We start from the raw sequence: 43,961 nt of genomic DNA on the forward strand, positions 1-43,961 counted from the left end.
GGTCGACGGGAGCACCGTGCTCCTCGCCTCGCTGATGGGCTATGAGGGCGGCAGCGACCAAAGCGTCTGCTTCGTCGTCGACTACGACGAAGCGGGCTGCTCCATCGAGTTCACTGGCGAGCGGCGCCTCACCGACTACGGCCACGACTTCTATGCGCCGCAGACCACGACCGATGCCGAGGGTCGTCGCGTCATGGTGGGCTGGATGCGCATGCCCGAGCCCGTCGACGACACGTGGATCGGCATGTTCACCGCACCGCGCATAATCGAGGTCGTCAACGGGCACACCTACTTCCGCCTGCATCCCAACGTACGCCATGCCATCGCCCACCGCACCAATGCGTCAACGCACCACCGTCCCTATCTCTTCGGGACCACCTTGCACGAAGGCGACCACATCGACATCGGCGGTCTGCGCGTGTGGCAGGACAAGAACCGCGTCCACGTCGACCGCAGCAAGGTCTACCGTCCGCGCGAGGGCTTCACGCATATGCACTCCATGACGCCCGAGGTGGCAGACGAGAACAAAATCGAGATGCTCGTGCACGGGCACATCGTCGAGGTCTACGTCAATGACGGCGAGTACGTCATCAGCAACATGGTCTATGGCCTGGGCAACTCGATGTCCACCAACTCGTCAGCGGACTTCACCATCCTCGGCCTCTAGGCCACGGCCGAGCCACGCACGGAGGCACGACATCCACAGCACCCACCAGCCGCAGGGAGAGTCACATGAGGTTCGAGAACAAGATCATGCTCATCACCTACGCCGACAGCCTGGGGAAGAACCTCCGGGACCTCGACCAGGTGCTTGCCAGGCACTTCGACAAGGCCGTGGGCGGGGTGCACATACTGCCCTTCTTTCCTAGCTCGGCAGACCGCGGCTTCGCCCCCATGCGCTATGACATCGTCGACCCCGCCCTTGGCAGCTGGGATGACGTGCGTCGCATAGGCGAGAGGCGCTATCTGATGTTCGACTTCATGATCAACCACATCTCGCGCCAATCTCCCTACTTCCAGGACTTCCTGGCCAAGAAGGACGAGTCCGAGTTCGCCGACTTCTTCATCAGGTACAAGGACTTCTGGCCGGGAGGGGCCCCGACCCAGGAGCAGGTGGACGCCATCTACAAGCGCAAGCCCAAGGCGCCGAGCGTCGTGGCGGAGTTCGCGGATGGCAGCCGCGAGGACGTGTGGTGCACCTTCGGGGAGGAGCAGATCGACATCAACATCAAGTCCGATCGCGCCCAGAGCTTCTTCCGCGAGACGCTGACCCACATGGCCGAGAACAACGCCTCCATCATCCGCCTCGACGCCTTCGCCTACGCCGCAAAGCGAGCAGGCAGCAGCTGCTTCTTCGTGGAGCCGGATACGACCGAGCTCCTGCGTGACATGCAGGAGGTGCTTGACCCCTACGACGTCATGGTGCTCCCCGAGATTCACGAGCACTACACCATCCAGATGCAGGTCGCGGACAAGGGCTACTGGGTCTACGACTTCGCCCTGCCCGTGCTGACCCTGCATGCCCTCTATTCGGGCGAGGGCAGCTACCTCGCAAACTGGCTCACGATGAGCCCCAAGCACCAGTTCACCACCCTCGACACCCACGACGGCCTGGGCATCGTCGACGTGAAGGACCTGCTGCCCGACGAAGCCGTCGACTACACCAAGGACAAGATGTTCTCGGAGGGGGCCAACGTCAAGAAGGTCTACAACACCGAGGCATACAACAACCTCGACATCTATCAGGTCAACACCACCTACTACTCCGCACTCGGCAATGACGATGACGCCTACCTGCTCGCCCGCGCCATCCAGTTCTTCGCCCGCGGCGTGCCCATGGTCTACTACGTCGGCCTTCTCGCTGGCAGCAACGACATAGAGCTGCTCGAGTCCACCAAGGAGGGCCGCAACATCAACCGCCACTACTACAGCGTCGACGAGATAGACCGCGAGGTCGAGCGCCCCGTCGTGAGGGACCTCGTCGGGCTGATGGAGCTGCGGAACAGCCATCCCGCGTTCGACATCGAGGGCGAGCTCGAGGCAGACGCCCAGGGCAGCAGGCTTCGCATCCGCCGCACCGCAGGCGAAGCCTGGGCGCAGCTCGACGCGGACCTCTCGTCGCATTCCTTCGAGGTAACACACTCGTAGGGACATGGCCACCGACGGGCACGGCGCCCTCCAACCCAGCCGGAGCCCGAACACGAAGGAGCACCCCTTGCTACCCGCAAACACGCACTTCCCCCAAGGCATCGGCGCGGCATTCTATGACCTGGACGGCACCATCCTCGACCTGACCCGCGTCTCCGAGCGCACGGTCGCCGCCCTGGAGGCCGTGCATGCGGCGGGCTGCGCCAACGTCATCTCGACCGGCCGCAACCTGCCCATCGTGCTCGACGCCATCAGGCTGCCCTGCATCGACTACTACATCACCGTCAACGGCGGGCAAATCCTCGACGGAGAAGGCCGTCACCTGGCGAGCAAGGCCATCCCCCGCGACATGGCGCTCGATATGGAACATTGGCTGCACTCCCGCGGCGCCGGCCTCAACGTGCTCACCTCGAGGGGGGCCTACTTCGAGAAGCGACTCGTGTCCTACATGACCCAGGCCGTGCATCGACTGGACGACAGCAGCACCCTGAGCGACGAGGACCTCGACGAAGAGATCTCGAGCATCCCCAACCGCTTCACCGTCGACGACGTCGAACCCGAGATTCTCGCGGTCGACGAGGTGACGAGCTTCGTCGAGAAGATGGGTGCCTGCTTCGACACCGCAGACGACCTGGCGCGCGATGCCGCAGAGTTGGAAGGGCGAGGAGACCTGCAGATTGCCGTCGTCACCCCCACCGAGATAGAGATCACCCTCAAGGGGGTCGAGAAGGGCTCGGGCATCGAATGGGTGCGGGAGCGGCTGGGGCTGGACAGGGAGCAGCTCGTGGCCTTCGGCGACTCGGGCAACGACCTGCCCATGGTGCCCCATGTGGGAGCCTTCGTCGCCGTGGGCAACGCCTCCGAGGCGGTCATGTCGCAGGCAACATGTGTCGTCGACACGATGTGGGAGGACGGCGTCGCCAGGTGGCTCGAGCACGCCCTCGAGGGTGAGTGGTACGAGGCGTAGCCACTGACTTGTCCGCCGCAGCGGAGGTTTGGGACAATGCGCGGCTGGCCCACCCCGTAGGGAGAGAGCCAGCCGCGCACTCCATTCGCAAACTGCGCGTGACTTCACGATGACCTGCAGCTTCGCACAGGCGCGCGCAAACTACGGCTAATCTGCGCGCGCCCGTGGCCACGTGCAATGCCACGCGTCACGCGGGCGTGCTACGCCCCTAGCCCACGTTGTTGAAGACAAAGGCGCCCATCTCCCAGGCGCCGTGCCATGCCTGGAGGTCAGACGTCACGTGCAAGTCGGTAACCTCCAGGGGATACCAGCGCGTGGTCATGGTCTTCTCTCCCCCGTTTACGTAAATCTCTATGACAGAGGTGTCCACCAGGATGCGCAGGTCGGTCACGCGTCCCGCGCTCAAGGCCGAAAGGGGCAGGCGGCGATTGGTGCGCCAGCGTCCCGAGGGACTCTGAAAGTCGAGCTCGAGCATGTCCCCATGGAGGAGGAGCTCGAGGTCGGAGCCAATGATGACGCGCCCCTCTCCCTTGATGTCCTTGATGAGCACGTCCGCCGTCCCGTTGGGGAAACGGGCCGACTTCGCCCCCGTGACGTCGAACATGTCGCAGGTCGTCTGCGACCCCACATAGCCCGTGGCGCCCGGCGCGGCGCCCTCGCTAAACTCGACTTCCGTGCCGCGCAGGGAGTCCACCTCCTCGACGGGCCAGAAGCACACCTGGCCGGACTTATTGAGGGAGAGCTCGCGCGGCAGGGTCAGCGTGTGCATCCACTCGCGTGTCGGTGTCTCGTACTGGAACTCCACGTCCGGCAGGCCGATCCATCCCACGCAGAGCACGCGGCCGCGCTCATCTTCGAAGACCTGGGGGCAGTAGAAGTCGAAGCCGTAGTCGGTCTCGACGAAGTCCCCCTCGTCGAAGCAGGCATAGGGCCCCTCGCCGTCCATTCCCTTCAGGTCCCGCCCAAGCAGGTCGATGACCTTCCCCTCCACCGGGAAGTAGCCGCAGTTGTGGATGTTCTGGTACTTGAACGGCTGCTTGGGGACCCCTTGGGGACACACGAAGAGGAACTCCCGACCGTCCAGTCGAACGGCGTTGGGGCATTCCCACATATAGCCGAAGCCCCTTCTGCCGCGCGACGTCGCCGACCCCTCGAACTCCCAGGCGAGCCCATCGCCCGAGCGATATAGGAGCACGGCGCCACGACTGTCCGACGTACGGGCGCCCAGCAGCATGTGGAAGGCCCCGTCCTGCTCCCACACCTTGGGGTCGCGCACGTGGTTGGAGCAGTATGCGGGATATCCCTCGTTGTCGAGGACGCAGACCTTCTCGCTGAACGTGTTGCCGTCCTCGGAGGTCACGAGTATCTCGTTTGCACGACGCCCCTCGAAGTCATAGTCATGCTCGCCGGGGTCGAGCACGTTGCCCGTGTAGTAGCACCACAGCCTGTCATCCTTGACCAGCGCGGACCCCGAGTAGGAGCCGTTGCGGTCAAGCTCGCAATCGGGCCGGATCACCTCGCCATGGAAGGTCCAGCTCACGAGGTCCTCGCTCGTCCAGTGCCCCCAGCCATGCCCCACGGCGGGCCACTTGGGCGTGTACTGGTGAAACCAGTGGTAGACCCCGTTGAGCTGGGACAGGCCGTTGGGGTCGGTCAGGCCGCCCGTGGGCGTCTGCAGGTGGAAGCGCAGTCGCCAGTTGTGCTTGGGGTTCCAGTTGATGTCAACGGCCATGGGGCTTCCTCGATTCGGGAGGGTTGACGTGAGTGCGCGCGAGGGGCAGGCGTCGGCTGGCTACGCCAGGACCCCAAGCACTTCGGCACGCTCGGGCATCGCGGGGATGCCGCCACGCTTGCGGACGCAGAGCGACGCCACGGCATTGCCCATGCGAGCCATCCCCACTGCCTCATCAAGTGTCACCTCTGCGGGGGCCAGACCGCTTTCGAGAAAGGCGGCAAGGAACCCGCCCCAGAAGGAGTCGCCGGCACCCGTGGTGTCCACCGCCTCGGTCTTGAACGGCGGAACTGCCGTGGCGCCATCTTTGGTGCATACCAGGGCGCCTTCGGAGCCCAGGGTGACGCAGCAGACCTTCACTCCACCAGAGACCAGCGCCCTCGCCGCTTCGGCGGGGTCGCGGCGACCGGTCAGCAGCTCGCACTCGTTGTCACTCATCTTCATGATGTCCATGTAAGGCACCACGGCGCGCATCTGCTCCATGGCCGCCTCCACGCCCGGCCAGAGGTTGGCGCGGTAATTGGGGTCATAGCTCATAACGCAGCCGGCGGACCTTGCCACGTCCAGCGCAGCGAAGGTCGCGGAGCGTGCAGGTTCGTCGGTGAGGGAGAGGGAGCCGATGTGGAAGACCCTGCTCTCGGCGATGAGCCTCGTGTCGAGCTCGTCGGTGGTGATCTGGGTGTCGGCCCCAGGCTTGCGCGCGAACGAGAAGGAACGGTCTCCCTGCTCGTCGAGCGCCACGAAGGCCAGGGTCGTGAAGTAGCTCGGATCCGTCAGCAACCCTCGCACGTCGATGTTGTTGGCCTCCATCGTGGCACGCAGGAACCTGCCGTGCATGTCGTCACCGACCTTGCCCAGAAAGGCAGTCTGGTGACCCAGGCGCTGGAGGGCGACCAGCACGTTTGCCGGTGCACCCCCAGGGTTTCGCTCGAAGAGCTTCTGGCCGGCGTCAGATATGCCCGCGTCCGTAAAGTCTATGAGCACCTCACCCATGGCAGTAACGTCAATCATGCCGAGCTCCCTTTCAAACGATGGGTCGGCCCACAAGGGCCCTCATTCCAACGGGGGGCAGCCGCTCGTGGCAGCCGCCCCCCCACACGCGCATGTCTGGCGCAAGCGCCCTATCCGAGTTCGATGAGCGCGGCTCCGGCCTTCACCGCGCCGCCAGTGTGGGTGTTGACGGCCCCGTACTCGTCAGTGTTGGTGACGATGACCATGGTCGTCGGATCGAGATTGGCGGCCTTGATGGCACCGAGGTCGACCTCCATGAGCAGGTCACCCTTCTTGACTACCGCACCCACGGTGGTGTGAGGCGTGAAGGGTGCGCCCTTGAGGTTGACGGTGTCGATGCCGATATGGATCAGAATCTCGGCACCCTCGTCAGAGAGCAGGCCGATGGCGTGGCCGGTCTCGGCCAGGACCGTGACGGTGCCCGTGACGGGGGCGTACATCTTGCCGTCGCTGGGAACCACGGCGGCGCCGTCACCCATCGCCTTGCTGGCGAAGACGGGGTCGTCCACCTGATCGAGGCCGATCGCCTGACCGGCGCAGGGCGCAAAGATGACCTCGGCGTCGGTGGGGGCGGTGACACCCTGGTTGGACTGGGCGACGCTCGCGGCGACCGCAGCGGTCTGGTTGGCAGCCGCCTGGGTGGAGGCGACGGCCTGCTCGGGCAGGGACTTGCCCTGCCTCTTGGCGTCGGCCTCGTCGGAGTAGAGGGTCCAGGTGATACCGAAGGCGACCGCAAAGGCGGCAGCGAACATGATGACATAGCCAACGGCATTGTCGATGCAGAGCAAGATGCCGAAGATGCCGGTCACGCCGGTGCCGGTGGCAGAGAGGTTGGTGAAGTAGCAGATCACGCAGCCGACGGCAGAGCCGACCATGCCAGCGACGAAGGGCTTGACCTTGGGCAGGTTGACGCCGAAGATTGCGGGCTCGGTGATGCCAAGCAGGCAGGAGATGCCGGAGGGCACCGCGAGGGCCTTGGTCTTGTCAGACCTGGTCTTGAGGGCAACGGCCAGGCAGGCACCGCCCTGCGCGATGTTTGCGGCAGAGGCCAGGGGCAGCCAGTAGGTGACGCCGTGCTGGGCGATCATCGAGACGTCGATGGCGGTGTACATCTGGTGCAGGCCAGTGACGACCGACGGGCTGTAGATCAGGCCGATGACCGCGTTGCCAAGGCCGAAGGGAACGGAGAGCAAGGCCATGAGCAGGCCAAGGATGGCGTTCTCGAGGAAGACGAAGATGGGGCCGATGAAGAGGATCGTCACGTAGGCCGCGATCGAGACGGACAGGAGCGGCGTCAGGAAGAGGTCGAACATCTCGGGGACGATCTTGTGCAGGCGCTTCTCGAAGAAGCAGAGAATCCAGACTCCCACGAGGATGGGGATGACATGCCCCTGGTAGCCCACCCAGTCGATGCTATAGAGACCGGGGACGACGTTGAAGGTGACCATCGTGCCGTCGGCGATGGCGGTGGAGGCGTTGTATGCGTTGATGAAGTCACCGCTGATGAGCAAGGCACCCAGTGACGCGCCGAGGTAGGGGTTGCCGCCGAAGACGGTTGCGGCGGAGAAGCCCAGGAGGATCTGGAGGTTCGCAAGCGCGCAGGCGTTGATCAGGCCCGCGATCTTCCAGTACACGTTGTTGGAGAGGTCGACGTTCGGGAAGAGGAAGGGGATGGCCCCCATGATGCCCATGAGCATGCCGGAGGCGACGATTGCCGGGATGATGGGGACGAAGACGTCAGAGAGGACCTTGATGGCCGCCATGAACTTGTTCTGGTTCTTGGCGGCAGCCTCCTTGACCTCGGCCTTGCTCGCCGCGCTGATGTTGCCCTGGCCGATGAACTCGTCGTAGACCTTGTCGACCGTGCCCGTGCCAAAGATGATCTGCAGCTGGCCCGAGGCCTCGAAGTTGCCCTTCGCGCCGGGGATGTCCTCGAGCTTGTCCTTGTCAATCTTGCCGTTGTCGGCAATCACGAGGCGTAGTCGGGTCGCGCAATGAGCGGCGGACACGACGTTTGACGCGCCTCCGATCGCCTCCAGCGTGGCCCTTGCGGCCTCTTTGTAATCCAGCGCCATTCTTCCTCCCTTGTCCTGCTACGACCTGCAGTCTTAGGTCTGTGTGAAATCGTTCTCACACCTTTGAATAAGATTAGGAGGACGCCTTCACAAAAGGAACACCTTTTGCCGAGCGCATGCGAACGGTAGGTTTTTGTCGACAAACGGGGAACTTTGCAGGCGGGCGAACCTGCCGCTCCCTCGCCGACGGAGGCGAAGGACTATGCAGGACTGTGCGTCGAGCCTCCCAGGACGAGCTTGTAGCCCATCTTGACCTCATGCGGGGCTGCCTCGCTCTGCTCCATCAGCTCGAGGAGCATGCGTGCCGCCTCCGCGCCGCTGGTGCGATAGTAGTAGTGGGCGGTGGTGAGGCTGGGGCTCACCACCTTGGCGAGCATGGAGTCGCCTAGCCCCGTGAGGCGCACGTCCCCCGGCACGACGCGTCCGCTGTCGTGGAGGTACAGCAGGGCACCCGCCGCGATCTCGTCGGTGGCGCAGACGATGGCGTCCGTCTGAGGATGGGCCTCCATGATCCTTGCCGCGCAATCGAAGCCCGACCGCACGTTGAACCTGCCTTCCTCGATGGGTGCCGCGTCCACGTCGAACCCCTGGTGCCCGATGGCGTCGACGAAGGCCTTGCGACGAAGGAAGCCCGTCGCGTAGTCCCTCTCGGGCACGGCTATGAAGGCAGGATGGCTGCTGCCCACGGTACAGCAGAGCGTGAGGTCATACATGCTGTCATAGTCGTTGAAGTAGACGCAGTTGACGCCTTTGACATGCTGGCCCAGCACCACGAGGGGCAGGGGAAGGCTCCTGAAGAGTCGCTCGTGCTCTTCCGTTATCTCAGTCCCGATGAGGATGATGCCGTCGCTCCGGCCCTGGTCGGCCAAGGACTTGATGTATGAGATCTCTGCCGATCCGTCGCCGTCCGTGTTGGCGAGCACGGTGCTGTAACCCGAGGCGACAAGGACTGAGGTGATGCCCGCAACCTCCCGCGCGATGGACTCGGAACTGATCTTGGGGATGATGACCCCAACGAACTGCGTCTTGCCCGTGCGCAGGGTGCGCGCCTGCTGGGACGGCACATAACCCGTCTGCTCGATCACGCGGGCAATGCGCTTGCGCTTCTCCTCGCTGACATACCCGTCGTTGAGGTAGCGCGACACGGTGGCCCGCGACACGTTCGCCATCTGGGCGATTTCGTTGATGGTCATGCCCTGTCCCCCCAAGACGCGCCCGGCCGTCCCGCGAGGAAGGCACGGACCTCGTCCAGGCGCTTGGTCGCCTGCTCCCTGCCCTGCAGGTAGAGGTCCAGCAGCTTCCCCCCGTCATGCTCGTTGGTCGAAACCTCGACGGGCTGCGCGGGCGCTATCACCAGGACCGGGCTCGACTCCTCGGCCTCGAGGGCGAAAAGCCTCTCGCGCTTGGCGTTGTACGAGGAGGCACGCACGGAAAGGGCCTCCTCGTAGTAGGGGAAGCCGTCGTAGCGATGGCTCCGCACCGTGATGCGCTCGTTGAGGCCGGACTTCTGGTAGTCGCGGTCCTGCGTGATCACCACCAAGGCGCGATCGGCCGGTTCGTAGCCCTCGACCTTCGCCGCGCCCTCACGCCCCAACGCCACCTCGAAGGGGATGGAGTCCGTGGTGCCGCCATCCAGGTAGCGGTGCCCGTCGATCTGCACCATGCTGGAGACCAGCGGAAGCGAAGCCGAGGCGCGCACCTTGACCACGTCCTCGGGAAAGCTCGCACACTCCAGGTAGGCGGGAGTGCCAAACACCACGTCGCTCGCCACGGCAAACATGCGCGTGGCATTGGCGTTGAAGGCCACGTCGTCACCTGGGTCCAGGTGGTTCTGGATCTCCTCGTACATGAACTCGCCACCAGCGAGGTTGCCCGTCGTGGCAAAGGACCAGAGCGACATGAAGCGCCGGTCGTCCCGGAAGGCGAGCATGATGCGCATCGTGCGCCCGATCTGGCGCGACTTGTAGCTCGCCGCGTTGATGGCACCCGCCGAGACTCCCCAGACGCTTGCGAAGTCGTAGACGCCCCTCTCTTGCAGCACGTCCAGGACGCCAGCCGTGAACATGCCCCTGAAGCCGCCGCCCTCGAGGACGAGCGCGTTGCCTCGTGCCATGCAATCCCCCCTCCCGTCAGTGCCGCCACCCAACGCCAACGGGCCGCTGGCATCGGGCGTCCGAGCCATTCTCATCATGGATGATATAGTGCAGCAAAAGGGAGAGGAGCGCCTGCCACGACTAGGCGCGCACGGGGAAGAGGGCAAGATGGACGCTACTGCATTATTCAAGTTCTCATCTGGTCTGTATGTCGTGTCCGCAAGGGCGGACGACGGTGACGTGGGCGCCTGCGTCATCAACACCGGGCTCCAGCTCACGAGCAAGCCCCTGCAGGTCGCAGTCGTGGTGAACAAGCAGAACCACACGGAGCAGGTGATCGAGAAGGCCGGTCACTTCGCGCTCGCGCCCCTGACCCAGACGGCAGACATGCCCTTCGTCGGCCGCTTTGGCTTCCGCAGCTCAACCGACTTCGACAAGTTCGAGGGCATCCAGAGCGACATGACCGGCAACGGCGACCCCTATCCCACCGAGCACGTCGCGGCAATGGTCTCGTGCAAGGTGGTGCAGAGCCTGGACGTCGGCACCCACATGCTCTTCGTCGGAGAACTGGACGACGCGCGGAACCTCCTTGCGGAGGAGCCCCTCACCTATGCCTATTACCATGCGGTCCTCAAGGGAAAGACGCCTCCGAAGGCCTCGTCCTACGTTCCCGAGTAGGCCAGGAAGCAACAGGCACGTGCCTCGCACGTCGGCGTCATCCTTTCGGGACGGCGCTTTGGCAGCGCCTTTTTAGGGATAGCGCAAAGGCTGACACCACGCGTCGCATGTCACACAAGCCCCCTCCCGCACAAGGTGGGAGGGGGCTGACGTCATCATGGTGGAGGTGCGGAGAATCGAACTCCGGTCCAAAGCAATCCCCTGGCAGGTGTCTCCAAGCTCAGTCGTTGGTTGGCTCTCGGACGCCTCGCACCCAACGACACGCGTTCGGCATCCCAGTTGGTTCGGTCTTAGCCTGCGGCATACCAACCACGTCCGCAGGAGCATCTCCCTAGAATGACGTCACCCCGAAGACGGGAGCGATCCCCGGTTAGACGGCTGCTAGTAAATTAAGCAGCGAGGGCGTAAGAGCCCTGATAAGAGTTGTCGTCAATTCAATTTGACGGTACCCCTGTTTAACGTGGCGAGGAGACCACGGCTTGCTGCCCACCTCAGAACTACCCTGTCGAAACCAGTCACCCCCATGAGGTTGTGGGGCTGCTGCCACCATGCGCGCTGTCAAAGTTCAAGAACGGGCGATGTGCATCGAAGGACGACGCGTCCGGTGTCCGTATTCTACCCAAGGGCGACAAGGGGCGAGGCGGGATTCGGTGAAAGTGCAAGCCCACCACCCGTGCCCCACCCCAGGCTGGGCCTCGGGCACCCGACGTCACGACGAGATGCAGACGGACGCCGTGCTACAGCTCGGCCATTCCCCTGCTACGTCCCACGACGAGCGCCACGAGGAGAATGGCAAGCGCATAGAGCATCGCGACCCCAAGCGAACCGAGCAGCGGAGCTATGGTCAAAAGCGAGACCTCCGAGGGCGCAGAGGCGCCCGTGATAACCTGCGTACACCAAAAGCTGGGCACGAAGTGCGCCGCTGCGACGACCGCCGAAGGAAGCATGCCAAGGTCAATCCACGCGCCCCCCATGAAGGACATGGCCATCCCCAAGATGACGGCAACGGCATTTGCGGCATTCTCGCTTGCTCCGAGCTGACCCAACAGGAAGCCCACGCATGTCGACACGAGCGCATAGACCAGAAGGCCCAGGACCGAGAGCGTCACGAGAGCCGGCGACTCCAACAGGCTCTGCCTTGCAAAGAGGACGACGCCCAGAAGCGAGGTAAGCGCCCACGCGAAGAGGCCGACCGTCAGACATACGGCATAGAGCCGCAGGTTGCGCCTGCGGGCGGTGGTCGGCGCACCCATCCTGCGCTCGCGTATGGCCCGCCCGTTGAGCCTGGTCATCAGGATGGCAATGCAGACGGTGACGCTCGCGAACAGGGGATAGGTGGCGAACATGCAGTAGGTCTGAAACGACTTCGGCAGGGACGTCGTAGCCTGGGGAATCAGGCTTGCCTCGACCTCGCTTTTCATGGCCTCGTTCACGTGCGCCACGATTCCGTCCTGGTCGAAGCCGGTCGTGGCGGCATAGCCATAGAGCCCGCTTGCATAGGACGTGACGCTGGCCTGCATGAGCGCTCCGGCGCCGGACTTGTAGGAGACGTAGGCCTCGAGGCCAGGCGCTGAGGCCCCAGCCCTGGCCGCGGCGACGAGCTTCTCGCCCCAGCCCTCGGGAATCACGAGGATGTAGCTCACCGTGTCCCTGGCAACGGCGTCCTGGATGTCCCGAACGTCATCGGCCAGCTCTCGGTGGTCCCCTTGGGCTAGGACCGCGTCCTTGAGACCCCGAGAGAGCCTGGAGCCATCCCTGTCGATGACCGCAACGCGCGTGGGGTCATACGAGAACGCGGACGCCGGTTGGTCGTTGGAGGCGCTCGCCCCTATGAGGACGCCCATGAGGTTCATGAGAACGAGGTAGATGGCTATGTAGGCCTTATGACCCCAGATGATCTTGAGCAGAGACCTAAAGGTGGGCATAGGAGAGCCTCCTCATGCGAAGGACGGCGACGGCAAAGAACGCGGTTGCCATGGCGAGCAGGACGAGACAGCTCTCGAAGAATGGCCCCAGAGTGTCGTAATACAACAGGGCGTAGAAGCGGTTCGCCATATGCCACAGCGGGTTAGCGTGAGAGAGAGCGGGGGACGCCAGCTCGACGGCGTCCGCCAGACCCTGTGCCGTCGGTCCATAGAGTCCCGTGAAGAGCGAAAGCAGGCAGCTGATTCCCGAGACCGCACCCGTCTCAATACGGGTGGTGCCAAGCGCGGCGCCCAGCGCACAGCTCATCAGGGATGAAACCGCGAGGGCAACGAAGGCATAGCCTGCCTCGCCACCAAAGCCGACTCCCACGACCAGCCACATGAAGAGGTAGGTCGTGCAAAGGCATGCCAGCTCGCAGACTCAGGCCGCCAGCAGCGTCGCCAGGAGAATGCGCCAGCGCGGCGTTCCTGCCATGGCGCTGCGCACGCCAAGGGCCGAAATGCCCGGCTGCGTCCTCTTGACGGCAAGGACGGCCAGCATCATGCCCATTCCGGCGGACATGGCCAGCAGGGAGTAGTAGTAGCGCGCGTCGGGGTCGGGGGCGACCTTGGTGACCTGCAGCTCTTGCGTGTCAACGCCTCGAGAGAAGGTGGTCGTCAAATCACCACCGGCAAGAAGCTGGGGGGCCTGCCTTGCGACGTCGGCAATCTCCATCCGCGTGCGCAGGTAGGAGTTGAGCGCCACCCGCATCGCCGCGGGGCTCAGCTTGCCGTTCAGGGACGCGTCGACGTGCAGCCGGGGAACGCCTTCGCCGTCAACCGTGACGTAGCCGTCTATCGCACCATCGCGCGCCGCCGCAATGGCGTCTGCCTCGCTGCCAAAGCGGCTGAGGGACGCAAGCCCCCCCATCGTCGCCGGATATGAGGTCGAGCATCTGGCCAAGGCCATATGCCCTCTCGTAGTCCCCATCCTCCACGACGCCGAGGCACTCAGGTCAGTGATGGCCGGCCAGAGCGTCCTGGAGGGAGAGGTCCTGGAGAGGGCGACGACGCTGGGCGGGAGCGTTGTGACAGGCGACGAGTCCGCCCTGGCGCCGCTCTCCCAGCGCGAGCGAGAGGTGGTCAGACTCGTCTCGGAGGGCCTCGACAACTCCCAGATCGCCGCGCGCCTATTTCTCTCGGAGGGGACGGTGCGCAATCACATCAGCGCGATCCTTGCCAAGCTCGCCCTGAGGAACCGCACCCAGATAGCCGTCTTCTACTACAAAAGGTGCCAATAGGCAGAACGCCGCCAAGGGCAGGAGGAAGGCGGCCTACGACTTCTGGCTCGCCCTGCCCTCTCGGTCATGGAACATGAGGGTGATGGCCAAGGCGAGAAGCACGCAGCTCACGCGGATGGCAGACAGTTCGAGGGGCGCCAACAGCCAGTTCCCCAACACTGCACCCACGACGAAGCAGGCGATCACGCCGTAGTAGAGCGCCGCCGTCCTGAGGTGGACGCGGCCGCGACCGTGCGCGTACGAGACCAGCGCCTGCGTGCCGCTACGAAGGTTCCCTATGCACATGGTGGTGGCGAATGGCCTGCCGTGGAGCTTTCGAAACGCCTGGACCTGCATGCCACATGCAAGCGAGGTGAGGCTGTTGGCGAGCAGGTTGAGCTCGTCCGGCATGAACGAGACCGCAAGGAGCAGGAGCACCTCGACGACGAGGACGTACTGCCTCCAGTGAAGCCCGCGCGGCATGCGGAGCTTGAGCTCGTGCGCGAGGACGCAGCCCACGGCGAAGCCCAGGACGGGGCAGGCGTAGCGCGTGGCCGCGGCGAAGTCTCCGGCAGAGAGGTGCACCCCCAGGAGCAGCAGGTTTCCCGTCTGGGCGTTGGCGAAGACCTTGCCGCGCCCAAGGTAGGAGTAGGCGTCCATGAGCCCGCCCGAGAGGGCGAGGATGAGGGCGAGCTCTATTGATTCGGATGTCTGCGAAGCGCGCTTGCGCAAGGCTGGGCCTCCCTTGATTCGACCGCCCCCTACCCTACTACGCGTGAGCGAGCCCGTTCGACGCCACACCTGCCCGACACATTCCGTCCCGCGTCAAAAGGGACGGCTGGTTGCCCAGCCGTCCCAAAAGGTCACGCTATGTGGTTCAGGCTACTCCTCGACGAGCTCGAACATGTCGGCACCGACGCCGCACATGGGACAGGTGTAGTCCTCGGGAAGCTCGGGGGTGTCGACCTCGACCTCGAAGCCACAGACGGTGCACACGAACTTGTAGGTCTTCTCGTCAGCCATGGGTGTTTCCTCTCTCCGTTGGCCGCCCGTTCCCCGCGGGCGCGCCAGTTTGTTACCCGAATGGGCGCAATTATCATACCCCACGCAAAGTACCTGCGGCAACGCCGTCTGCCGAGAAGCCATGGCAAACCATGGCCCCAGATGCCCAACTCTCTTGCTAGCGGCTGCGCTCCTTGAGGGCGCGCTGTATGTCGCGGTCCGTCTGCTTCTTGGCGAGGTCGACCCTCTTGTCATAGAGCTTCTTGCCGCGCCCTAGGCCGAGCTGCAGCTTGACCCGATTGTGCTCGTCGAAGTAGAGCTCCAGGGGCACGATGGCCTGGCCCTTGGTGCGGAGCTTGCCGTCCAGGAAGTCAATCTGCCTGCGGTGCATGAGCAGGCGCCTCCTGCGATCGGGGTCCACGTTCCACACCCCCCCGTTGGAGTAGGGGTGGATGTGCATCCCCACCAGGAAGAGCTCTCCCCCACGGATGATGCAGAAGGAGTCCGTGATCTGGGCCGAGCGCTCGCGCAGGCTCTTGACCTCGGTGCCCGTGAGCTCGACGCCGGCCTCCCAAGTCTGGTCGATGAAGTAGTCATGCCAGGCGGTGCGGTTCTTCGAGATGGTCTTCTTCTGGCGCCTAGTAGGAGCTGGCATTGCCGTCGCCCCCCTCCTCGTCCTCGGCGCGGATCAGCCTGAACAGCTCCATGGCGGCCTCCTCGCCCACCAAATCGCGGGCGCGGAGGGTGAGCTGGGCCGCCGTGTCGCGCTGGCCGAGGTCCGCCGCGTCGGTGGCGCACATGAGCAGGCAGACTGCCACCTCCGCGTTGGCGCCGTCGGGCAGACCCTCGGCGGAGAGGAGCTCCCCGGCCTGCTCGTCGCTTACCAGGTCGGGGTCGTGGTCGGTGCCGGCAGCCTGGTCGAGGGCGGCGTCAAGCGAGTCGTCCCGCACGTCGAGCCTGCGTGCGGCGCGCAAGGCGGACGCGGCAGCGAGGGGCTTGTCCTGCGCCACGAAGTAGCCCACGAAGTTGAGGAAGGCCCGTGCGAGGTGGCGCGCGTCACTCGCGCGCTCGAAGACAGAGTAGCTCAGGGCGAGGAACTCCTGGACGTTACCGTCTATGCGGAAGAGGTCCGCCAGGTTGAGGCGGTACTCGCAGCCCATGGGGTTCCAGCGAACCGCATGCTTGAGGGCCTCCGTCGCCATGGCGTAGTCGCCCTCGTGGATGCAGGCGAGGGCGAGGTCCGCGTACAGGCGGTCGAGGGGCTCGCCCACGTCGCGCAGCTCGCGCGGGTCGTCCTCCACGCGACGGTACGCGAGACGCTCGAAGAGCGTGGGGAAGCTGAACCATTGCAGCTCGTCGGTGGTGGGGCAGTTGCGGTCGACGTACTCCTCCGCGTCTTCCGCAAGGCGCGCGAGCAGCTCCTGCGCCTGCCCTGCCTGTCCCTGCACCAGCAGGCCCTCAGCCCGCAGCAGCTCGTCGGTCATGCTCGTCTGGCTCACGTCGGCTCCTTCTTGGGGAAGGCCCCCTCGTCCCGTGTCTAGGGTCATAGACTACCCGTTAGCGCCCCTCCGTTGCACGCGGCCCGCCGCCGGCCAGGGCGAAGTCGATCTGCCCTCGCGAGGGCTTCGTCCCCGTCACGGTGACGGCAACGCGCATGCCGGGCCTCCAGACGCGCCCGCTCTCCTCGCCCGTGAGCGTGAGCAGCTCCTGGTCGAACGAGAACCACTCGTCGCCCAGCTCCCGCGCGGGCAGCAGTCCCTCCGCGCAGCTCTGGTCCAGCATCACGAAGAGCCCGTAGCGCTCGCAGCCCACCACGACGCCCGAGAAGTCCTGGCCCACCTTGTCGGAGAACAGCTGGGCCATCTTGACCTTCTGGGAGTCGCGCTCCGCGGCGTCCGCCACGCGTTCCCGCTCGGAGCAGCTCCGGCAGATCTGGGGGAGCTCGCGCTCCATCTGTGCGACGTCGAGGCCCGCCCTCGCCCCAGCGAGGAGGGCCTTGAGGCTGCGATGTACCACGAGGTCGGGATAACGCCTGATGGGAGAGGTGAAGTGGCAGTACGCGGGGGCGCCCAGGGCGTAGTGGCCGTCATTGTGAGGAAGGTACACGGCCCTGCGCTGCGCGCGAAGGAGCACCGCGTTGGCCAGCACCTCCGCCGTAGTGCCACGCGCCGCGTCCAGCACCACCTGGATAGCGTGCGGGTCTGCGGCAAGGAGCCCGGCGACCTCCTCGGCATGCACCAGGCCGAGCTCGCGCAGGATGGGCAGGGCGGCGGCGAGGTCCTCGTGGGTGGGTTGCTCGTGCACGCGATATGCCGTCGCAATGCCACCTGAAGAGAGCATGTCCGCCACGGCCTCGTTGGCGAGGAGCATGGCCTCCTCCACCAGGGCCGTGGCGCGCGTGCGGGCGCGCACGCGGACGCCGGTGGGATGCCCTCCCTGGTCGAGGGTCACCTTCGCCTCGCGCGTCTGGAAGTCGATGGCACCGCGCTCGCGCCTCCGCTCGACCCTTAGGCGGGCAATCTGGTCGAGCACCCCGAGGGATTCGACTATGGCCACCTGGTCCCCCCGTACAGCAGGGAGGTCATCCGCAGAGATCCTCCCCTCCAGGAGGGCGTCGACCTCGTCGTAGCTCAACCGTGCCCTGGAGCGGACGGCGGAGCAGCAGGCCTCTGTCGCACGAGGCTCTCCCCTCTCGTCAAGCGAGACGAACACGCTCATGGCGAGCCGGTCCTCGTCTGGGCGCAGGGAGCAGAAGCCGTTGCAGAGGCGCTCCGGAAGCATGGGGAGGACTCGGTCGGCGAGGTAGCAGGAGCAGCCCCGCTGCCTCGCCTCCACGTCCATGGAACTGTTCCACCGCACGTAGTGGGACACGTCGGCGATGTGGACCTCGAGCTCGAAGCCATCGGGCGTCCTGCGCGCTCCGACGGCGTCGTCGAAGTCGCGTGCGTCCGCCGGGTCAATAGTCACGGTGACGTGCGAGCGCAGGTCCCGCCTGCGGCGGTCGGACGCAAGCGCGCCGTCGACGTCCAGGGAGAGCGACTCGGCCTCGCGCAGTGCGACTTCGGGGAAGCTCGTCGCCAGGCCGTGCGAGGCGATCACCGCCTCCATGTCCAGGTCGAGCTCCTGGGCGGAGCCAACCCTGCGGGCTATGGTCACGACCCCGGCGGCATGGCGACTGGGATACTCGAGTATGCGCGCCTCGACCACGTCCCCCTGCCCCACGCCCAGCCGACGCGCGCTCTGGTCCTGCGGGAGGACGAAGAAGTCGTGGGTGATGCGCCCGTCCAGGGGAAGGACGACGCCCAGGGGGTCGGCCTCCTCGTAGCTGCCCAGGAACTCGTTGCGCGCGCGGGCAACGACGCCCTGCACGTACGCCACGCGCTCTTTGCTCCCGTGCCCGCGGGCCAGGCTCAGCCGGACCTCGTCCCCGTCCATGCCCTCGCGGAGTCCTCCCCTCGCCACGACGAAGTCCCCCTCTGCGGTATGCACGGTGGCGAGCCCGGGGCGCACCACCCTGAGCGTGCCGGTGAGAAGGGCCTTCGGCTTGCGGACGCCGGTGCCTCTCCCCCGCCGCCCGGAACCATGCGAATGCCTGACGGACATGGAACCTCCCTATGAGACGGGCGGCGCAACCCGAAGGCCACGCCGCCCAGACGAGCTCATGCGCGGACAGCGCCCGCGGTTCGATTGCCGGCTAGACCCTGAGGAAGCGCCTCATGGCGATGGCCGAGCCAAAGAGGCCCAGCACCAGCCCGGCGACGAGCAAGGCCCCGTAGGTGGTGAGCATCACGTTGAGGGGCAGGTTGAACGAGAGGAACTGCAGGCTGTTCTGGAGCTTGGGGAGCACGACCTGGGACCCCAGCTGCAGGACGGCGATGGCCAGGAGGGAACCGATGAGCGCCTCGAGCATGCCCTCTGCCAGGAAGGGCCCGCGGATGAAGCCGTTGGAGGCGCCAACCAGACGCATGATGGCAATCTCGCGCCTGCGGGCGGCGATGGCCAGACGAATGGTGTTGTTGATGAACACGAAGGCGATGAACGCCAGCAGCAGAACCAGGACCGCCACGCCGACGCGCAGGTAGTAGGTCACGCTGAAGAGGCGTTCGACCGTCTCGCGGCCGTACTGCACGGAGGACGAAGGGTCGTTGGCGTCGTCCGCCACGCCCTTGAAGTCAGCGTCGCCCGAGAGCTGGGTGGCCACGGACTCGACCTCCTGGGGGTTGGTGAGGGTGATGACCAACGAGGCGGGGACGGGGTTCTCGCCGTCGAGGGCCGCAACGGCATCGCTGGCGTTGCGATTGCTCATGGTCTGCTTGTATTCCTCCAGCGCCTGGTCCTTGCTCTTGTACGAGACGGACTCGACGTTGTCCCAGCCCTGGACCTTCCTCTGCAGGGCGTCCACCGCCGACTTGTCGGCGGAGTCGTTGAGGAAAGCCTGGATGGTGACCTGGTCCTCGACGCTGCCCACGAGGTTGTTGATGAGCGCTGAGCCCATCACGAACAGCCCGATGACGAAGAGCGAGAGGAAGATGGTGACGATGGCCCCCAGCACGGTGGACCAGTTCCTACGGAAGTGCCTTCCCGCCTCGCGCAGGGAGTAGCCGATGTTAGATGGCGCCATAGTAGCCGTAGCCTCCCCTCTCCTGGTCGCGCACGACGTGGCCGGCCTCAAGGGCCAGGACGCGCTTGCGCATGGAATCGACCATCTCGCGGTCATGGGTCGCCATGACGACGGTGGTTCCGGTGCGGTTGATGCGGTCGAGCAGCTTCATGATGCCCAGCGAGATGGCGGGGTCCAGGTTGCCCGTGGGCTCGTCGCAGACGAGCAGGGGAGGCCTGTTGACCATGGCACGGGCGACGGAGACGCGCTGCTGCTCTCCGCCCGAGAGCTGGTCGGGGTAGTTGTCCATCTTCTCGGCCAGTCCGACGAGGCGAAGCACCTCGGGCACCTGGGCCTTGATGACGGAGCGGGGCTTGCCGATGCACTCCAGCGCGAACGAGACGTTCTCGTACACGGTCTTGTCGGGCAGGAGCTTGAAGTCCTGGTACACCGTGCCGATCTGGCGGCGGAGGTACGGGACCTTGCCGTTGCGCATGCGCGTGAGCTCCTGACCGGCGACCATGACCTTGCCCTTGGTGGCGCGAAGCTCGCGCGTGAGGAGCTTGAGGAAGGTGGACTTGCCGGAGCCGGAGTGACCCACGACGAAGACGAACTCGCCAGGATAGATGTCCAGGCTGACGTCATCGAGGGCGGGCTTGTTGGGCTGGGCGGGGTAGATCAGTGTGACGTTTCTGAGCGAGATGGTGGGGGTCCCCGTACGCGCGACCACGGGGGCGTTGGAACCATCAATGGGGGCGAACACGCTGGTGAAGCCAGGCTGGGCGGGAGCCTGCGCCTCGTCCTCGCGCACGGTCAGGCCGGCGGCGGAAGCCCCTGCCTGCTGAGGCTCGGGTGCTCGGGGCGCCTCGGCTACCGACTGCTCGGGCATGGTGTTCTGGTCCTCTTCGGGAGCCGGCGCCACGTGGCGCGGCTCCGGCTGGGGGGCGGCGTCCTGCGCGGGCTCCTCGCCCGTCACGTCCGCACCCACCTCAGGGACCTGCGAGTCGGCGGGAGCCTGCTGCTCCAGCTCCTCGTCCCCCTGTCGCTCGCTGCTGCGAAAGTGGTTGGCCACAAGAGCTCCTTTTTCTACGTAGCGAAAACTGACAGATTCCGGTGCATTTTAGCAAATGGCCCCAAAGCCGCAGCTTAGGGGCCAGCCACCGCACATATAAAGCACGCTGTGGCCCCGACCCCTAGGGGCGCGGGACTACAGCCATGCCCATATGGCAGTCAGCTCCTAGTGGAGGAACTCCTCGACCTCGGCCTGGATGCCCCTTGCGTCCAGGCCATACTTGGCCAGCAGGTCCAACGCGGGTCCGGACTCGCCGAAGACGTCACGCACGCCGACCTTACGGACGGGCGTGGGGCAGCTCTCGCCGAGCGCGTCGCAGACGGCGCTGCCCAGCCCGCCGATGACGGAGTGCTCCTCCACGGTGACGACCCTGCCAGTCTTCCTGGCCGAGGCGATGACGGTCTCCTCGTCGAGGGGCTTGATGGTGTGGATGTTCACGACCTCGGCGCTGACGCCCCTCTCCGCGAGCGCCTCGGCCGCCTCGAGCGAGGCGGCGACCATGAGGCCGCAGGCGACGATGGTGACGTCCGTCCCCTCTCGCTCGACGATGCCCTTCCCCAGCTCGAACTCGTAGCTGGCGGGGTCGTGGAAGACGGGGCCGGCGAGGCGCCCGAAGCGCATGTAGACGGGACCGTCCAGCTCGTAGGCGGCGCGGACGACCGCGCGCGCCTCGACGTCGTCGGAGGGGACGACCACAGTCATGCCGGGGATGGTGCGCATGAGGGCGATGTCCTCGTTGCACTGATGCGTGGCACCATCCTCGCCCACCGAGATGCCGGCGTGCGTGGCGCCGATCTTGACGTTGAGGTGGGGGTAGCCGATGGAGTTGCGCACCTGCTCGAAGGCGCGGCCGGCGGCGAACATCGCGAAGGTGCTCGCGAAGGCGACGCGCCCGGTGGTGGCGATGCCGGCCGACACGCCCATGAGGTTGCCCTCGGCGATGCCCACGTCGAAGAAGCGGTCGGGGTAGGCCGCCTTGAACTTGCCCGTCTGGGTGGCGGCCGCGAGGTCCGCGTCCAGGACCACGAAGTCGTCGTGCTCCGCGCCCAGCTCGACGAGGGCCTCGCCGTAGCTCTGGCGCGTGGCGATCATCTTGGTGTCTGCCATCTGCTATGCCTCCTCGAGTTCTGCCATGGCCTGCGCGTACTGCTCGTCGTTGGGGGCCTTGCCGTGCCAGCCCACCTGGTTCTCCATGAACGAGACACCCTTGCCCTTCACGGTGTGGGCGACGACGCAGCTGGGAGAGCCCTTGGTCTGGCGTGCCTCGGCGAAGGCGGCGCGCAGCTGGTCGAAGTCGTTGCCGTCGGAGACCTCGATCACGTGGAAGTTGAAGGCGCGGAACTTGTCGGCGATGGGCTGGGCGGAGTTGACCTCCTCGATGGTCCCGTCGATCTGGAGCCCGTTGTTGTCGACGACCAGGCAGAGGTTGTCGAGCTGGTGGTTGCCGGCGAACATCGCGGCCTCCCAGACCTGGCCCTCCTCGATCTCTCCGTCACCCAGCAGGCAGTAGGTGCGGTAGGAGTCGCCCCAGTGCTTCGCCGCCAGCGCCATGCCCACCGCGGCCGAGACGCCCTGGCCCAGCGAGCCGGTGGTCATGTCGACGCCGGGGGTGTCGTTCATGTTGGGATGGCCCTGCAGGTGGGAACCGATGTGGCGCAGGGTCTCGAGGTCCCCCGTGGGGAAGAAGCCCCTCTGCGCGAGCGTGGCATAGAGGCCCGGCGCGCAGTGGCCCTTGGAGAGGACGAAGCGGTCGCGGCTGGCCTTGCGGGGGTCGGCGGGGTCGACGTCCATCTTCTCGAAGTAGAGGTAGGTGAAGATCTCGGTCGCGGAGAGCGACCCACCGGGGTGGCCCGACTTGGCGGCGTGCGTGCCGGTCAGGATCCCCTTGCGGACCTCCCTGGCTATGGTCTTGAGCTCGTCATTGCCCATGGCGTCTCCTTCTGTCGTCTTGTCTTGCCAAGGGGGGTGCGCCCCTCTCGGCTAAAAAAGTCCCGGCCGGCAGAGACGCCGACCGGGACCTGCTGGTGCTTTCCTACGCCTCTGCGGTGACCTTGGCCCAGTCTGCGGCAAAGAGCTCGAGGCCGCGGTCGGTGAGCGGGTGGTGCACGCACTTCTTGAGCGCGCCGAAGGGCACCGTGGCGATGTCGGCGCCAAGGAGCGCCGCCTGGGTCACGTGGTGCGGGGTGCGCACGGACGCGGTGATGATCTCTGGGCCGTCCTCCTCGTCCCAGTAGCCGTAGCTGTAGTTGTGGACGGCGTCGATCATCTCCTCCAAGTGGTCGAGGCCCTCGTCACCGATGTCGTCGAAACGGCCGACGAAGGGGCTGATGTAGCGGGCGCCGGCACGAGCCGCGAGCAGCGCCTGGGGAGCGGAGAAGACCAGGGTGCAGTTGACGCGAATCCCCTCCTTGGCCAGGGTGTGCATGGCGGGCAAGCTTGCCTCGCAGATGGGGAGCTTGACCACGATGTTGGGTGCGAGAGAGGCAAGGCGACGACCCTCGGCGATCATGTCCTCGGTGGTCTCGGCGGTGGACTCTGCCGAGACGGGCAGGCCCTCGCAGATCTGGCAGATCTTGACCATGTGGCCCTCGAAGTCGGCGAGCTTTCCGCCGGTCTTGGCATAGAGGCTCGGGTTGGTGGTCACGCCAGAGAGGCAACCCCAGGACTCCGCCTCCTTGATCTCATCGAGGTCCGCGGTATCGACGAAGAACTTCATGAAGAGCTCCTTTCGACGCGCCCGCCAACGGGCGACTTCCACCGTACTTGAGCGAAGTGGCCAGATGGCACCATATTACAAGGGATAGCCTATCCCAGCTCTTCCATCGCGGCGTCGATCTTTTCGCGGACGAACTCGGATGCATGGGCCACGTCGTCCCTCCAGGCATCGGAGCCGAGGTACCACATCTCGCAGACGTAGCGACGAACCCCCTGGGGGACGAGCTGGGAGAGGGCGCCCTCGTAGTCGGTCGTACCCTGCCCGAAGAGCATGTCACGATACTTGCCCGCCTCGGTCGCCTTCATGTGAGCCGCGAAGATGTGCCCGGCGCCAGTCGCGATGTCATCCGCGACCGACTTGCCATAGATCAGCGAGGCATTGGTCAGGTTGCCCGCGTCGGGATAGACGCCCAGGAAGGGGCTGCCCACGAGGTCGACGTAGCACATGGCCTTCTCGACCGTGTCCATGAAGGGAGTCTCCATGGTCTCGAAGCCCATCACGACGCCCGCGCTGGCCGCCATCTCGGTTGCCTTGGCCAGGTTCTCGGCGAAGTACCTCTCGGAGTCGGCGTGAGCGTCCTCCTCGTAGTAGGCGTCGTAACCGGCCAGCTGGATGATGTGCAGGCCGAGGTCGCAGGCGAGGTCGAGCGCCTTGTCCATCATGACCAGGGCGTACTCGCGCTTCTTGGGGTCCTTTGCCCCGAGGGGCCACTTGCGGTGGCCCGAGAGGCACATGGAGCCCAGGGGCACGCCCGTGTTGCGCATGGCCTCGACCACCGCGCCCCTCTCCGCAGCAGTCCAGTCCAGGCGTGCCTGGCGGGCGTCGGACTCGTCGACCGAGATCTCCATGTAGTCGAACCCGGCCTCGGCAGTCACCTGGAGACGCTCCTCCCAGCTCAGGTCCTGGGGGGTCGCCTTCTCGTACAGTCCCAGCTCGTAGCTCTTGCCCATGGGGCTCCCTTCGTAGCGCCGCGGGACGGAGGCCCAGCCCCGCGGCCGGATGACATGCCCTTGCGCGACGCCCTACTTCCCCTGGCCGTAGTAGGCGTTGGGGCCGTGCTTGCGCATGTAGTGCTTGTCGAGCAGATACTGCGGGGCCTCTGCCTCCTTGACCGGCTTGCCCATCACGCCGCAGAGGGTCTCGGTGCGCAGGCCCATGAGCGCCGTCTCTTCCATCACCTTGGCGTGGTAGACAGCCTGCGCCGCGTCCTTGCCCCAGCTGAAGGGTCCATGGTTGCGCACGAGGCAGCCAGGCTGGGCGATGGGGTCCAGGGCCTCGAAGCCCTCGGCGATGACCTTGCCGGTGTTGAGCTCGTAGGCCTCCTCGATCTCTTCCTTGGTGAGGCCCCTCATGCAGGGGATGGAGCCATAGAAGTAGTCGGCCTGCGTGGTGCCGTAGCAGGGGATGGAACGACCGGCCTGGGCCCAGGCCACGGCGCAGTTTGAGTGGGTGTGGACGATGCCACCGACCTTGTCTCCCCAGGCCCTGTAGAGGTAGGCGTGAGTGGGCGTGTCGGAGGAGGGGTTGAGCTCGCCCTCCACCACCTTGCCGTCGAGGTCACAGATCACGAGCTTGTCGGGCGAGAGCTCGTCGTAGTCGACGCCGGAGGGCTTGATGACGAACAGGCCGCTCTCGCGGTCGAGCTCGGAGGCGTTGCCCCAGGTGAACACGACCAGTCCATACTTGGGAAGGTCCATGTTGGCCTCGTAGACCTTCTCGCGCAGTTCCTTGAGCATCATAGTGACCCCTCTCGTCGTGTTCCATGCTTCCGGCCGTCGCGACGACGGCCCTCGTGGATGACTCAATTCTAGCGCGGGGAGACCTGCAGCCGCGAAGCTTCCCGAGCCGCGCCATGGGCCGCGGACGTCAGCCGGACCATTCCTAAGACGAGGGCCCCGGACGCGGCTCGCGCACGTCCGGGGCCCAACGTCATGGCTTGTCGCCTACGCTGCCATGCCTACAGGACCGAGCGGAACGGCACGTTGGGCTCGTGGTCGAAGCAGTCGTGGAAGCCGCGATCGTACATGTACTCCTTCTTGTCCTTGTCGAGGGGGTACGTGTAGTCACCGCCGACCCGCCAGTAGTAGGGATGGAAGGTATAGTTCAGGCGATCCTTGCGCATCTGGTACAGGACCTCGATCTCGCGCTGGTCGGCCATGAAGTTGGTCCAGACGTCCCAGTGGATGGGAATGACGACCTTGGCCTGCAGGGCCTCGGCCATGCGCAGGATGTCGGAGGCCTCCATCTTGTCCTGCATGCCGAGCGGGTTGCAGCCAAAGGACCCAAAGGCCACGTCGACGCCACCGTACTCCTTCATGATGTCCTTGCCGTGCTTGGCGAAGTAGATGGAGTAGTGGGAGTCGCCGCTGTGGTAGATGTTGCCACCGGGGGTCACGAGCAGGTAGTTGACGGCTTTCTCGTCCATGTCCATCGGGCACTTGCCCCAGAGGTCCTCGCGGTCGGGGCCAGTGGAGTCGGTCGTGGTGATGCAGGTGCGATCGAAGGAGTCCATGACGACGATCTCGAGGTCCTTGATCTTGATCTTGTCGCCGGGCTTGACGACGGTGATGCGGTCCTCGGGGACGCCCCACTTGCGCCAGAAGTCAGCGGACTTCTCGGGCCCGATGAACGGCACGGGAATCTCGTTGCCGTTCTCGTCCGTGGTGGTCATGCCGGACTGGATGACATGCGCGGCCCACTCCTTGGACATGTGGTCCTGGTGGTAATGGGTGGCCAAGACGGCGTCCACGTGGTGGAAGCCGAAGGGGTCGAAGACATAGGGGATGTTGCGCAGGTTGGGCTGCATGGCACGGCAGCCGGCCATGTTGGCCATCTGGTGGCCGACCTTCATCTTGCCGTCGCCGTGGGTGCGCTTGCCGTTGCCCGTCCACAGGTCAATGGTGATGTTGGCGTTACCGGGGGTCTTGACCCACATGCCGGTGCAGCCGAGCCACCACATCTTGACGTTGCCCTCGGGAACGACTGCGTTCTCGATGTCCTCGTTGAGCCAGGTCCCCCACTCGGGGAAGGTGCTCATGATCCAACCCTCGCGAGTGACGTCGTCGATTGCGGACATTCTTACCTCCTTGTTGTGTGTATGCCACCCAGCGATTGGCCGGGTGGCATGGTTGGGCGTGACGCTAGGCGCGCACGGTGTAGAGCGCGGCCTCGTCCGTCTCGCGGTTGGTGGAGATGATGTGGTCCACGCCCTCGGAGTCCCTGAAGACCCAGCAGTTCGCGGGCCCACGGTCGTGGTCGATGACTTCGACCTCGTACTCGCCGTCCTCGAAGTGGAGCCTGAGGAGGTCGCGCTCGTCCTTGCGGTTGCCGATGACGGCGCACTTGCTACCGCAGAGGTCACCCGACCAGATGGCGTGGAGGAAGCCGCGCTTCTGGGGGTCAGTCCACACGAGCTCGTACTTGTCCTCGACGTCGGTCTCGTGCCACACGGAGAGCGCGTCTCCATGGAACTTCGAGATCGTCACGATCTCGTCCTTGCCATCACCGTCCAGGTCGATGGGAGTCATGTCGCTCGTGGGTTGGACGACGAGGCACCTGACCGTCCAGTCCTCGCCGTCGCTCGCGGGCGGAACGTAGCGAAACACGCCGGCGGCAGTGCCGACGAGCGCGAAGGAGCCGTCAGGGGCGGAGTAGAAGCCGTGGTTCTGCAGCTGGTAGTCGGCGAGGCAAGTCAGCTCAAGCTGGTGCTCTTCGTCGTAGTCCTCCAGGCGCTCGGGCAGCTTCGCGACATACACGGCGCCAGGAACGAGCCAGTCGTCCTTCACCCCGTTACGACAGGCGCTCTTGATGGTGCAGGCGAAGAGCCACTTCTGGCCATCGGCACCCGTGAGCACGCCAAAGCGGTGGACGTAGGGCAGGTCGCAGATTACGGAGCGCTTCCAGCTGCCGTCAACCTGCTTGGTGTAGCTGACGATCTTGGCGTCATCGGCGCCGAAGTTGGGCGAGAAGAACTGGTAGGTCGCCATGAGCTGGTCACCGCGGCCGGGGGTCTGCATGACGGTCATGACCCCTCCAGGGCCGTCGCACACGTTCTCGTGCGCATTGCCGTCCAGGTCGAAGCGACGGATGGGGCCGTCCTTCTCGGTCGCGACCACGAAGCCCTCGAAGTCGTCGGCGTCAAACATGCCGATGGCGTAGCACTTGGGCATGTCGGTTGCCAGAATCTTCTTTTCGTAGTTCATACTGTGCAGCTCCCAGCTGTTTGGATTGGGCGAGGCGTCCTACTTGGCGAACTTCTTGTCGAGGCCGTTCTCGACGAACTTCTCCTCGACCTCCTTGTCAGAGAGGACGTTCTTCAGGGGGATGCAGACGACCTTGCCAGAGGCCTTCACGGCATCGAACATGTTCTCGAAGTTGCGGGGGAAGCAGACGACATCGAAGTTCTTGGCGGTCGAGGTGCCCTCGGCGAGGGCGCAGTGATGGACCTGAGTCACGTCCATGCCGAGCTTGTTGGCAACGCGCTCGACGGTGAGCTGCATCATCAGGGAAGTGCCGGAGCCGTTCGCGCATGCGCAGAGAATCTTTGCACCCATCGTAAAGTTCCTTTCTGTTGGTCCCACTCTTTGGATGTTGCCCCACGTGCCTGATGGCACGCGGGGCAAGGTTCCGGTCCGGCGGTTCGGCCCGTCGGACCGGAGTGAAGCCTTATGCAGAGACGGACTCGCCCTTGGCCTTGTCGCGGAGCTCGACATACTTGTCGTAGTCCTCGACCTCGAGGAAGTACGCGCTCTTGCCGTTCTCGTCCTTGGGGGCGAAGTGGTACTGGAGCTGCGGGATGGCGATGAGGATGAGAGCCACGACCGCGACGCCGGCCCAGCTGAGGTAGTGCATGATGACCGTGAACGCAGGCCACACGACCGCCCAGTCGAACATGCCCAGGTAGCCGCCGAACTGGTACATCTGGACCCAGGAGGCGATGGCGGCGGAGCCGAAGACCTGGCAGAGGCCGCAGATGAACGGAATGATCAGGCAGGCCTTCAGGCCACCCTTGTTGTTGGCATAGACGCCCAAGGTGGCGTTGTCGAAGAACAGGGGCACGAAGCCTGCGATGACCAGCACGGGGCTCTTGGCCAGGATCAGCACCGCGATGGCGATGAACTGACCGACGGCGCCGGCCATGAAGCCCAGGGTCACGGCGTTGGTGGAGCCGAAGCCAAAGGTGACGGCGCAATCGACGCCGGGCACGGAGCCCTTGATGAGCTTCTGGGTGATGCCCTGGAAGGAGGCGGTGAGCTCGGCAACGAAGGTGCGGACGCCCAGCTGCAGGATGGTCAGGTACACCGCGAACTGGAAGCAGTTGTAGAGGACGTAGAAGAAGAAGTCCTTGCCGGGCTTGAGGGCGGCGTTACCGGTGAGCAGGAAGGCCTTGTCGGTCTGTGCGGGGTCGGAGAGCTTGATCAGGAACTCGGGCCCGATGACGCACAGGATGATGCCGAAGAAGAGCGTCATGAGGATGGCGGTCGAGACCATGTTCTCGTTGAACATGGAAAGCCAGCCGGGAAGCTCGATGTCCTCGAGCTTCTTGTCGAAGACGGACTCCTTGCCAGGGTTCTTGGCACGACGAGCATCGTCACGCTTCGCCATCCAGCCGGCAGCCTTGGAGGCCAGGAAGATGCCGAACATCTGCTGGTGGCCGATGGAGAAGCCGGCGCCCTCGGTAAGCTCCTGGGTCGGGCCGATGGTGATGTTGGAGCCGACGGCCCAGTAGAGGCCGAGGAGAATCGTCATGACGACCAGCGCGGGACCACTCATGAGCTGCGGGAAGCAGAACATGATGAGCCAGAGGGCGGTCGCCGCCTGCTGCACCTGGACGTTGCCAGTGGTGAAGATGGCGCGCATCTTCGTGTACTTCTTCAGGGCCACGAGGGTGATGTTGAGGATGTACGCGAAGAGAAGGAGCAGCATGTACTGTGAGATGTTGGCACCCATCAGGAAGCTGACGGAGGCGTTGCCCTCGGCAGCGGCCTTGACGCCCGCGTCGACGGCATTGTTGCCGAAGTAGGGGTCGATGACCATGGCCTGCAGGCCAAAGCGCTGGCCAAGGCCGACGGTGACGGGGCGGAACGCCGACACGAGGCCGCCAGAGCCAACCTGGAGGATCATGTAGCCGACGGAGGCCTTGATGAAGCCCGCGAGGACCTCATACCACTTCTTGCCCAGCAGGGCATAGCCCACGATGACGATGAGACCGATGATCCAGGCAGGCTGAGACAGAATGGTGCTGGCGAACCAGTTGACCGCTGCCATCAATATGTCCATTTCCTCTCCTAACTAAAAACCGGTGTTGCCTTGGGGCGTGGGGAGAATTACTCGTCCCCGGCAAGCGCGTCGATCTCGAGAAGCTCCTCGGGGCTCTGGATGTTCTTGAGCCTCTCGACCACCTCTTCGTTCGACATGATCACGGCGAGATGCTGCATGTTCTGCAGGTGGGACTCGGCATCGACGTCGCTGAGCGTAAAGAACGCCTGGGCAGTGGTGTCTGGGTCGTCCTCCGCGCCGAAGTGCACGGGCTCCTTGACGCGCATGAAGCCAATGGCGGAGCGGTTGGTTCCGACGGCGCCCTCCATGGCGTGCGGCATCGCGAGACCGGGAAGGAGGACGATGTAGGGACCATGGTCCTCGACGTTCTTGATCAGGCAGTCCGCGTACTCGGGCTCGACGCTGCCATCCGCGATCAGGGGCTTCACGCCCTCACGAAGGGCGTCCCTCCACTCGAGGGGGCCGTCGACGAGGGTGTAGCGCTTGAGCTCGTAAAGCTGGCGAAGTAGCATTTCTTGCACCCCCCTTCAGAGCACTCGTAGCTGCGCAAACGAGGGGTGGACATGGCATGCCCCTCTGCTGTCAGGAGAATTATATGCCTTTTCTGAATTTTGCCGTACCTGAATTTATGTTTTGAACGATTTTATCTTTCTTTTTTATCGTTTAAATGTTCTAATCGTTCATATATAAGGACTCCAAAGCATGTAGCTGCGATTTACCTATTTGAGAAGCTGGGACACATCCTTTGGGGGCGGGGGTAAGGCAATGGCGAGCGGCTTGTTTTTTGGGTGTGAGCGGCAACTTGAAATCTTTCGAATTACCCTTGTTTAACTGGTATTTCGCGATGATTGACCAAGCTCTTCCCTTGCACGGCATCCAATCACAGGCAGACTTCCTCGTCCAGCCTGCACTTTTTCTCGGCTTGTAGGATACTTTGATTGATTTGAACGCTTTAAGCAGTCTGAGGAGATGAGAAGATGAGCAGGAGTGGCTCCCTGGTAGACCACCGCCGCAAGGCAATCATCGACTATCTGACGGTCACCGGCAGGTGCCGCATCGCTGACCTCGCCGTGCGCTTTGGCGTCTCGCCTCTCACCATCAGGCGCGATCTCGACGAACTCGAAGGCCAGGGTGTCGTGCACCGTAGCTATGGCATCGCAGAGATCGCAGACCCCTTGGGAAGCCCCATCAGCTCGCGCATGGTCATGGCGAAGCGCAGCATTGCTCGGGCGGCAGCCCAGCTTGTGGAGGATGGCGACACGGTCTTTGTGAACACCAGCTCCACCGCGCTGGCAGTGCTCGAGCACATCAGGGCCGAGAACGTCACCATCGTCACGAACAATGGCAAAGCCCTGCAGGCACGGCCGTCCTCGTCCATCTCCGTCATCCTCACCGGCGGGGAGATTCGCCTCCCCAAATGGTCGATGGCGGGTGAGTTTGCCCTCGACAGCATCTCGAAGGTGAGCGCGGCAAAGGCGATTCTTGGCTGTTCGGGCCTCTCCGCCGAGGAGGGCCTGACGACCTTGGTTTCCCATGAGACCAGCATCAACGCCCTCATGCTCGAGCGGTCGGAGCGACACATCATCGTGGCGGACAGCGGCAAGCTAGGGGCCAACTCGAGCTTCTGCTACGGCAGCCCCTCGCAGGTCGACACTCTTGTGACGGACGCGTCCGCCAATCCTTCGCTGTTGGAGTCCCTCCTGGATGCCGGCGTTGGCACCATGATGCGCGTCGAGGTGCAGAACGACTAGGCGCCACTCCTCGTCGCACTCCTCTTGACCCCTCAACATAGGGCAGGGTCCCGATCGCAAGCAATGCGACCGGGACCCTGCGTCCACAACAAGGTTGGCCAACGGTGAAGTTACGCCTCGACGGCCTCGAGGAAGGCCTCGAGCTGCTCCTTGATCTCCTTCTTGTCCACGATGTTGCGAATACCGGCGACATGCGCGATCTTGGCGTCGGCCAAGAGCTCCTCCGCGAGGTCGCTCATGGTGATGACCAGATCCCCGTCGAAGTCCTGGATGGCATCGAGGTTGCCGGCCTCGGTCGCGATGGAATAGCCCTCCTCGTTAATGACCTGGTCGCACTTGATCTTGAGCATGGCGGAGGACCCCATGCCGGCACGGCAGCAGACCAGGGCACGATACTTGGCAGAAGACATTAGTTGCTCCTTTCCGCGTTGCGGACGGCGTCCACAACTTCCTTTGGAGAAGACGCCTCGTCGAGCACGGCGAAGAAGTCCTCGTCTGACAACAGCTCCACGAGCGACGCCAGCGCGTCCAGATGCCCGCTCGCGCTGGTGGCGCTCAGGGGGAACAGGTAGCGGACCGGGTCGTTGTCGGCACTGCCAAACTCGACCGGTTCGTCCAGGACCGTTACCCCCAGGGCGTCTTCCAGCGCACCGCACTCGGGGCGAGCGTGCGGCAGCGCGACCCGTGGCGTGACGACGAAGTAGGGACCATGTTGCTCGGCGCCCGTGATTACGTCGTCCACATACTCCTGCGTGACCGCGCCGGACTCCAGGAGGGGGGCAAGTGAGAGACGCGTCGCCTCTCGCCAGTCGGACGCCTTGACGCCCAACCTCACGTACTTCTCCTTGAGCAGGTCGAGCAGCATGGGAACACCCGCCTCATCGAATCCGAAGCAATCTTATTCATGATACCGAATGCGGGAGCACGCATCACGCGCCGTGACAGATCACCAACACCTCATGCAACCCCTCGCCCGAGAGGTGAAGGGCCCAGCTACTCCCTGAGGCTCCCAAACCCCTCGCCAAAGGCCTCGTGCACCTCGGAGACGAAGACGATCGCCTCGGGATCGATGGAGGCGACGATCTCCTTCAGCCGCATGGTCTCGGTACGGCCAAGCACGCACATGAGGACGGGGCGGTCGTTGCCGCTCCACACGCCACGTGCCTGCAGCTCGGTGCAGCCGCGACCCATGGAGTAGAGAATCTCGTTCGCAATCTTCCCGTGCAGGTCGGAGATGATGTACGCGACGCGGGCCATGTTGGGGCCGTCCACCACCACGTCCACCAACCTGCCGCCAATGTACATGGCCACGCCCGCATAGAGCGCGTTCCTGATGGAGAATACGGGGGCCGACGCGAGCACGATGGCACCGTCCACGATCACTATGAGCGTGCCCAGGGGCATGCCCGTCCTCCTGGCGATGAGCTGGGCGATGATGTCCGTTCCACCCGTGTTGCCCCCCGAGAGGAACACGATCCCCACGCCGACGCCCACGAGAACTCCGCCCCAGATTGCCGAAAGCAGGAGCTCCCCCTCCGCGAGCATGGGCAGCAGCGGCGCCAGGAGGTCGGTGAAGAAGCCCGAGACCAGCATTCCGGCGACGCTCTGTGCCACGTAGCCCTTGTCCTTCGTGGTGAGGTAGACATATCCAAGGAGCAGCGCGTTCATCACGATGGTCTGGATGCCCACGGGCAGATGGAAGCCGGCCTTGGCGGCAAGGGCCGAGGTGATGGTGGCGAGGCCCGTGAGCCCACCTGCGGCGAGGCCGTTGGGGACCTCGAAGCAGTCGATGCCGACGGCATAGACGAGGGAGCCCAGCACTATCAGCCAGGACTTCCGGAAGACGGACCTCCAGGGCGGCAGCGCGCTCATCGCCCCTCTCCCCCGCCGACGGACCAGCGGTGGTAGCCCACGACGAACTTGTCCAGGTCCCCGTCCGAGAGGACGGAGTCCACGTTGCCCGTCTCGACCCCCGTACGCAGGTCCTTGACCAGCTGATAGGGATACAGGACGTAGCTCCTGATCTGGTTGCCGAAGCCGATCTCTCGCTTGGGGCCCCTCAGCTCCTCCAGCTCCGCATCCCGCTTCGCCTTCTCCAGCTCGTAGAGACGGCTGCGCAGGATGTTCATGGCGAAGGCCTTGTTCTGGAGCTGGCTGCGCTCGTTCTGGCAGGTCACCACGGTACCGGTGGGAAGGTGCGTGATGCGCACCGCGGAGTCGGTCGTGTTCACGCCCTGGCCGCCGTGCCCAGAAGCGTGGTAGACGTCAATGCGCAGGTCGTTGGGGTCTATGTCAACCTGGACGTCCTCGGGCAGGACGGGGAGCACCTCGACGCCGGCAAAGGTGGTCTGACGGCGCTTCTTGACGTCAGTGGGAGAGATGCGCACGAGGCGATGGACGCCCTGCTCGGCGCGAAGCATCCCATAGGCATTGGTTCCGGAGACCGTGAAGGTCGCGCGGTCGAGGCCGATGACCTCCGCGTCGCTGACGTCGTTGAGCGTGACCTTCCATCCCCTGCGACCGCAGTACGCGAGGTACATGCGGAAGAGCATCCCGCACCAGTCCTGGGCCTCGAGTCCGCCCTGGCCAGGTGTCACCGTGACGATGGCGTCGCCATGGTCGAGCTCGTCAGTGAACCAGCTCGAGAGCTCGAGCTCGGACAGGTCGGCCTCGAGGGAGTCCCTGAGGCTCGCGGCCTCCTCGAACAGCTCGTCCTCGCCGGTCTCCTCGCCCAGCTCGAAGGCGGCGAGCACGTCGTCGAGGCGCTCGCGGGCGCCTGCCATGCGGTCGATGTCGTCACGCAGCCGCGTGAGGCGCGTCATGGTGCCGCCCGCCCCATCCGCGTCGTCCCAGAACCCGGGCTCCGCGCTCCTCTTCTGGAGCTCGTCGGCCTCGGCCCGCTTCTGATCGAGGTGGAGGTAGCCTTCCACCTCGTCAAGCCTGGCGGAGAGCCCTTCTATGTCGGCACGCGTAAGGTCCGCCATCTAGCGGTTCCTACCATGGCAGTTCTTGAACTTCTTGCCGCTGCCGCAGGGGCAGGGGTCGTTACGGCCCACGCCCACGTAAGGGTCGGGGTCATCCTCCTTGCGGTAGGTGCCGGGCTTTGTAGCCGCCGGAGTCGCACCATGCCTGCCGTCGGAGGCACGGGCGACGACGCTGCCGCTGCGGTCGCCGTCGACCTCGGCGGGACCCGAGAAGCTTGCCCCACGAAGGCCGTCGTCCTCGCGGGGCTCGGGCGCATGCGCGAGCTCGATGCGCAGGATGGTGCGCAGGAAGTCCTCGTACATGGTGTTCACGAGCTCGGTGAAGGCAGCGTAGGCCTCGGTCTTGTACTCCACCAGAGGGTCTCGCTGGCCAAAGCCACGCAGGCCGATACCGGTCTTGAGGTAGTCCATCTCCTGCAGGTAGGCCATCCAGCGCGTGTCGATGACGCGCAGCATCACCTGGGCGGAGAGCTCCTGCATGATGGCGTCCGACAGGCGCTCGGACTTCTGGGCATAGCATCCCGAGACGTAGTCGCACACGGCCTCGAGGACGTCCGCCCGCTCCATGTCCTCGTCGAGCTCGGGAAGGTCACTCCTCCCCGTAAGCCCCGCAACCCACTTGAGAAGCCCCTCGAAGTCCCAGTCGCTGGCGTTGATGTCCTCCGAGCAGTACAGGTCGACGTTGTGCTCCACGGTGTCCCGCAGTACCTCGGCGATATGGCCCACGAGGTCCTTGCCGTCGAGGATCTTGTTCCTCTCCTCATAGATGACCTGGCGCTGCTTGTTCATGACGTCGTCGTAGTCGAGGACGTTCTTACGCATCGAGAAGTTGATCTCCTCGACCTTGCGCTGTGCGCTCTCGACCGCCTTGGTGACCATCTTCGACTCGATGGGCATGTCGGCAGGCATGTCATACTTGGCCATCAGGGCCGCGACGTGGTCCATGCGGTCACCGCCGAAGAGGCGCATGAGGTCATCGTCAAGCGAGAGGTAGAACACGGTCTCGCCGGGATCTCCCTGACGGCCCGAACGTCCTCGCAGCTGGTTGTCGATGCGCCGGCTCTCGTGCCGCTCGGTGCCGATGACGCAGAGTCCGCCGGCCGCGACGACATGCTCGCGCTCGGTGGCGCAGATCTTCCTCGCGCGCTCGAGGGCGTCGGCACGCTGCTCCTCGGTGACCTCCTCATCGGGCACGCCCTCTTGGGCGAGGAGGTCCTCGGCGAGTGCGGTGGGATTGCCTCCCAGAAGGATGTCCGTTCCTCGTCCGGCCATGTTCGTGGCGATGGTCACGGCTCCCTCTCGGCCAGCCTGGGCCACGATCTGCGCCTCGCGCTCGTGATACTTGGCGTTGAGCACCTCGTGTCTGATGCCGCGCTTGTCCAAGATGCGGGATAGACGCTCGGAGCTCTCGATGGAAACCGTGCCGACCAGGCAGGGCTGGCCCTTTGCATGGCGTTGTGCCACGTCCTCGGCAACCGCCCTGAACTTGGCGTCGATGGTCTGGTAGACGAGGTCGTTGCCATCCACGCGAATGACGGGCTTGTTGGGCGGTATGGCCTGGACCGGCAGCTTGTAGATCTCGCGGAACTCCGCATCCTCCGTCATGGCGGTGCCCGTCATGCCCGAGAGCTTGTCATAGAGACGGAAGTAGTTCTGCAGGGTGATGGTCGCGAGGGTCTGGTTCTCCTCGCGGATCAGCACCCCCTCCTTCGCCTCGATCGCCTGGTGCAGGCCCTCCGAGTAGCGCCTGCCCTCCATGATGCGGCCGGTGAACTCGTCGACGATCTTGACCTCGCCATCGACCACGACGTACTGCTGGTCGCGATGGAACATGTACTGAGCCTTGAGCGCCTGCTGCAGGTGGTTTACCAGCTGGCCGCTCATGTCGCCATAGATGTCGTCCACGCCCAGGGCGGCCTCGACCTTCCTGAGTCCGCCTTCGGTGGTCGCGATGGTGTGCTTCGCCTCGTCCATCTCGAAGTCGACGTCCTGGACGAGCCCTCGCACGGCGCGCGCGAAGTCCTTGTAGGTGCTGGCCGACTTCGTTCCGGCACCAGAGATGATGAGCGGCGTGCGCGCCTCGTCAATCAGGATGGAGTCGACCTCGTCGACGATGGCGAAGTGGTGTCCCCGCTGCACGCGCATGCCGGGGCGGGTGACCATGTTGTCGCGCAGGTAGTCGAAGCCAAACTCCGAGTTGGTGCCATAAGTCACGTCCGCCTCGTAGGCAGGCTTCTTCAGGTCGAGCTTCATGCCGTTCTGTAGCAGGCCGACCTTCATGCCCAGGAAGCGATAGATCTGCCCCATCCACTCGCTGTCGCGCTTGGCAAGGTAGTCGTTGACCGTGACAACGTGGACGCCCTCGCCCGAGATTGCGTTGAGATAGCCCGCCAATGTCGAAACGAGCGTCTTGCCCTCGCCTGTCTTCATCTCGGCGATCATCCCGCGATGCAGGGCGATGCCGCCGATGACCTGGACATCGAAGTGGCGAAGCCCCAGGGTTCGCCCGGAGGCCTCTCTCACCGTGGCAAAGGCCTCGGGTAGCAGGTCGTCCAAGCTCTCGCCGTTGGCGTAACGCTCCCTGAAGAGCACGGTCTGACCTGCAAGCTCCTCGTCTGACAACGCGGAGACTTCTGCCTCCCTGTCATTGACCTCTCGGGCGATCTTCTCGAATTCCCTGAGCTGCTTGTCGGCGCCTCGGGAAAGGAGGCGCGAGAAAAGGTTGGGCATGGCGCTCCTTTTCGTGCGTGGAACCTTAGTTCCAAGGAAGAGTCTTCAGCTCTTTAACTTTATCAATAGCATCCGTCACGCCCGTGCCCGTTGCGTCCTCTCACCAAAACGGCACCGCACTGACAGTACAACCGCAAGGCGTCGCAACTCTCATTTGTCAGGCTGGCGGTCCCCTTCTGTCTCGTCGTCGCCCCGCGATTCGAGCGCCTCGCGGAAGATCCTGTCAAACGTCGATGCGGCTTCGGCCGCTGCCCCTCCCCTGCGGCCAGAGCGGGCGTACTCGTCCCACATCTCCCGAATCTCCTCGAAGCGACCCATCATCGCCAGCGCCTTGACAAGGGCCTCCGTGGCGTCCTCGCTGCGCCCGCCCTCCTGGATTGCCGACCTGGCAAAGAGGGAGGACATGTAGGGCCTCCCCTCCCTGAGCGCCGCGGAGGCGGCGCTCACCATGGCGTCGCTATACGTCCTCCGCAGCTTTCTGGCCTGCCGCCCGTATGCCCCGGTGACGTCAGGCACCGCCCCGACGACCGCCCCGCCCCCGTAGAGCCTGCGCGCCCGCGCCGCGTGGGCCAGGAGGAAGCGATCGCTGCCCTCCTGTTCGAATACGCCGTCGAGCTCCGCCCTCAACTCGTCTATGTCAACCGAGACGAGCTCCTCGTTGAGCTCCAGGCTCCCGTTCGTCCTATTGCTGACGAGAGGGTCCATCCCATCGTGCCGACCGCCCAGGATCGACCTGAGCGTAGACACGCACTCGTAGAGCTTTTGCATGCCACGAACGTAATCCCGGTCTCCCCAAATCGCCTCGAGGGCCTCGTGCTTTCGAAGCCTATGGCCCCTTGCCATGGCGAGGAGACAGAGGAGCTCACCCGCATGCCTCCTGCCCAGCCGGGAGATGGGCACGGCAATCCCGTCCACGCTCACGTTGAGCCCGCCCAGCAGCGTCACGCTCGCCCTGCGCGCGGGAGGTCGATAGAACCCCGCGGCGTCGAGGGCGATCTCCCCTTCCAGATTATCGCCCCCGCATCGCTCGTCCATGCAAACGGGAGGGGTTGGAATGGCCTCGAGTGCGCGACTCCAGCTGTCGGGAAGGCTCAGGCGCAGGGCCGCGGAAGCAGGGCCACAGCGCGTCGCGACCAAGCCTAACGCCCACAACAGCTCGCGCGGGAAGCTCTTTGACGAGAGGCCGCGCATGCTCCCGACGCGCACGCGCTCGCCATGACTCGCCTTCACCAGCATCACCCCAAGCTGGTCAAGCGGCGTCAGGTCCACGATCTTTCGCTGGACTGGCGGCTTTTCGCCCATCGCTATGCGCGCGGCGAGCAGAACCAACCGGGCTGCCGAGGCGAGGTATTTCGAATTCGCGGCATCAGCAAGCTCGATTGCGCGCGTGGCGCGCACGTGCGCCCTCGAGCAAGAGTCGGCCCCCAGGTCTCCCACGGCGCCAGAGACGAGCAACGCTGCCTCAACGAGCAGGTCCCCGTACTCTCCAGCCCGGGCGATGGCGAGCTCGAGCCCCTCTATGGACTCCCTCCTGCCCATGAGGATGCTGGCGGAGGACTCCAGCGCCTTGCGATAGATCGACAGCCTCTTAGGCGAGCAGCGCTCGATGACCTCCCGGGCCACAACGAGCTCCCCTTCCTCCTCTGCGGTGGCGGCCTCGCCCATGAGACATCTTAGAAATGAGAAGTCGAGGCACGCCAGGGCGGACGGCAAATCCTTCGGGCTTCTTCTCCTTGGCTCGTCGAGCAGCAGCGCGAATGCAGAGGTCAGCTTTCCTCCTGCGCAAAGTCCGAGCACCGTCGCATGGAGGCGCAGGAGGTGTGACCACTCGTCATCGTCCGCGCTTTTCGCACAGAGAGGGCGTGACACCCTGCCAGAGAGCACGTCCCTAACGTTTCCCAGCAAGCTCACGTACCTTGTCGCGGGACCATACCCCTGCGCCAGCTCGGTACGCGCGTAGCCCATCGCGAGTCTTCCCCGCGCATACTCCGACGTGGTGCCCGATAGCTCCAGCATTGCCTGACGAGTCACCACTGCGGGCATGCAAAGGTCCTGCCCTATGGGAGTGCCGGCATTTTGAAGGCCCTCGCATTCGGCCAAGCGGCCCGACAGGATATACCCCACTCCATACGACGCCGCCAGGGCAAGGGCATCCTCGTCCACGCAGAGCCGAGCGAGCATGGCGGAGCGCACGTATTCACCTCTGCGCGCAAGCAATTCCGCACAGCTCTTACAGAGTTCGGACGCAATGGCTCCATACTCCCCTAGCACGGAAGCAAGCCCAGGGAAAATCTCCTGGTCATCCGCTCCAACAACAGAGAATCCGTCGGCCACAAAGTCGATTCCCAGCGCAGGAGCGCACTCATGCATCCAAAGGAGGGTCTCGCCATCAGGTCGCAGCCCCAGTTCACCAAGGTCGTCAAAGCTGCCTCTACCAAGGAGGATCATCGCAAGACGAAGCATAAGATCCTCGTCGGACAGGCTCGATCGTAAGTGCGAGATGATCAGGCGCTTGAGCGCGTCAAGATATCTAACGGATGAGAATCGCCCCTCCAGCAGACCTCCAGACACAAGAGCGGCACAAAGGGAGGGCACACCATGCGACAGGTGCAACGCCTGGTCCTCGTCGGGGAATTCGCTAAAGTCGCGGATGCAAAGATCCTGGCCAGTGAACCTGATGGCGTCATCCAAGCTCTCGAACAAGACCGCCGAATCAGGACTGATGGTCATCGCCACCAGCGCTCCGGCACCTAGCATCTTGCGTATGGCACGGAGCTCGCGACCCACGTCCGACTCGTCTCCGGGAGGCACGCCCTCAAGGAGCACGGCCACTCGTTTGCCGGCCCTGCGGGAGGCAACGACCTCGCGGGCAATGCGAACGATTCTCCCCGGCGCCGAACTGGCGTCCTCTGGCACGAAAAGCGAGTATTTGACGCAAGAGCCCGCGCGGGTCTCAATGGACAGAATTGACTTGAGAAGTCTCGTCTTTCCCATTCCGCACTCAGAACAAAACACGACGCAACGAGCCTCGTCGTCACTGCGTCGTCTGCATGAGCGCAGTAAGTCCTTACGCAGAAAGGAATCCCAAATCGCATCCTGAGAAGAACTGGCTGGCAGCATCTTGTCATTCACCACGAACTCACTCCCTAGGAACACGGTACAGCGAATTTTGCACACCTTCTATATATGGCTTATTAGCAGGAAAAATAAAAGGCAGAGTGCGTGTCGCATGGCAAACGGTAGGTTTATGATTGATTTATTTAAGATGCATAATGCAATTTCAAATTATTTTAAACATTCAAGCTATTAAGCATGAAGCCTACGCGACGTTTAGCATAATTAGGCGAACGGCAGATATGCCAAAAAAATGGTTGATAAAGGTGCCAGAGTCGCAAAACACTGCCTCCCCGCGCGGGCCGGGGCCCCGGAAACGCGAGGAGGGGGAGGCCCCCCGGGACCTCCCCCTCCTGTCGAATGCCCGTCGCTGGTCGGCGGCGTCCTGCTCTCCCACGGGCTTGCCCCGCAGTACCATCGGCGCTCGGGGGCTTAACTTCCGGGTTCGGAATGGGACCGGGTGTGCCTCCCCTGCCATGGCCGCCGACCAGCGTCGGGCGTTCGATCCCCGGGACGGCCGAGCCGTGCCCTGGGGGCCGCACAGCGCGCCAAGACGCCTCCCTCACCATGAAGTCCGCACCGATCCGGCCCATGTGGGGAAAAGAAGAGCTCGGCCGATTAGTACCGCTCGCCTGAGCGCCTCGCGGCGCTTGCAGCTGCGGCCTATCAACCTCGTGGTCTACGAGGGGCCTTACCGAAAGGAGAACTCATCTCGGGACTGGCTTCCCGCTTAGATGCTTTCAGCGGTTATCCAGACCGGACTCAGCTACCGGGCAGTGCCATTGGTTGACAACCCGTTCACCGGAGGTCCGTCCACCCCGGTCCTCTCGTACTAGGGGCAGCCTCCCTCAGTTCTCCTACGCCCACGGAGGATAGGGACCGAACTGTCTCACGACGTTCTGAACCCAGCTCGCGTACCGCTTTAAACGGCGAACAGCCGTACCCTTGGGACCTGCTCCAGCCCCAGGATGCGATGAGCCGACATCGAGGTGCCAAACCTTGCCGTCGATGTGGACTCTTGGGCAAGATCAGCCTGTTATCCCCGGAGTACCTTTTATCCGTTGAGCGACGGCCATTCCACTCTGAGCCGCCGGATCACTAGAACCTGGTTTCCCACCTGCTCGGCTTGTGGGCCTCGCAGTCAAGCCTGCTTATGCTCTTGCACTCAAGGGGGTGGTTGCCGACCACCCTGAGCAGACCTTACGTGCGCCTCCGTTACGTTTTAGGAGGCGACCGCCCCAGTCAAACTACCCACCTGACACGGTCCCCCTCCCGGATCACGGCGAGGGGTTAGGATGCCAGAACGTCGAGGGTGGTATTCCAAGGGCGACTCCCCCGGGACTGGCGTCCCGGGTTCAAAGTCTCCCACCTATCCTCTACACGACGAACCGGCAGCCAATGTCAAGCTGCAGTAAAGGTTCACGGGGTCTTTCCGTCCTTCCGCGGGTAAGTCGCATCTTCACGACTAGTGCAATTTCACCGGGTCCATGGTTGAGACAGCGCCCAAATCGTTACGCCTTTCGTGCAGGTCGGAACTTACCCGACAAGGAATTTCGCTACCTTAGGACCGTTATAGTTACGGCCGCCGTTTACCGGGGCTTGGATTCGCCGCTTCGCTCGCGCTGACGGCTCCTCGTGACCTTCCGGCACCGGGCAGGCGTCAGACCCTATACGTCGTCTTACGACTTCAGCAGAGTCCTGTGTTTTTGATAAACAGTCGTTTGGGCCTCTTCACTGTGGCCGCCTCCGGCTCGGGGAGCAAGTCCCTCCACCGGCGGCGGCACCCCTTCTCCCGAAGTTACGGGGCGGTTTTGCCGAGTTCCTTAACCATGGTTCTCCCGATCGCCTTGGTATGTTCTACCCACCCACCTGTGTCGGTTTGCGGTACGGGCTCCTGGCGGCTCCCTAGGGGTTTTTCTCGGAAGCATGGGCTCACTCACTTCGCCTCGAGGCTTCGTCCCGCACCTCGGCCCTCGCGGGGGGCGCGTTTCACAACCCCCCGGCCTACGTGCGATCACGGGGACGTCCAGAACCCCGCTGAGCTACCCTTCTTCGTCACCCCGTCGGTGATAGCGCCGCGTCGGAGGTGCAGGAATGTCGACCTGCTGTGCATCGGCTACGCCTTCCGGCCTCGCCTTAGCTCCCGACTGACCCTGGGAGGATTAGCCTTGCCCAGGAAACCTTGGGTTTACGGCGGGGGCGTTTTCCACGCCCCTCTCGTTACTCATGCCAGCATTCTCACTTCCGGCCGGTCCACCGCGGGTCGTCCCGCGGCTTCGCCCCAGACGGAAAGCTCCCCTACCACCGATTGAATCGGTCCGCCGCTTCGGTACCATGCTTAGCCCCGTATATTGTCGGCGCATGTCCACTCGACCAGTGAGCTATTACGCACTCTTTAAATGAATGGCTGCTTCTAAGCCAACATCCTGGTTGTCTGAGCAAACGCACATCCTTTGCCACTCAGCATGGATTTCGGGACCTTAGCGGGCGGTCTGGGCTGTTTCCCTTTCGAACACACAGCTTAGCCCACATGTTCTGACTCCCGGACTCTGGACCTGCGGCATTCGGAGTTTGGTTGGTCTTGGTAGGCGGTGAGGCCCCCGCAACCATCCAGTGCTCTACCTCCGCAGGTAAACGTCCGAGGCTAGCCCTAAAGCTATTTCGGGGAGAACGAGATATCTCCAGGTTTGATAGGCCTTTCACTCCTATCCACGGGTCATCCCCCCAGTTTTCAACCTAGGTGGGTTCGGCCCTCCACGGGGTCTTACCCCCGCTTCAGCCTGCCCATGGATAGCTCACCTGGCTTCGCGTCTACGGCGCGCGACTGAACGCCCTGTTCAGACTCGCTCTCGCTGCGGCTCGCTTCCTAGCTTAACCTCGCCGCACGCCGTAACTCGCTGGCTCATTCTACAAAAGGCACGCCGTCACACCCCGAGGGGTGCTCCGACTGCTTGTAGGCACACGGTTTCAGGTACTATTTCACTCCCCTCCCGGGGTGCTTTTCACCTTTCCCTCACGGTACTCGTCCACTATCGGTCACAGGAGAGTATTTAGGCTTGGAGGGTGGTCCCCCCTGCTTCCCACCGGGTTTCACGTGTCCGGCAGTACTCAGGATCCACTCGGCAGCCGCGGCGGGTTCGCGTACGGGGCTCTAACCCTGTTCCGCCGGCCTTCCCAGGCCGTTCCGCTCCCGCGGCGGTTTCTTACTGCGCTGTGAGTGGCCCTACAACCCCGGCGGCGCTTGCGCGGCCGCCGGTTTGGCCTATGTCCCCGTTCGCTCGCCACTACTGGGGGAATCTCGTTTGATTTCTCTTCCTCCGGGTACTTAGATGTTTCAGTTCCCCGGGTTGCCTCCGCCGCGCCTATGTGTTCAGCGCGGGGCGCTGGGGTATGGCCCCCAGCGGGTTCGCCCATTCGGAGATCCACGGGTCGAGCGGGTATGTGCCCCTAACCGTGGCTTATCGCAGCTTGTCGCGTCCTTCGTCGGCTTCCTGTGCCAAGGCATCCACCGTGTGCCCTTACCATCTTCTCTTCGAGATGGTCCGGTGCAAACATACACTCGCCGGCGCAGGCGCCGGCGCGATCAGATGCGTCCTTCTTGATGAAGAAGAATCTAAATTAGTCTTGGTCACGCTATGCGGCTCTCAAGGTACGGCGAGGGCGAGCCCTCGAGACCGGACACTGCGCGCCCCGGGGGGCGCGGCGAAAGGCATGAGCGGGACTGGCGGGTCCGTCCGTCTGTGTGAGGTATGTCTCTCTGTGGAGGTCGTTCTCCCTAGAAAGGAGGTGATCCAGCCGCACCTTCCGGTACGGCTACCTTGTTAC

The 43,961-nt window shown here is 64.2% G+C and carries 37 protein-coding genes, 2 rRNA genes and 1 other RNA gene; 6 read left to right on the plus strand and 34 right to left on the minus strand.

The genetic code is table 11. The features are described 5' to 3' along the window. From Q5923_RS08965 to Q5923_RS08975, 3 genes are all read left to right on the plus strand, one after another. Positions 1-667 (plus strand): GH32 C-terminal domain-containing protein (locus Q5923_RS08965; RefSeq protein ID WP_303133566.1); only part of this gene is annotated, 667 nt, incomplete at its 5' end. Between the two features lie 65 nt (positions 668-732). Further along, complete coding sequence (gtfA, locus tag Q5923_RS08970) at positions 733-2,148, plus strand: sucrose phosphorylase (protein ID WP_303133568.1); 1,416 nt, start codon at positions 733-735, stop codon at positions 2,146-2,148. A gap of 67 nt (positions 2,149-2,215) precedes the next feature. After that, positions 2,216-3,115, plus strand: a complete 900-nt coding sequence (locus tag Q5923_RS08975) for an HAD-IIB family hydrolase (RefSeq protein ID WP_303133570.1) — start codon at positions 2,216-2,218, stop codon at positions 3,113-3,115. A 208-nt stretch (positions 3,116-3,323) separates the two neighbouring features. Here Q5923_RS08975 and Q5923_RS08980 read toward each other — a convergent pair whose 3' ends face one another. From Q5923_RS08980 to Q5923_RS09000, 5 genes are all read right to left on the minus strand, one after another. Continuing rightward, complete coding sequence (locus tag Q5923_RS08980; RefSeq protein ID WP_303133571.1) at positions 3,324-4,847, minus strand: glycoside hydrolase family 32 protein; 1,524 nt, start codon at positions 4,845-4,847, stop codon at positions 3,324-3,326. Positions 4,848-4,907: 60 nt separating this feature from the next. After that, positions 4,908-5,858, minus strand: coding sequence for a carbohydrate kinase family protein (locus tag Q5923_RS08985; RefSeq protein ID WP_303133573.1), 951 nt, complete (start codon positions 5,856-5,858; stop codon positions 4,908-4,910). A gap of 110 nt (positions 5,859-5,968) precedes the next feature. After that, positions 5,969-7,933: a PTS beta-glucoside transporter subunit IIBCA gene (locus Q5923_RS08990; RefSeq protein WP_303133575.1), complete on the minus strand. Its 1,965-nt coding sequence runs from the start codon at positions 7,931-7,933 to the stop codon at positions 5,969-5,971. Positions 7,934-8,133: 200 nt separating this feature from the next. Further along, a complete protein-coding gene (locus Q5923_RS08995) occupies positions 8,134-9,126 on the minus strand; it encodes a LacI family DNA-binding transcriptional regulator (RefSeq protein ID WP_072500186.1) in 993 nt (330 codons plus the stop codon). After that, positions 9,123-10,046 (minus strand): patatin family protein, encoded by a 924-nt coding sequence (locus Q5923_RS09000; protein ID WP_303133578.1) that lies wholly within the window; start codon positions 10,044-10,046, stop codon positions 9,123-9,125. Before Q5923_RS09000 ends, Q5923_RS08995 begins: the two co-directional genes overlap by 4 nt. Before the next feature lie 148 nt (positions 10,047-10,194). On the opposite strand from Q5923_RS09000, the gene Q5923_RS09005 reads away from it, so the two are divergent. After that, complete coding sequence (locus tag Q5923_RS09005; RefSeq protein ID WP_072500188.1) at positions 10,195-10,704, plus strand: flavin reductase family protein; 510 nt, start codon at positions 10,195-10,197, stop codon at positions 10,702-10,704. 158 nt (positions 10,705-10,862) lie between these two features. Here Q5923_RS09005 and ssrA read toward each other — a convergent pair. From ssrA to Q5923_RS09025, 4 genes are all read right to left on the minus strand, one after another. Beyond that, positions 10,863-11,227, minus strand: a transfer-messenger RNA (tmRNA) gene (ssrA, locus tag Q5923_RS09010). A 214-nt stretch (positions 11,228-11,441) separates the two neighbouring features. Further along, positions 11,442-12,629, minus strand: coding sequence for an ABC transporter permease (locus Q5923_RS09015; protein ID WP_303133581.1), 1,188 nt, complete (start codon positions 12,627-12,629; stop codon positions 11,442-11,444). After that, positions 12,616-13,041 carry an ABC transporter permease gene (locus Q5923_RS09020; protein ID WP_368501964.1) on the minus strand — a complete coding sequence of 142 codons (426 nt, stop codon included), beginning with the start codon at positions 13,039-13,041 and terminating at the stop codon, positions 12,616-12,618. Before Q5923_RS09020 ends, Q5923_RS09015 begins: the two co-directional genes overlap by 14 nt. Before the next feature lie 9 nt (positions 13,042-13,050). Next, positions 13,051-13,578, minus strand: coding sequence for a hypothetical protein (locus tag Q5923_RS09025; protein ID WP_231782216.1), 528 nt, complete (start codon positions 13,576-13,578; stop codon positions 13,051-13,053). A gap of 52 nt (positions 13,579-13,630) precedes the next feature. Between Q5923_RS09025 and Q5923_RS09030 the strand changes: the two genes are divergently transcribed. Beyond that, the gene (locus Q5923_RS09030; protein WP_231782215.1) at positions 13,631-13,909 is read left to right on the plus strand and encodes a response regulator transcription factor; all 279 of its coding nucleotides are present in this window, start codon (positions 13,631-13,633) and stop codon (positions 13,907-13,909) included. A 33-nt stretch (positions 13,910-13,942) separates the two neighbouring features. Here Q5923_RS09030 and Q5923_RS09035 read toward each other — a convergent pair whose 3' ends face one another. The 17 genes from Q5923_RS09035 to Q5923_RS09115 form a co-directional block, all read right to left on the minus strand. Further along, a complete protein-coding gene (locus Q5923_RS09035; protein WP_062529319.1) occupies positions 13,943-14,620 on the minus strand; it encodes a YoaK family protein in 678 nt (225 codons plus the stop codon). Between the two features lie 150 nt (positions 14,621-14,770). Further along, positions 14,771-14,911, minus strand: a complete 141-nt coding sequence (locus tag Q5923_RS09040; RefSeq protein WP_009278154.1) for a rubredoxin-like domain-containing protein — start codon at positions 14,909-14,911, stop codon at positions 14,771-14,773. Between the two features lie 157 nt (positions 14,912-15,068). Beyond that, positions 15,069-15,545, minus strand: a complete 477-nt coding sequence (gene smpB / locus Q5923_RS09045) for an SsrA-binding protein SmpB (RefSeq protein ID WP_062529317.1) — start codon at positions 15,543-15,545, stop codon at positions 15,069-15,071. After that, entirely contained in the window at positions 15,529-16,389 is an 861-nt protein-coding gene (locus tag Q5923_RS09050) for a hypothetical protein (RefSeq protein ID WP_303133587.1), read from the minus strand. Before Q5923_RS09050 ends, smpB begins: the two co-directional genes overlap by 17 nt. 58 nt (positions 16,390-16,447) lie before the next feature. Then, the gene (locus Q5923_RS09055) at positions 16,448-18,493 is read right to left on the minus strand and encodes a ribonuclease R family protein (protein WP_062529312.1); all 2,046 of its coding nucleotides are present in this window, start codon (positions 18,491-18,493) and stop codon (positions 16,448-16,450) included. A gap of 91 nt (positions 18,494-18,584) precedes the next feature. Next, complete coding sequence (gene ftsX / locus Q5923_RS09060; RefSeq protein ID WP_009278158.1) at positions 18,585-19,511, minus strand: permease-like cell division protein FtsX; 927 nt, start codon at positions 19,509-19,511, stop codon at positions 18,585-18,587. Then, positions 19,498-20,562, minus strand: coding sequence for a cell division ATP-binding protein FtsE (gene ftsE / locus Q5923_RS09065; protein WP_062529309.1), 1,065 nt, complete (start codon positions 20,560-20,562; stop codon positions 19,498-19,500). The genes ftsX and ftsE overlap by 14 nt, the downstream gene beginning before the upstream one ends. A 165-nt stretch (positions 20,563-20,727) precedes the next feature. Next, positions 20,728-21,669 (minus strand): transketolase family protein, encoded by a 942-nt coding sequence (locus Q5923_RS09070; protein ID WP_062529307.1) that lies wholly within the window; start codon positions 21,667-21,669, stop codon positions 20,728-20,730. A gap of 3 nt (positions 21,670-21,672) precedes the next feature. After that, on the minus strand, positions 21,673-22,491 hold the full coding sequence (locus tag Q5923_RS09075; protein WP_303133591.1) for a transketolase: 819 nt from the start codon (positions 22,489-22,491) through the stop codon (positions 21,673-21,675). A 103-nt stretch (positions 22,492-22,594) separates the two neighbouring features. Then, on the minus strand, positions 22,595-23,278 hold the full coding sequence (locus Q5923_RS09080; RefSeq protein ID WP_009278162.1) for a transaldolase family protein: 684 nt from the start codon (positions 23,276-23,278) through the stop codon (positions 22,595-22,597). Between the two features lie 89 nt (positions 23,279-23,367). Continuing rightward, positions 23,368-24,228 (minus strand): L-ribulose-5-phosphate 3-epimerase, encoded by an 861-nt coding sequence (locus tag Q5923_RS09085; protein WP_303133593.1) that lies wholly within the window; start codon positions 24,226-24,228, stop codon positions 23,368-23,370. A 72-nt stretch (positions 24,229-24,300) separates the two neighbouring features. Continuing rightward, positions 24,301-25,017, minus strand: a complete 717-nt coding sequence (locus tag Q5923_RS09090) for an L-ribulose-5-phosphate 4-epimerase (protein ID WP_197414893.1) — start codon at positions 25,015-25,017, stop codon at positions 24,301-24,303. Between the two features lie 218 nt (positions 25,018-25,235). Next, a complete protein-coding gene (gene ulaG, locus Q5923_RS09095; protein ID WP_062529303.1) occupies positions 25,236-26,354 on the minus strand; it encodes an L-ascorbate 6-phosphate lactonase in 1,119 nt (372 codons plus the stop codon). A gap of 64 nt (positions 26,355-26,418) precedes the next feature. Continuing rightward, the gene (locus Q5923_RS09100) at positions 26,419-27,480 is read right to left on the minus strand and encodes a hypothetical protein (RefSeq protein WP_062529301.1); all 1,062 of its coding nucleotides are present in this window, start codon (positions 27,478-27,480) and stop codon (positions 26,419-26,421) included. A 39-nt stretch (positions 27,481-27,519) separates the two neighbouring features. Next, positions 27,520-27,831 carry a PTS sugar transporter subunit IIB gene (locus Q5923_RS09105; RefSeq protein WP_062529299.1) on the minus strand — a complete coding sequence of 104 codons (312 nt, stop codon included), beginning with the start codon at positions 27,829-27,831 and terminating at the stop codon, positions 27,520-27,522. A 112-nt stretch (positions 27,832-27,943) separates the two neighbouring features. After that, a complete protein-coding gene (locus Q5923_RS09110; RefSeq protein ID WP_062529298.1) occupies positions 27,944-29,557 on the minus strand; it encodes a PTS ascorbate transporter subunit IIC in 1,614 nt (537 codons plus the stop codon). Between the two features lie 47 nt (positions 29,558-29,604). Then, on the minus strand, positions 29,605-30,069 hold the full coding sequence (locus Q5923_RS09115) for a PTS sugar transporter subunit IIA (protein ID WP_062529296.1): 465 nt from the start codon (positions 30,067-30,069) through the stop codon (positions 29,605-29,607). A gap of 465 nt (positions 30,070-30,534) precedes the next feature. Here Q5923_RS09115 and Q5923_RS09120 point away from each other — a divergent pair, with 465 nt between their 5' ends. Beyond that, positions 30,535-31,308, plus strand: a complete 774-nt coding sequence (locus Q5923_RS09120; protein ID WP_062529294.1) for a DeoR/GlpR family DNA-binding transcription regulator — start codon at positions 30,535-30,537, stop codon at positions 31,306-31,308. A 110-nt stretch (positions 31,309-31,418) separates the two neighbouring features. Here Q5923_RS09120 and Q5923_RS09125 read toward each other — a convergent pair whose 3' ends face one another. The 8 genes from Q5923_RS09125 to Q5923_RS09160 all read right to left on the minus strand — a co-directional run bounded on the left by Q5923_RS09125 (position 31,419) and on the right by Q5923_RS09160 (position 43,668). Further along, positions 31,419-31,718 (minus strand): PTS sugar transporter subunit IIB, encoded by a 300-nt coding sequence (locus tag Q5923_RS09125; RefSeq protein ID WP_062529292.1) that lies wholly within the window; start codon positions 31,716-31,718, stop codon positions 31,419-31,421. After that, positions 31,718-32,173 (minus strand): PTS sugar transporter subunit IIA, encoded by a 456-nt coding sequence (locus tag Q5923_RS09130; protein ID WP_009278167.1) that lies wholly within the window; start codon positions 32,171-32,173, stop codon positions 31,718-31,720. Before Q5923_RS09130 ends, Q5923_RS09125 begins: the two co-directional genes overlap by 1 nt. A 128-nt stretch (positions 32,174-32,301) precedes the next feature. Further along, a complete protein-coding gene (locus tag Q5923_RS09135; RefSeq protein WP_303133596.1) occupies positions 32,302-33,180 on the minus strand; it encodes a YitT family protein in 879 nt (292 codons plus the stop codon). Continuing rightward, on the minus strand, positions 33,177-34,292 hold the full coding sequence (gene prfB, locus Q5923_RS09140) for a peptide chain release factor 2 (RefSeq protein ID WP_062529288.1): 1,116 nt from the start codon (positions 34,290-34,292) through the stop codon (positions 33,177-33,179). The genes Q5923_RS09135 and prfB overlap by 4 nt, the downstream gene beginning before the upstream one ends. Continuing rightward, on the minus strand, positions 34,293-37,022 hold the full coding sequence (gene secA / locus Q5923_RS09145) for a preprotein translocase subunit SecA (protein ID WP_303133598.1): 2,730 nt from the start codon (positions 37,020-37,022) through the stop codon (positions 34,293-34,295). It lies immediately after the preceding gene. A gap of 150 nt (positions 37,023-37,172) precedes the next feature. After that, positions 37,173-40,016, minus strand: coding sequence for a hypothetical protein (locus tag Q5923_RS09150; RefSeq protein ID WP_303133600.1), 2,844 nt, complete (start codon positions 40,014-40,016; stop codon positions 37,173-37,175). A 492-nt stretch (positions 40,017-40,508) separates the two neighbouring features. Further along, positions 40,509-40,624: ribosomal RNA gene (rrf, locus tag Q5923_RS09155) — 5S ribosomal RNA — on the minus strand. Between the two features lie 110 nt (positions 40,625-40,734). Next, positions 40,735-43,668: ribosomal RNA gene (locus Q5923_RS09160) — 23S ribosomal RNA — on the minus strand. Positions 43,669-43,961 lie beyond the last annotated feature (293 nt).

It is taken from the genome of uncultured Olsenella sp. (genome assembly GCF_959602185.1).
Classification (GTDB): domain Bacteria; phylum Actinomycetota; class Coriobacteriia; order Coriobacteriales; family Atopobiaceae; genus Olsenella_I; species Olsenella_I phocaeensis.

Bases quoted from the DNA above. Each gene is read 5' to 3' on its own strand.
- gtfA (WP_303133568.1), top strand. From the start codon at position 733: ATGAGGTTCGAGAACAAGATCATGCTCATCACCTACGCCGACAGCCTG.
- Q5923_RS08980 (WP_303133571.1), bottom strand. From the start codon at position 4,847: ATGGCCGTTGACATCAACTGGAACCCCAAGCACAACTGGCGACTGCGC.
- Q5923_RS08985 (WP_303133573.1), bottom strand. From the start codon at position 5,858: ATGATTGACGTTACTGCCATGGGTGAGGTGCTCATAGACTTTACGGAC.
- Q5923_RS08990 (WP_303133575.1), bottom strand. From the start codon at position 7,933: ATGGCGCTGGATTACAAAGAGGCCGCAAGGGCCACGCTGGAGGCGATC.
- Q5923_RS08995 (WP_072500186.1), bottom strand. From the start codon at position 9,126: ATGACCATCAACGAAATCGCCCAGATGGCGAACGTGTCGCGGGCCACC.
- Q5923_RS09000 (WP_303133578.1), bottom strand. From the start codon at position 10,046: ATGGCACGAGGCAACGCGCTCGTCCTCGAGGGCGGCGGCTTCAGGGGC.
- Q5923_RS09005 (WP_072500188.1), top strand. From the start codon at position 10,195: ATGGACGCTACTGCATTATTCAAGTTCTCATCTGGTCTGTATGTCGTG.
- Q5923_RS09015 (WP_303133581.1), bottom strand. From the start codon at position 12,629: ATGCCCACCTTTAGGTCTCTGCTCAAGATCATCTGGGGTCATAAGGCC.
- Q5923_RS09025 (WP_231782216.1), bottom strand. From the start codon at position 13,578: ATGGCCTTGGCCAGATGCTCGACCTCATATCCGGCGACGATGGGGGGG.
- Q5923_RS09030 (WP_231782215.1), top strand. From the start codon at position 13,631: ATGGCCGGCCAGAGCGTCCTGGAGGGAGAGGTCCTGGAGAGGGCGACG.
- Q5923_RS09040 (WP_009278154.1), bottom strand. From the start codon at position 14,911: ATGGCTGACGAGAAGACCTACAAGTTCGTGTGCACCGTCTGTGGCTTC.
- smpB (WP_062529317.1), bottom strand. From the start codon at position 15,545: ATGCCAGCTCCTACTAGGCGCCAGAAGAAGACCATCTCGAAGAACCGC.
- Q5923_RS09055 (WP_062529312.1), bottom strand. From the start codon at position 18,493: ATGTCCGTCAGGCATTCGCATGGTTCCGGGCGGCGGGGGAGAGGCACC.
- ftsX (WP_009278158.1), bottom strand. From the start codon at position 19,511: ATGGCGCCATCTAACATCGGCTACTCCCTGCGCGAGGCGGGAAGGCAC.
- Q5923_RS09070 (WP_062529307.1), bottom strand. From the start codon at position 21,669: ATGGCAGACACCAAGATGATCGCCACGCGCCAGAGCTACGGCGAGGCC.
- Q5923_RS09075 (WP_303133591.1), bottom strand. From the start codon at position 22,491: ATGGGCAATGACGAGCTCAAGACCATAGCCAGGGAGGTCCGCAAGGGG.
- Q5923_RS09080 (WP_009278162.1), bottom strand. From the start codon at position 23,278: ATGAAGTTCTTCGTCGATACCGCGGACCTCGATGAGATCAAGGAGGCG.
- Q5923_RS09085 (WP_303133593.1), bottom strand. From the start codon at position 24,228: ATGGGCAAGAGCTACGAGCTGGGACTGTACGAGAAGGCGACCCCCCAG.
- Q5923_RS09090 (WP_197414893.1), bottom strand. From the start codon at position 25,017: ATGATGCTCAAGGAACTGCGCGAGAAGGTCTACGAGGCCAACATGGAC.
- ulaG (WP_062529303.1), bottom strand. From the start codon at position 26,354: ATGTCCGCAATCGACGACGTCACTCGCGAGGGTTGGATCATGAGCACC.
- Q5923_RS09100 (WP_062529301.1), bottom strand. From the start codon at position 27,480: ATGAACTACGAAAAGAAGATTCTGGCAACCGACATGCCCAAGTGCTAC.
- Q5923_RS09105 (WP_062529299.1), bottom strand. From the start codon at position 27,831: ATGGGTGCAAAGATTCTCTGCGCATGCGCGAACGGCTCCGGCACTTCC.
- Q5923_RS09110 (WP_062529298.1), bottom strand. From the start codon at position 29,557: ATGGACATATTGATGGCAGCGGTCAACTGGTTCGCCAGCACCATTCTG.
- Q5923_RS09115 (WP_062529296.1), bottom strand. From the start codon at position 30,069: ATGCTACTTCGCCAGCTTTACGAGCTCAAGCGCTACACCCTCGTCGAC.
- Q5923_RS09120 (WP_062529294.1), top strand. From the start codon at position 30,535: ATGAGCAGGAGTGGCTCCCTGGTAGACCACCGCCGCAAGGCAATCATC.
- Q5923_RS09125 (WP_062529292.1), bottom strand. From the start codon at position 31,718: ATGTCTTCTGCCAAGTATCGTGCCCTGGTCTGCTGCCGTGCCGGCATG.
- Q5923_RS09130 (WP_009278167.1), bottom strand. From the start codon at position 32,173: ATGCTGCTCGACCTGCTCAAGGAGAAGTACGTGAGGTTGGGCGTCAAG.
- Q5923_RS09135 (WP_303133596.1), bottom strand. From the start codon at position 33,180: ATGAGCGCGCTGCCGCCCTGGAGGTCCGTCTTCCGGAAGTCCTGGCTG.
- prfB (WP_062529288.1), bottom strand. From the start codon at position 34,292: ATGGCGGACCTTACGCGTGCCGACATAGAAGGGCTCTCCGCCAGGCTT.
- secA (WP_303133598.1), bottom strand. From the start codon at position 37,022: ATGCCCAACCTTTTCTCGCGCCTCCTTTCCCGAGGCGCCGACAAGCAG.
- Q5923_RS09150 (WP_303133600.1), bottom strand. From the start codon at position 40,016: ATGGGAAAGACGAGACTTCTCAAGTCAATTCTGTCCATTGAGACCCGC.